Genomic DNA, 57,671 nt, shown 5'->3' on the forward strand with positions numbered 1-57,671 from the left:
CTCCTTCGGTTCGCCGGGGGCGCGCGAATCGGTCAGGATCGAGAACACCAGCTTCTTCAGCTCCTCGCGCGGCGCGAACAGCGGAATGGTGTTGTGGTAGCTCTTGCTCATCTTGCGGCCATCGAGGCCCGCCAGCGTCGCCACCTGCTCATCGATCACCACGTCCGGCAGCGGGAAGTACTCCTTGCCGTACACGTGGTTGAAGCGCTGGGCGAAGTCGCGCGCCATTTCGATGTGCTGGATCTGGTCACGCCCCACCGGCACCTGGTTGGCCTTGAAGATCAGGATGTCGGCAGCCATCAGCACCGGGTACATGAACAGGCCGGCACTGACACCCGCGTCCTCATCGAGGCCTTCCTCGCGGTTCTTGTCCACTGCCGCCTTGTAGGCATGGGCGCGGTTGAGGATGCCCTTGCTGGCGATGACCGTCAGGAACCACATCAGCTCGGTGGTCTCGCGGATGTCGCTCTGGCGATAGAACCAAACGTGTTCCGGGTCCAGGCCACAGGCCAGCCAGCTGGCCGCGATCTCCAGGGTCGCGCGCTGGGTGCGCTGTGGGTCCTGGGACTTGATCAGGCTGTGCAGGTCGGCCAGGAAAAAGAAGCTCTCTATGCCCGGAGCGCGACTGGCCGCGATCGCCGGGCGGATGGCGCCAACGTAGTTGCCCAGGTGGGGGGTGCCGGAAGGGGTGATACCGGTTAGGACTCGGGTCGTCATGACTGCGTAGGGGAAACCTTCGATGAACGGGGCCAGTTTAGCGTGCCGGCGGTCAACCCCGTCAGGGCCCACGGCGCGTTCATTCACGCAACCCCGCTGGAGACGCCCGATGAAACGCCTGCTGCCCCTGCTGCTGATCCTGCCCCTGGCTGGCTTCCGCCCGGCTCCAATGCCACCGCCGGTCTATGAGGGCGGCCCCGTGCGCATGGCCCTGGTCGACCGCGACCGCGGCACCGAACTACGCAGCTACCCCGCCGAGGGCCAGCGCTGGGTGGCCGGCGAGCGCGGCCACCGCTATGCCGTGCGCCTGTACAACGACAGCTCGCGCCGGGTGCTGGTGGTGCTGTCGGTGGACGGCGTCAACGCCATCTCAGGGGAAGATGCCGATCCCTCGCAGACCGGCTACGTGCTCAACCCCGGCCAGCGCGCCGACATCACCGGCTGGCGCAAGAGCCAGGACGAGGTGGCGCAGTTCGTGTTCAGCAGCCCCAGCGGCAGCTACGCCAGCCGCACTGGCCGCCCGGACAACATCGGCGTAGTTGGCGTGGCCGTGTTCGAGGAAGCGCGCCGCTGGCGCCCCGAGCCGATCCTGCGCCGTGGCCTGCCGCTGCCGGCACCGGCCGCCGAAGCTGCGGCCGACGCCAGCGCCAGCCGCATCGAGGGTTACGCCAGCAAGTCGCAGGCGCCGGCGCTGGGCACCGGCCACGGTGCACGCGAGCAGTCGTCGGTACGCGATACCGACTTCGAGCGCGCCAGCCGCAGCCCCACCCAGGTGCTGCAGCTGCGCTACGACAGCGCACGCAACCTGCGCGCGCGCGGCATCCTGGTGGATTCCCCGTCGCGCCTGCCGCGCGAACCGCAGGCCTTCCCCAACCGATACGTCCCGGATCCACCTGCCCGCTGACCCCTCATGCAGCACGACGCCCGCCACCTGGCGGTGCGGGCGTCGGACATGGGGAAGGAAGGCTTCTAGCGGTAGTCCGGATAGTCCTTGCGAACGCTGTCCTCGAAGTCGCGGACCTCCTTCTCGGCGCGATCCCTGGCCCAGCCGTAACGTTCCTGCAGGCGACCGGCCAGGTATTCCGCGTTGCCTTCGGCCACATCGAAATCATCATTGGTCAGATCGCCCCATTTGGCCTGGGCCTTGCCCTTCAGCTGAGACCACTTGCCGGAAATGATGTCTTTGTTCATCGCTGGGAGTCCTTGGTTGCAACGGCGTTCTTACCGTGGAGCCAGCTTGGCGCCGCCACCGTTGGACCCCGGTCAACCGGCAATGAAATGCCTGCTCACCTGCTTGAATGGTTCACTACCGCGATAACCGTGTGCGCGGACGACGCACGAGAAAAAGGCCGGGGAGTCGCCCCGGCCTCTTCTTTCCACTCCGCGCCGGGCTTACCTGCCCTTGGCGGCGTCCTCGACCTTTTCACCGGCCTTCTGCACGTCCTTGCCGGCGCCAGCAACGGTATTGCAGCCGGCCAGCAAGGCCACCGAGAACATCGACAACAGCATCAGGGCAACTACGCGCTTCATGGGCTTCTCCTTGGGTTGGCCGCCATACCGCTTCATTCGCGGATCGGGTTCTGTCGCTCGGCAGAAGGGGCCAATGGCTCCCCTGCCGCGTGAAGTGCAATCTGGCGGCAGCGGCGTGGAGCGCGTGTGAACGGATCGCCGATCCGTTCAGGCAGCCCCGCCTCAGTCGCGCATCAGTGTCGATTTGCCGAACAGGCTTTCCACCAGGTCCACGGCCAGCTCGGCGGTAGCGTTCTGCTTGTCCAGCAGAGGGTTGAGCTCGACGATGTCCAGCGAGCCCATGCGTCCGGTATCGGCGATCATCTCCATCACCAGCTGTGCCTCGCGGTAGTTCACCCCACCCGGCACGGTAGTACCCACGCCCGGGGCGATGCTCGGGTCGAGGAAATCGACATCGAAGCTGACATGCAGGTGCGTGTTCCCGTCGATGCCGGCCAGCGCCGCCTCCACCGCGCGCTTCATGCCGTTCTCGTCGATGTAGCGCATGTCGTACACGTCCACCTGGTGGGTCTTGATCAATCGCTTCTCTTCCGGATCCACCGAACGGATACCGATCTGGTGCACCTGTGCCGGCGTGATGGCTGGCGCGCTGCCACCGAGGCGGGTCAGCGCCTCCGGGCCAAGGCCGCACAGGCAGGCGACGGGCATGCCGTGGATGTTGCCCGACGGAGTGACATCGCTGGTGTTGAAGTCCGAATGCGCATCCAGCCACAGCACGCGCAGGTTCTTGCCCTGCTCGCGGCACCAGCGCGCGACCGCGGTGATCGAACCGATGCCCAGGCAGTGGTCGCCACCGAGCATGATCGGCATGCGCCCGGCGAGCAGCTCCGCGTAACTGGCGTCCATCAGCGCGCGATTCCACGCCACCACCTCCTCCAGGTGACGATAGCCCGCCACGGGCGCAGTCCACGGGTTGCGCGGGCCATCCAGATTGCCCAGGTCGCGCACGTCCACGCCACGCGCCGCCAGCGCCTCCGGCAGGCCCGCCACGCGCAGCGCTTCCGGCCCCAGCCGGGCACCGCGATGGCCGGCACCGACGTCGGTGGGAACGCCGATCAGGGTTACGGAAATGGGATGGGCCATGGGTGCCTCCTGCGGTGCGGAAAAAGAGGCACAGTCTAGCCAGAGCTGTGTGACACCACTCGCGGCGGTGCAGCAGGCCGAGTGCGAGATCGCCGGGCGCAAGCCAGCGTTCACCGTCAGGCATTGCGGCGCTGAGTGGTCAGGAATTCGACCTTCCTTGATCCACTTCACATCCAGGTCGGTATCACCTCTTAACCGCGGCGGCCATTGTCTCCACGCTGCGTCGGCACCCTGAAGGTGCCGCTTCACTTCCTCAGCCCTGGAGAACGATGCACGTGAAACATGCACTCAATGGACTTGCGGTACTGGCGATTACCTTGGGCGGACTGTGTCCCGCCGGCGCCAGTGCGTCCCCTCAACGCATCACGCATACCGTGACTGCGGATGACCATCCCAGGCAGACAGCGGGCGCGCGCCAGGTGCTGGACTGGGTGACACAGCGGGTAAAGCCGTCATTCGCCCCCCAGGGCCACGGTCACGTACGGGTGGAGAGACAGGCGTTCTCTGTAGGGCGCGTGTCTGCGCGCTCGGATGAATCGATCCCGGGAAAGCTGCCGGAACAGGGCATTCCCGGTGAGATCTACCGGGTGGAAAACCTGCTTCCCGACGGCTCCATCCAGACATGGGAGTTCACCTGGGTGGAACCCTCATCCGGCCATGGCGGCGGTTGGGATGTCACCGGGTATACCTACAAGAAGGGAAATGACCCGGTAAACCAGCAGTAACTGGACAGGAGAACGCTGAGCGCTTTGCCTGCCTCAGAACTGTAGCCACCGCGACCGCGCCGCCGCAGCGTCCCAACAGCCGCGGCGGCGAACCGGCGTCAGGCTCTCCGCTCGCGCGCGCTGCGGGTCCGTGCCGCACGGCAGAACGTAATGAAGAACTTGAACTGTCACGGCCGCAGGAAGGAGGTCGCGCAGGAGCCATAGGTCGTCCGGCATCGCCATGGGCCGAATCTTCGTCAGCGCTGCGTGCGGCGCAATCCGCAACACTTCGAGCCGGTCTCGCAGAGACAGAAGGCGACGACCGGGGTGTCGAATGAGGGCGAGCCGATGGCGGCGCCTGTCCTCTCTTCTCATGAAGGTGGGCACCATCTCTTCACCGAACCGCCAGATCCGACGCCCAGGCGGTCCTTCACGAACACACCCGGGCGCCAGCCAAGCCTCGGCAACCGGTGCTAGGATGCGGCCTCTCAATGGAGCACGAAGAGATGGCCACGCAGCAACGAATGGATTCACTGCAGTGCCTGCGTGCATTGGCAGCGTTGGCCGTGGTCCTGTTCCACCTGCGCGGTGTCGAGATCAAGTACCTGCAAGGCCCCGCGTTGCTGGACGCCGTAGCCAGATATGCGGACGCCGGCGTAGACCTGTTCTTTGTGCTGTCCGGCTTTGTGATGACCACGATTTCAGCCGGGCGCTACATGAAGCAGGGCGCGAGCGCGCAGTTTCTGATCAAGCGCGCATGGCGTGTGCTTCCCATGTACTGGATCTTCACCACGGTGGTCGTGGTGCTGATGGCCCTGGTTCCGTCGATGGTGAACAGCTCTTACGCAGGCCAGAGCGTACTGGCGTCCTATCTGCTGATCCCCCACGCGCAACTGCCGGTGCTCACCGTAGGCTGGACCCTGGTGCACGAGGCGTACTTCTACGTGGTCTTCGCCGGAGTCATCGCGTTTGTACCCGAACGCTTCGTACCCGCTTTCCTGCTGGTTTGGGCCGCCACGATCGGGGCCGCCCTGTGGCTGCCACCTGGCCCCACGACACCGGCACACTACCTTGTCACCAATCCGCTCACCTACGAATTCATTGCTGGCGCCCTGCTCGGCCTCTACTGGCGCCGGATTCCTGCCTGGATGGCCGTGCCACTGGCGGCCGCGGGCCTCACGACCGGCATCATTGCGGCCGGGTTGCTGCCCGAATCAGGCCCTGCGACGGTGGCCGTCCCCATCCGGGTCGCGTGCTTTGGTACCGCCGCCGTGCTGCTGCTGGCAGGCGTGGTCCGGTTTGAAGCCAAGGGGGGAATGCGCGCGCCACGCTGGCTCACCCACCTGGGCGACGCGTCATACTCGCTCTACTTGACCCACATCTTTGTGCTATCAGCCGCGGGTCGCGCCTGGGCAATGTTGTCGCCGGCACCCGGCGGGGCTGGTCATCTGGCTTTCGTGCTGCTGACCCTGATCGCCTGCTGTGCCGTGGGCAGCGCCGTGCATGCCGGGCTGGAGCGCCCGCTGCTGGATCTGCCGCGTCGCTGGCGCATGAAGCGGGCGCAGCGTGCAGGGTAGCGATGCGACGTCGGCGACACCCGTCCGGTTGCGGCCAGCCGTAGCGTTCAACCCGTGCCCCTACCCCGGCCCCTGACGACCAACCAGGGTCCCCCTGGCAATGGCGGCCAGCAGCACCGATCCGCTCCACGCCAGATCTCTCGTCTCACTGACGCACCCGTTGGCCAAAGAAGTATCGCCTGCCCACCTCAAAGTCCAAAGGTGCTGCCGAGTACCGGTTCAATATCGCGGCCGCTGCCCTGGGTTGGAATATGCCCTTCTCACCGTAGAAGCCGGAGCAATCGACTCCAGAATAGACCTCGAACTTGCGCCTCCAGCTCAGGAAACCGCCCCGGTCGATCCATTCTTCACAGTCGCTTGGCGCCAGTGATTTCCTCATGAGTTCTATCTGCAGATTCATGTCAACCGGGGAGCCTCCCCAGATCGATGTCCCGTCATTGCCGCAGATGCTTCTCAACTGGACCAGCCTCGCGTTGACAGCATCGATGTACTCGACATCACTTAGTCCACTGTCAAACAACTCAGGCTCACTCTCGATTGGCTCGAGGAGATTGACTATGTTTGCCTCGATCGCTCCAGCACCCACGCCAATACCGTCCAAGGTTCATCCATGGGAATTTCGCCAGCCGACAGAATTTCCGGCGGAGGCGGGTGCGGATAGTGATATCCACGCCCTACCCAACAGAAGCAGCCTTGAAGGTAGCTCGGCCTGTGAGTGTGCTGATAAATAAGGTCTTCATGACCTGCCAGATGATAGCCACATCCACGGTGACGACAACGACTCGAATCCTGCAGACAACACTAGCCTGCGCGTCGCTTCACCTGGTTTCGTGAAGCAGGCGGTCGCGGCGATGGCCGGCCTCGCGCGACGTTCATGCGGTCCTGGGAGCCAGTAGTTGGGTAGTTCGATCGGATGGGCGGGTTCGGGTGTGCGCCAGATGGCCCAGCGACTGATCTCCTCCATCGTGTTCTTCATCCGAAAGCACAGCTCGGGGTTGCCTCGCGCCTGTGTTACGCCGCTGCCTCACGATGGCTGTTCCAGCATTGATGCCGTCGGCCTGTTCGAGCGGTGCGCCGCCGCCGCCCTCGGATCGTTTGAATCAAACGCGGTCGGCCGGGTCAGGGAGTGAGTTGGCCAGGGCGCGACTCAACGACGATGCTGACCTTGGATGTCCCGCCATCCCAGCTCGTGACCTGAGCTCATCCCGCAACTCCTGGGCCACAAGCTTGGCGTGCGACCTAGACGTCTCCGGAAAAGTAGCTATGGAACCGCGAAGCCGTGGTGAGTTGGGCCGAGGATGAAGCTCGGATCAACCGAGCTTCGTAGCCAGCTCCGAAGCTGTGGCTCCGTAGTAGATCAGGAGGCTGGACAAATTGCGGTGCCCGATCACCCCCGCCGATTCCAGGACGTCCACCTTCTTCGACAGTCGCCAGATGGCCTGTACGCGCGCATCGTGAAAATGCAGGTCCTTGACGGTGGGAACACCGACTCCGACCTTGCGGAATAGGCTGTCTCGCTTCGATGCCGACAGGCCGAACACCGGAGCAACCCCCAGCCGCAGCGCGCAGGATCTGCGCAGCGCACGCCGTCAGCGGCACTCTCCAGCGCGACAGAAGCACCAGCCTGATCCAATTGCGCGGGGTTTCCACCTTCAGCGAATCCCACACGTCGAGCGCCTTGGCCAGCACCTCGACTTCCTCGCTGGAGATCCGGCGCGCGCAGCACGCTTCGTATTGAACACTTTGGCGGCGCACCGGCCGTCCACTTCGGCGAAGGCCCGGTATCGGTTGCCCAGGGGGCGGATGGATGCCACGGACCCACTGCGTGCCATTCCGTGTGCCCGGGTGCCTTTCAATACGGGGCGCAGCGGGGTGGCTCGGGAACCCTTGTCCGCCGCAATTCACTGATTCAGCTTTGAATCATGGCGACACGGGAGATGCAGGGAGTGGCGAAAAAAGGGGATGGTGCGCTTATCCGAACCGCAAAGAAACTGTAAGTGAATGATATACTTCGACTTTCTAAATTCACAAACTCCACCGCACCCCCTTTTGTACCCCCATTCGAATTGCATGGTGTCGGCCCCCCTTGGACGCTCAGGGACTGAGAACTGGTCATCCCTAGAAGCGGAGCCAGCCCAAGTTGGGCACCGAACTAGGCCACACAACGTGCTATTGCCCAAGCCAGCAGAGATAGAGCGCTCTCGTAGCTTTACTTAAACCATGCCAGGGCTCGGCCTTGCCCGCTGCCAGCTTGGCCTCGTCGGCGATTGCCCGCGGCGAGCTGACCGGGCGCATGGATGAGGCCCCCACCGGCGTGTTCGGCCGGACGTCGCGCCATTCCAATACCACTGTGACCCGGGTGACGCAGATGATCGGGCAGATCCAGCGCGGTGCGCGACGGAATGATGACGCGGCCGCCAATATCGCCCAAGGCAATGGTGACCTGTCCGCGCGCACCGAAGCGCAGACTGCCTGCTTGGATGACACCACCGCGTCCATCCGCACGCTGGCCAGCGCGGTGCAGCACAATGCCCGCCTGGCTCAGGAGGCCAACGGCCTCTCATTGGCCGCCACCGACGTGGCCCCGGCCGGCCGCGGTGCTACCCATGACGTGGTGGAGATGATGCAGCGAATTGATGCGTCCTCGCTGCGCATCACCGACATCACCTCGGTAATCGATGGGATCGCTTTCCAGACTAATATCCTAGCGCTGAACGCTGCCGTTGAGGCGGCGCGTGCAGGCGAGCACGGCCTGGGATTTGCAGTGGTGGCGGGCGAGGTACGTACGCTGCCGCAGCGCTCCGCTGCGGCAGCTCGGGAAATCCGCACGCTCATCGTCGATGCCAACGGCCAGGTCACCGAGGGCGCGGCGCTGGTGGAGCGTGCTGGGCAGACGATGGAACAGATCGTGGACAGCGTAGACCAGGTACGGGCGATGATCGGCGATATCGCCGCATCTTCGCAGGCGCAGTCCAATGACATCGCGCGGGTTGATGAGGGACTCGACCGCCTGGCTGGCATGAATACCCTCAACAGCCAGTTGGCCGATGTGGCCGCCGATGGCGCGCGCTCGATGAAGGACGAAGCGGTGCGGCTGAGCGATGCGGTCAGTGTGTTCACCCTGGAGGCAGCCACGCGCCGACACGCACCGTCGGCGACCTAAAGCGATCACAAGCGGCGCCATCGGGCTCACGGTACTGTTGCGGCCACCGGCACATGGAAGGTCCAGCGGCCCTCCAGCACCAGCGCTTCCGACGCGGTTGCGGTCGCGGTCGGAGATCGAGCCCTTCACTCCTGCAAAATTGCTGGTGGAAAGAAGTATCCCCCATCTGTTTGGTCCGCGCGAAGCAACATGGCAGTGGAAGTGGTTGGCCAAACCTCCCCGTCAATACGGTCGAGATCTTGATCTTGCCTGGAGGTTGGGCCGCTTCTTTGTAGCCGTACCGCAGGTCGGAGTACCGGGCCAGTTCGGTGTGAGTGGGTCCGACATCTTCGATGGAGAGGCCGAATTGCTTTTTAGGGGCGGCGTTTATGCACACGTGAAGAGCGTCGTGGAGGTTCTAAGGAGGAACGAGGAGCGCCGCAGGGGCCGTGGGCGTTAGGCGTACTAGGGCTTGGGCAGGCAGAGCCCCCTTGCTCATCCGAAGACCCGCAGGGGCCCAGCACGCTCCATCCTTCGTCCATCCGATTACATCGATAGAACCAGCGCTTTCTCTCGCTCATGCTCAGTGGGTGGTCGGCCGCCGCCCCCCTAGACCTGAAGATGCTGGGATAGCTCTTTCATCTCGGAAATTCCACACTCATACAGGCAGTAATCGTAGAAGTATGAGTAGTCGCATAGGGGAAATCCGGAAATCCGCTCTCATAGCTCAAATCAAGCTGAGGATATGGATTGGTTGGATCCAGCAGTTCCGGCCCTGGCTTGACCTAGACCGTAGCGAGATCGGTGGGAGGAGATAGATTAGAGTTGTTCATATCACAATGGCTCCATGCCCACTTCATTCTTATGGGGAATAGAGGTGTGCCTGGCATAGGCGGTGCAAGGAGTTTAACTATCCCTGTCGAGCTGGACTCAATAAGAGGTCCACGCTCACCCGCCTACGGCTTGGCGTCGTCCTCTGACGGCAGCTTAGTCACTGCTCAAAGCATGATAGATGAATTGCTCATCGTGGCTATTAATGGGATCTCAACCACAGATTCCAGTCACAAGTTGCAGCGCCCGGTGTAGCTGGCACCCCTGCCCTAGGCCGCCAGCCAGGCGTGATCCTCCATACCCTCGTAGTTGGCTCGCTGGCCATCCTCAAAGCCAGGTGATTGCGCGATGCACCTGGCTGGCGAACCCTGAACTTCATACTCTCGCGGAGACATATATGCTCAATGGCCGCGCCTCGAAGCTATTGTTGCCGAACCAAGTAGCCTGACTCGCAAGCAGCAAATCAGCCAATGCGTGCCTAGATCGCTCCGAGCATCCCAGAGAGAGAACATCCGCCTAACTCCGTACCGCTCCCAGTCCCCTCACAATGTGCTCATGAAGGCAGCAACACGATTCATTGCTCAGCTGGCTCTACAGGCATCAAGCTCGATTGCTGCACCCAAGCATCGAAGCCGATGCTTCCAGTCCAAGCACGCCCAGCCGGGACCAGCGTGTCCACTTGGAGCGGCGAACCAAAGTAGAGCGACTGTGCGTCGCCCACCACCCGCCTTGAATCACCGGTCAGACGCAGGAAACGATTGGCCAACTCGGCCATCGATACGCGCTCAGGACCCGCAATTTCCACCACTCCATTGGCCGGCTGCTGCTGAGCGATGCGGGCCACCGCATCGGCCACGTCCTCGGCTGCAATTGGCTGAACATCCGCCACGGGCAGGCGGAGTGTTGGGCCATCGCCAGCGGACTGGATAATACCGGGCAGGAACTCGAAGAACTGGGTAGAGTGAATGATCGTGTATGGCAGCCCAGAATCGCGGATCAGACGTTCCTGGGCGATCTTGCCGCGGAAGTAGCCACTGGCGACCAGCTTGTCGGTACCGACCACTGATAGGGCAACATGATGGCCCACGCCGGCGCGGCTGGCTGCAGCAAGAATGTTGTGACCGGCAGTCACGAAAAACGACAGCACAGCAGCGTCTTCAAATGATGGTGAATTGGCCAGATCCACCACCACATCAGTACCCAACATTGCTGCATCCAGACCTTCGCCGGTCAGCACATCAATGCCAGTGGATGGCACAGCAACCACAGTGTCATGACCGGCACTGCGCAGGCGTTCTACTACCTTGCTGCCGATGCGACCTGTACCACCGATGACGAGGATCTTCATGACGTGTCTCCTGAAATGAGGAAGGGGTGCCCCGGCCTATCGGGTACTATTGAAGCTTAGAGAGACAGTGTTGACGGTAGTAGGCTCATTGAGGGACGCACGCTGTTGCAGCCTACGCACCAATCTGCTCAATCTTTGGTCGATATGCCTTGTGGAACTTGCGTAGCGGCCTGGTAACTTGCCTCCCAATGCGAAAGGACATCCAGATTCATTGCGCGAACCTGCTGCGTGCTGAAGTCGATGAACGCACGCACTCGTCTGGGTAACTGACGCCGACTGAGGTAGCACAGATAGTGACCGCGATCGAGCGGCGCATAGCGATCCAAGCATGTCACCACTCTACCCGTACGCAGCGCCTCTCGTACTTGGTAACTGGGCAACTGGGCGATGCCCAAACCATCAATGACAGCCTGCAGTGCCAGATCGGTATCATTGAAAGTCAGCGCCGTTTTCGGTTGTACGTGCACTTCTCCGCCATCGACGCGGAATTCCCAGCGCTGCATACGGCCGCCTGGGAGGCGCCTGCCGATGCAGGCATGGTCGACCAGGGCCTCAACTGTTGCCGGCCGACCGTGCGCCTGCACGTAGGACGGTGACGCGCAGACTACAAGTTGCATTGGCACCAGTTGTTTGGCCACCACCTGGCTATCTTCCAGCACACCTTCGCGGAACGCTACGTCGATACGATCAGCGACCAGGTTTGGCACCTGCTCATCGAGAAGTAGTTCCACTGAGACCTCGGGATATTCCGCGCGAAACGCCGCGAGCAGTCTTGCAATCACGCAACGCCCAAAACCATGACTGGCGCTTATGCGCAGGTGACCACGTGGTGGCCCCTCACGCAGGTCACGCATCTCGTCCATCGCCTGTTGAATGCATGTTACACCCGGTCGGCAGCCCTCAAGGAACAGCTCGCCCTCGCGTGTCAGCGAAGTCGAGCGCGTAGTACGAAGGAACAGCCGCACGCCAAGCTGTGACTCCAGCTTCTGCACGCTGCGGCTGACCGCCGAACGACCAACGCCGAGCCGATCCGCCGCACGCGCGAAGCTACCTTCCGCAGCAACCGCGATGAAGGCAAGCACTCCGGCATAGCTGGTTGAGAAGGACGCATTGATCGCATCATGGCCATCGTTAACTGGGCAGGAAGGTGTGGCGTTCATTCTTCTTTACGCTCCAAAGTGCTTTTTCGTGCAAGCAGGTGGGCTCGAGCCAGGTCCAAGCGCTGCAGACACGTCGATACGTCCAGTCCCAGCAGCGGCACGATGTCCTCGAAGCCAGCGCCCAACACGTCGTGCAACAGCAGGATGGCGCGTGCATCCGGCGGTAGCTCATTCAGCCCGGCAAGGAAGGTTTGCCAGACCTGCTCGCTGGCAGGGCGCTTTGCGGTAAGCGGATCTATGGAAGTACTCATAACCCGCAGACGGCTGAGCCACCCTAGCTGTGACAGTTAATTGGTGATTTTCGATCAACACCGTGGAGCCCCAGCGCGATCTACCTACATCGATAGCCAGAACGTACGCTCCCGTGCCACCCAACTTTTCCGCAGGAGCCCTACAATGACCGCCCGCCTGGATTACGCCGCACAAGCGCCGGAGCTGTTCAAGAAGCTCGGCCTGTTCTCGCACGCCGCCCACACCGCGTCGATCGAAGCCGGCATCATCGATCTGGTCAACATCCGCGCCTCGCAGCTCAACGGCTGCGGCTTCTGCCTTGACATGCACGTGAAGGAAGCCACGATCCGTGGCGAGCGTGCTCTGCGCCTGCACCACCTAGCCGCATGGCGCGAATCGACGTTATTCAGCCCGCGTGAACGCGCCAGCTTGGCCTGGACCGAGGTGCTGACCCACCTACCAGCACAGGGCGTGCCCGATGACGTGTACGAGCGCGTGCGAGGCCAGCTGTCCGAACAGGAAATCGTCGACCTGACCTATGCGGTGATGGCAATCAACGCTTGGAATCGCGCCAATGTTGCGTTCCGCACCGTCCCCGGCACCTTGGACAAGGCGTTCGGCCTCGACAAGGCCGGCTTGGCCTGAGTGCCCGGCGCCGCTGCCCGCAGGTACGTCCCGCATCCGTACAGGAGACCATCCATGCGTTCCCTACTCCCCTTGGCCTTACTCGCCCTTCTACCTTTCGGAACTAGCGCTGCCGCACCGTCTGGCACCGCGCCTGAACCAATCGTGCGCGAAGTGATGACCCGCGCCTTGCCGGAACATCCAGGCAAGGAAGCATTGATTCTCACCGTGGAATACCCGCCCGGTGGTGCAGATCCGGTACATCGCCATGATGCTCACGGCTTCGTCTATGTACTTGAGGGGCGGATTGTGATGGGCGTGGCCGGTGGGCGCGAAGTCGCCCTCGGTCCCGGTGAAGCCTTCCATGAAGGCCCAGATGACCTGCACACAGTTGGCCGGAACGCCAGTACCACCAAGCCCGCAAGGTTCGTGGTGTTTCTGATCAAAGACATCGGCAAGCCGGCTGTGTTGCCTCCGCATTAATCGTAACCCATCGCCAGCTACCCTGAATGGGTCTCCGGATGTCACAATCCGGGGACCTGTTCCGTCTACGCTGGCATGGACGATTCAACTGCCCTGTTCACTCGCCTCCGTCCGCGCCTGTTCGGCGTGGCATATCGCATGCTCGGGTCTTCGCACGAGGCGGAAGACGTCGTGCAGGACGTTTGGCTGCGCTGGCACGGTGCCGACCAGCTACAGATCGAGAATCCAGAAGCTTGGTTGGTGGCCACCACGACTAGGCGCGCCATCGACGCTCTACGCCTAGCCCGCCATGCGCGGGAACACTATGTCGGCATGTGGTTGCCCGAGCCTTTGCTGACCGACGACAGCAGCACACCCGAGTATGTACTGGAAACTGCCAGTGACCTCTCACTGGCCTTTCTCAATGTTCTCGAGCGACTGGCCCCGGACGCGCGTGCAGCATTCCTGCTGCACGATGTCTTTGACCAGGACTATGAGGTTGTGGCTCGGACACTGGATAAGACCGAGGCGACCTGTCGCCAGATCGTACATCGTGCACGTCTGCAGTTGCGTCAGGAACGACCACGCTACAATGTGCCTCAAGAGGTTCACCAGAAACTGATGCGCCGCTTCGCCGAGGCCGCATCCAGTGGTGATCTCAAGGCAATGAAAGCACTGATGGCAGAGTCAGCCGTGCTGATCGGCGATGGCGGCGGGATCGTTACCAGCTTCCCAAAGCCGATGGTGGGCGGCGCACGCATCGCACAGCTCCTATATGCACCACACCTTAGGCGCAAAGAACAACTGCGAATGGTACCCACGATGCTCAATGGCCGATTGGGGCTTCTTCGTTACTTCGAAGATGTATTGGAGTCGGCCATGGCCTTCGATACTGACGGCGAACGAATCATCGAAATCCTGGTACAGCGCAACCCGCACAAGCTGCTCGGCCTTGGCCAACCCACTTCCATCCAGTAGACAGAGATTCTGCACATGAATGCAGGCGAGTCGACCGGTGGCGGTGACGCTCGTCCTGTGGCGCGCGGATCTACTCCATCACTTCATCGAACAGACGGCCACTGAATTGCGCCACCCAGGACAGTCCGCTGAACGCGGCTACGAGTAAAGCCGACAGCGGCACGATGATCCAGCAGGCCAGCATACCCACCACGTGGTCGTCGAACAGTACCAGTGGCCCCATCGCATCCAGCAGCCCGAACGGCAGCAGCAACGCGAACAGGCACAGCAGCACTCCTTCGGCCAGCACCTGGGCACGGGTGTCGGGCCCCACTCTCATGCGCTCAGCCTGTGCCTGCAGGCGCTGAAGTTCATGCAGCAGGCGATGAAGTTGCAGGAACGCCGCCGGGTGCAGCTGGTCAGCCAGCAACAGTGACTTCAATGCCTCACCCTGCAGCGCCAGCACCTCGTTCCCCGGGCTGTCGGCAGCCAGAATGCGAGCCAGTTCGCCTGCATCTACATACCGGGCCAGCGCGTGGCGGAACAGCGTTGGCTTCTCTGGAGGCTGGTAGCTCAATCCATATTCCAGACTGCGGTTGCGATCATGCCTACGCTGTTCCCATGCCTCATCGAAATGCAGCTGGTAGCGCGCCGCCACCTGCCACGCCAGGTGTCGCTGGCCCAGCTGCCGCGCGGCAGACCTATCATTAAGCGCGGCATCTCCGAGCAAGAGCCAACTGCGACTGGCCGCAGTGATAGCCGCCTGCATTCCCCGCATTTCACTAGCGCGTTCAGCACTGCGCGCCGCCTTAAAGCCGAAGGTAATGGCCAATGCCGCACCGAGCAGTACCAGAAGACTGGCCGGCAGTCGGATCCATGCGCCGTCGGTCCAGCGATACAGGGTGATGATCGTCGCTGAATAGGCAATGACCTGCACTACAGGGCGTCTAATGCCGTACATCAATCCGCGGACGGCGTGGAGTGTTCCTCTGTTCATGGTCACCTCCCCGCCTACCGGCGGTCAGGGCAGAGGGCCCCGGTGCGTCGCCGGGGCCCTTGCGTTTACTTCTGCTGCAGGAAGGCCAACAGGTCCTGGTTGACCTTGTCCTTATGGGTCTCGGTCAGGCCATGCGGCGCCCCCGGATAAACGACCAGCTTGGCACCCTTGATCAGCTTAGCCGACATGCGGCCAGCGACGTCGATCGGTACAATCTGATCATCGTCGCCATGGATCACCAGCGTCGGCACGTCGAACTTCTTTAGGTCTTGGCGGAAATCGGTCGCCGAGAATGCGGCGATCGAATCGTAGGTATTCTTGTGGCCGCCCAGCATGCCCTGCGCCCACCAAGCGTCGATCATCGCCTGCGAGACCTTTGCACCGGGGCGATTGAACCCATAGAACGGCCCTGACGGAATGTCGCGGTACAGCTGCGAACGATTCTCCATCTGTGCCTTGCGGATGCCATCGAACACCTCGATCGGCACTCCACCGGGGTTATCGCCTGTCTTCAGCATGAACGGGGGCACCGAGCTGATCAGCACCGCCTTCTTCACCCGGCCGGTACCGTGGCGGCCGATGTAGCGCGCCACTTCTCCACCACCGGTGGAGAAGCCGACCAGAGTCACGTCGTGCAGATCCAGTGTATTGATCACCGTGGCCAGGTCATCGGCATAGTGGTTCATGTCGTTGCCCTCCCACGGCTGACTGGAGCGGCCGTGGCCGCGACGATCGTGGGCAATCACGCGGTAGCCATGGTTTGCCAGGAAAATCATCTGTGACTCCCAGCTATCCGAGTCCAGCGGCCAGCCGTGGCTGAAAGTGACCACCGGGCCATCCTTCGGACCCCAGTCTTTGTAGTAGAGCTGCACACCATCGGCGGTAGTGATGGTGCTGGCGGTGTGGGCAATGCTGGTGATGGCGACCGGATGTGCCGGCTCGGCCGCCTGGGTCGAAATCCCAGCTTGGGCACTAATGGCCAACGCAGTCGCGGCCAAGGTACGAGTTACGGTGTTCATGGTGGAATCTCCTATGGATTGAATGGGTTTCGGCAGGGCTATCGTGCGCCCTTGCGGAGGACGGCAAGCAACGCGAGGTACTGGAAACTTGATCAGAAGTCCCAATAGACAGGAACCCACCGGAAAGCATCCCCATCCCGAGACACGCGACCGACCGAGGGGAATGGCAGATGGGTGGCGACCAACATCTCTCCGGTACCGGCGAGCTGACTAAGCAACTCAATACGGACCTGTGCGGAGCCCTCCGGGTCGTGCTCGAAGCCGTTGTGCCAATTCGGTTGATCGAACCCCACCGTGAACACCGCATCACCGGCAAACGTCAGTGCCTGCCCTTGAGATGCCACCCGCACCACGCAATGCCCCGGGGTATGCCCCCCAGTGCGCCGAGCGACCACCCCGGGCGCAATTTCATGCTCATCTTCAAAGGTGCATACGTAACCGCTGTATTCGCTCCAGAAATGCTTGGCCGTCGCACGAAGCGCGTCAGGGAAGCCCTGTGGCATATTGGTCTGGCTGAAATCCGGCGACTTCCAGAACTCCACTTCCGCCGCAGCCACATGGATCTTCAGGTCAGGCCGCAACTGCTCCTTAACCCCTTCCACCAGCAAGCCACCGATATGGTCCATGTGCATGTGGGTGATCACCACGTCGGTGATCTCGCCCAGTTCGATACCGGCCGCACCCAGACGGCGGATCAGTTGGCCGGCGCGCGGCAACTGCAGGTCCGGGTCCATGCCCAGGCCAGCATCGATGAGGATGGTGCGGTCTCCACTGTGCACCACCATCACATTCAACGCCCAGTCGAACGCGTCCTGCGGCAGGTACATTTCTTCGAACCATTCAGCACGTTCCGATGCCGGCACGTTATGGCCGAGCATCTGCGTCGGCAATGGCAGAACGCCATCACTGATCACGAGGACCTCGACATCACCTACCTTCAGGGCATAACGCGAGGGCACCAGTTCGTCGCGCGCTGGAGCGACGGGAGCAGTAGTGTTTTCAAGGCTAAACATGAGGGAATCTCCACGATAGGGTTGGCTAGCGGACAGCAATACAAGGCTGGCGCAAGAATCCGGGCGTATTCGCACAGCGCATGGCATTCTGTTGCCGCGGCGAAAAAGCTCGACGGGACTGAGTTGCATCGTCGTTCGCTCGAAAGCGAAGATCACTGCCCGGAACACGGCAAGAACCGTGTAATTGCAGCGTAGGCATTGCGATGAAACGGCAGAAGCCCCCCCGCGGGGATGTAATGTTGCCTGTTTGGAAGCAGTCGAAGCGCTAGTTCACAAGCTACCGAGATACCAACTGGAACAACAACAACGCACCAGATGGTGCCCGATTGAGCATCGCTCTGTTTATTGTTTTTCGCCAAAGCGCAACGCCTACGCGCGATCGCCCGGTCCACCAGTCGATGATCGTGCCGTATCGCGACTTCCACTACCCGGAGATCATCGCCCTGTATTCAAGAGCAATCTAAGAAAGGTTCGAAGCGCGAGACACGGCTAGGCCTCTCCTTAGGTGCTTTCGAACCAGGAGTGCGCAGAAGTCTTCCGGGGAACCATAAGCAAGGAAATCACTGATGTGCAGGAGATGTTCATGGGAAGCCTGATCACCGCCGCATTAGCTCAGGGAGAGGCTGGACACCAATATGTAATCTGCCCTCAGCAGGAAGGAGGGCAATGATGACCTTCAGCTCACGACGCTGGACATAAGAATCACCCCCGAACTTTCGGAAAAACTTGGGCGAGCGAGGTGTTCGCTGGTCGATTCCATCATTCGACGCAGCCCCTCAGCGGCAAGCCAAAGCTAATGCAAACGCCCCCAACGTTCACTCGACGACCACCCGAACCCCATGCCCAATGCCGCGATGAAACATCTTCGCATATGGGCACACGCGCTCGGTATTACGCACCAATTCTTCAGCCTGAACAGGATCCATCCCAGGCAATGACACAACGATCTGTGCCTCCAACAAGTAGAGCCCATCGACTGGATCACGAGCAAACGTGACCGCCACATCAACACACGGGTTTAGCAGCTCCAGCCCCGCACGAGCAGCAACGAGCACCATAGCTCCGTGAAAACAGCCCGCATAACCTGCAGCTAGTAGCTGTTCCGGATTCGTCCCTCCCCCCGGACCTCCAAGATCAGGTGGCAGGCGCAAGTCCAGCGCCAACTCCCCATCATCTGATCGCACAACACCGGATGCTCGCCCGTGCTTGCTCACACCTCCGCTAACCCGTACACGCCCGGTGTACAAAGGCTGCGCCTCATCTCCATAGTACTTATCCAGAACTGCAAGCGAAGGTCGATTTATTTCGCTCATATAAGCTCCCAAAAACTGTGTGATGAACGACTGCCAGCTGAATCATCTACGGTAAGGACCCGTAGTTGCCACAGCAACAGCACCACCCCGCGCCAATCCCTTCAGGATCAACTACACGAAGCAGATCTCGCAGTTGTCACCAGTGCACGCGGTCTACGGCCATTTAGCAGACCTATAGCAACCTCGATCCATCCTGCACGCCTGCCAACATATTCGAAAAGTCTACATACGCAGCACAAAGGTACAAAGAAGAGCGCGAATTCAGTACGCCAAGGTTGGGACTCACTCCGTTCCCTAATCCACATCAATTGGTCAAATCGGCTGCATACCTTAAATGAGCACCGTAGCCAGGCGAGAATCATAGGAAGGCAACATGACTATTTGCCTATGACGAGGCGAGAAGCATCTGCTTGTCCCCGCCTGAATTGGGCTACGCAGCCGAAAAGTGCGCCTGACTGAGGTGTTCGAACATATCGGGGTACCTAAACGCTCGCATATGCCCCCCAGTAGCGCGCGCAACGGTAGCGCTCAGAGAAGCGGTGTACTTTCATTCCTTTCGGCCCGGTTACAGAATCCCGGCGGCTCAGAACTTCGCGCGCAGGTTGAACAGCACGCGGCGAGGTTCACCCCAATAGCCTGAGTTGAAGAAACCGACGTTGCGGTAGTAGACCTTGTCGAACAGGTTGGTGACGGTCACGCCCACGCTCAGGTTGTCGTTGATGCGGTAGCGGCCCATCAGGTCGAACAGCACGTAGCCGCCCTGGCTCATCTTGCCGGTGGCGGTAACCGGGGTGCCGTTGGCGTTGAAGCGCCCGGTGGGGATGGGCTGCATCTGGTAGATCTCGCTCTGCACGCTTACCCCGCCTCCTAGCGTCCACTGGCCATGGGTCCAGGTGGTGTTGAATCGGGCCAGGTGCATCGGGCTGGTGCTGGCAAAGCGGCTGCCATCGGGATTGCTGCTGTAGCTGTAGGTGTAGCCGCCGGTCATGCGCCAGTGGTCGTTGATCGAACCGGATACTTCGAACTCACCGCCCTGAGTAGTGATGCCGCGGCTGGCGATGTACGGCGAGCTGCCATCGGGCAGCTTGATCTCGCCACCGTTCGGGTCCAGCTCGGCCACGTTGTCCTGCTTCATGTAGAAGCCGTTCAATGCCGCGTACAGGCGACCGCCGAAGAAGTCGGCCTTCAGGCCGTACTCGTAGTTGCCACCGGTGGTAGGGCTCAGCAGTTGGTTGTTGATGTCGCGGCGCGCGGTGGCCTGGAACACGTCCGAATAGCTGGCAAAGGCGGTGATGCTGCTGCTGAGATCGTAGAGCACGCCCACGTAGGGGGTCAGCTCATGGGCGGTGGTACGCGCGCTGCGGCTGGTGAACACGCCGTCGGTGTTATAGTTGTCGGTGGTGGTGCGGTAATCGGAATAGCGCGCGCCGGCGATGATCTTCAGCGGGTCGATCGGGTTCAGACGCACGGCGGCGTAGTAGCCAGTCTCGGTGGTGTTCACCGTGCTGGACGGAACGCCGTAGTTGTAGGTGGTCGGCTTGCCGATGTTGCCGTCCCAGCTGAAGATGCTGGGGAAGGCGGCCACGTTGTACGGGCGCGAGGTGATGCCGGCGCGGATGGTGTCCAGGTCGCGGTCGTAGTGGTTGATGCCCACCACCAGTTCATGCGAACGGCCGAACAGCTGGAACGGGCCGGAGGCGTACAGGTCGAACGCATCCTCGCGGGTTTCGGACACCGAATAGGTATCGGCAATGCGCAGGCCCAGGCCGGTCGTCGCATCGGCCCAGTTGCCGGTGTTGGAACCGGCCAGCAGCAGCGAGTCGGTGTCGGTGGCGCGGTGGTTGTAGGCCAGGCGGCCGCTCCAGCCGGCACCGAACTGCTGTTCCAGGGTAGCGAAGTAGTTGGTGCTCTCGCGGTTCCATTCGTTCCAGCGTGCGGCAGCGCTATAGGAACGCGGCATGTGCGCGCGCGTGCCATCGCGGAAGTACAGCGGCGAGGCGCTCCAGGCGCCACCATCGGAGCCGGTCTTCAGGTAATCGATACCGGCGCGCAGACGGGTGCTGTCGGTCAGGTCGGCTTCGACCACGCCGTACAGGCTGGGCGACTTGTCGTGCTGGAAGCGCACCCAGCTTTCCTTGTCGGTGTAAGCGCCGACGAAGCGTCCACGCACGCGTCCGCCCTTGCTAAGCGGGCCGGACACATCCACTTCGGCGCGCTTGTAATCCCACGAACCGGCGCTGAGGCTAGTGCTGGCCTGGAAGGTTTCGGTCGGGCGCTTTCGCACCATGTTTACCGTAGCCGAGGGGTTGCCCGAGCCGGTGACCAGGCCGCTGGCGCCGCGCACCACTTCGATGCGCTCGTAGATGGAGGTGTCGCTGAGGATCGAGTTGCCGCCCGCGCCGGTGGTGTAGTTGGTGGGGATGCCATCGAACATGAAGTTGTTGATGGCAAAGCCGCGTGCGTTGAACAGCGTGCGGTTGCTGTCATAGGACTGGATGGTCACGCCCGGGGTCTGCTGCAGCACCTCGGAAATGGTGATGAGGTTGAAATCCTCGATGCGCTGGCGGGTGAACACAGTGAGCGACTGCGGGGTTTCGCGCAGGGTCAGCGGCAGCTTGGTGGCGGTGTTGGTGCCGTAGACCTGGTAGCCCTCGGTGCGCTGGGTAACCATTACCCGGTCCAGTTCCGTGGTGGTCGGCGCACTGTCCTGGGCGAAGGCCGGCGCGGCGGCGCAGGCGATCGACAAAGCCAGGGCATTCCGGCGCAGCGCGCCAGAGGATGTCACGTACATGGTGGGAACCTCTCTTTCTGTGTCAGGAACGGGAAGACGGGCGTGGCGCCGGCTTGGCCGGGCTGCGGAAACTGAGCCAGAGCACCATCGCCCCGGCACCGGCGGCGAGCACGCCGCACCAACCAACGAAGCCTTGTGCCACGCCCCATGCCGCGATGCTGGCCATCAGGCTGGCGGCCAGGCCGACCACGCCCAGGACCTGTAGCAGGCGCCGGCGCGGCGCGGGGGAGGGCGCATGGCCGGCGACATCGCGGTGGTGGCGTTCCATCGCCATGGCCAGGCAGGCGAAGGCGGCGGCAGCCAGCAGTAGGGCGAGCACGCTCATGCGCCGGCCGCCGCCGCAGAGGCGGTGCGCGCAGGGCGTGCCCGGCGCTGTGCCGGCACGAAGCGATGCACCTTGCGCGCGGCCCACAGCAGGCCAGCGCCGATCAGCAGCAGGCCGATATCGATGCCGGCCTTGGCGCCATCGCCGGCAGCAAGTGCGGATACCGCGCCACCGTGCCAGGCCACCAGGTTGTAGAGCGGCAGGCCCAGTGCCAGCACGCCGGCCAGCGCCAGCTGCTCGACCCAGCCGCGGCGCGGCGTGCGCAGCATTGCATGCACCACGCAGGCGGCCCAGGCGTAGAAGAACACCTTCACTTCGGCATCGCTGCGGTTGGCCACATCCAGCGGCAGCAGCCGGTTGCCCCACAGGAAGGCGAGCATGGCCACGGGCAGGCCGGTGACGAAGCCAATGTTCAGCCGCTCGACGATGCGGAAGCCCAGATGCGGGCGCTCCGGATCGGGCAGCTGTGCGCGCCGCTTCACGGTCCACAGCACCAGTCCGGTGGCCACCATCAGCGTGCCGGCCACACCGGAAAGGAAGAACAGCCAGCGCATCGTGATGGGGGCGAAGCGCGCCGCGTGCAGGCCGATCATGCCGTCGCGCGCGATGACCGCCGGCGAACGTGGCACAGTTGCCTGTAGCAGACCCCCTTCTGCATCGAACACGAGCAGGCCAGGGGAGCTGGCGATCCTATCGCCCTGATCTTGGCTCAGAACAATCCGCATCGCGGCATCGGCGGGATGGTCGATCCGCAATGACATGGCATGACCACCATCCCACCGCGATTCAGGATAGCGCAGCAATTCGGCGAGCTCCGGCGGCTTTGCAAAGATCCCACTAGGCGAGACTTTCTCTACCCTTGGAGAGATTTCGGCGAAGAGTTCGCTACGTCCCCCGGGATAGCCAGCCATCACCGCCCAAGGCATATACAACGTCATCAGGGTGATCAGACCGGTGTAGGTGATCATCAGGTGGAACGGCAGTGAGAGAACGGCCAGCGCGTTGTGACCGTCCAGCCAGGTGCGTTGACCCTTGCCGCGGCGGAAGGTGAAGAAGTCTATGAAGATCTTTTTGTGGGTGATGACTCCGCTGATGATGGCCACCAGCATCAGCATGGAGCAGGCACTGATGAACCAGCGTGCCCAAAGCACCGGAACGTAGTGCAGATCGAAATGCAGTCGGTAGAAGAAGTCGCCGCCACGTGTTTCGCGTATCTGCACAGGCGTACCGTTGGAATCCAGCGTAGCCTGGTTGGGATTGCGTTGGCCGCGGGGGCGTTCCGTTTCGCCCTTCGGCTGCCAACTGACGGTGGTGGCGCTACTGCGCGAATCGGGCAGTTGGATGCTCCAGCGCAGCGCGTCGGGTGCGGTGCGCGCCAGGAACTGCTGGGCCTGTTTCGCCGCGGTGGTGGCATCGGTAGGCAGGCCGATTTCCGGCTGCATCCAACGGGTTAGCTCTTCTCTCCAGTATGCCGCCGTACCGGCGATGAATATTAGGAATAGCACCCAGCCGACTAACAGACCCGACCAGGTGTGCAGAATCCTCTGAGAGTCGCGAAATCCCCCGATCACTTTGCGGAAATCCAAATGATGACGACGGCCATGCCTGAAATCAGGTTCAACATCAGAATTGCGCGAACCAAACTACGCGAAGCGAACGCGTAGACCGCGGTTGTAACATGGATTGGAAAAGAGGCCATCGTGGCAAAGAGCGAAGCATCGGCAGCGCCCCAAGGCAGAATACGAGCAACCGCTGCAGAACAAACTCCTGCCACTGCATAGCCACCCACCAATGCGACAAGCCCGCGCACGATCACCTCGCTATCCGATCCCGGCTTCACTTCTCGTCTCCCATAAGCGTCGCACCAAATCGCCATAGAGCGCGGGCACCAAGCCAGCGGCAAATACAAATGGCAATCATTACCGTTAAGGCAATGATAGACGGCCAAATGGCATGTATCGGCACGGAACGAGGAACTTTACTGTTTCCCTAAAGGGAACAATTCTCGCCACAACAAGGCGATCTCCTAGGGAGCAACGTCAGAAACCCCCAATGACCTCAACTCCACCATTGAACGCGACCACCCAGTCCACAGTGCAATGGCTCACAACCGCCTATTCAGCACACTCGACGGTATGTGCCCGCCACTGGGTAGCGTGTCAATGTACAAATCCAATAGAAGACGGCCTAACGTGGGCGTGCTTTGGGAGGGAGACGAGCGACGGCAGCAATCTGCTATCGCTAAGCCATAGCAGCACTCGCAATAATCCTAGAAGTAAATTCTAAGCATGAGGCTGAGCGCAATCGTAGATACTCGCCCGTACACCCGCGAAAGCCCCCCCCAAACCTGGTCACCAGTGACGCCGTCCAATAATGCTAAAGGCCTCACTCTCATGGGGGTGAAGGAAAGCCAGACACTGAGAACCTCGATCTCTATTCTTATAATCCACACCAACCATGTAAGGCTTGCGGTAAGAAGAGCAAAGGATTATATGATCAGGTGGATTACTGTCGTCGCGCTCGGACTCAGCGTGGCAAGGTCAGGACCATCGCGCTGAAGCATCTGGATCGCTAGTTCAACGTGCCATGCCCACATGCAGTGGAACGACGAGATCAAATGTATCCCTGCCCATTAGAGTTGGGCGCGCCTGAATTGGCGTTGAAACCGCAATCTTGCCAGATGGTTGACTGAGATAGACAAGGGCGGAGCACGCCAAGTGAGTGCCGCAGGCACATGACGAAGGCGCAAGCAGTAGTGAAACCAGCTCACCTGCTCCAGCACTCTACTTTCCGAAGGACCAAAGACCATCCGCAGTATTACATGAAACGGTAATTGTTGTGACAATGGATTAACAGAGGACTTGACCAGTTGCCCTCGCACGCGCAGATCAGGCTCGGACCTATCTAGCCGGAGGTACATGACACCGAACTCGACCACATCGAGATACTCCACTAGCCCAAGCATCGTAGCTAAGCGAGACTCATCTCCAACAGAAAGGAAACGGCGCCTTTGACTTTCAGGACCACAGGCACTTACAAAAGCCAATACAGCTCAAGGTGCAACTCGCTCATAGCTCACGCACATCAAATTCCTTCAATCAAGGCCGGAATCCACCGAGAACAAAACTCCGAAAAGGGGTAAACAGTGGCTCCGGGAGATCATCCCAGCTGAACCAACGCCATTCATAGCACTTATCCCGCTCCATGAGCGCGACCTCACCCTCAAAGTGACGCGCAACTAAAAATAGCGTGACATAGTGACGATCAATGTCGGAAAGAACATCATTTGTATATGGACCAGACTCGACCGACAACAATCTCAAACCGGTTTCCTCTTCAACCTCGCGCATCGCACAGGAAAGAACATCCTCACCATACTCGAGGTGGCCACCAGGTGGACCCCACTCACCAGAACCATGCGAACCGCGCCGCAGCCCCAAGAGGACGCTGTGCCCTCTACAGACAAGCACCCCCACGCCGACTTGAACACGCCTTTCTTCAAGCATCAAACTACTCCAAACAACCCAACACCGAACCTATATCGATCATTGTCAAGCAAGCCGATGCGCTCGCGATCAGTCGGTATCATACTCGCACGGGATTGCGCCATACGGGCAGCATAGGTCAACACTCTGTTTCACAGAATGCACGCCACACACCATGACGTCTGCACTATAACTAGACGCCTCTTCGACCGGGTCATGTCGCTACACCACCACCAACGGAATGGATAGCCAAACTCGGCACTGCAGTTAGATCAGCTGTACTACAGAGTCCGACGCAGCGCCTATTGCCCAATTTACACGCAGGTGATCTTTGGCAAATGAAAGGGCTTCTACAGGAAGATCTCGGGTGCATCGAAGGGCGATCTCAAATGGTGCCCACACCTTCAATACATCAGCCTGAGACCCAAGAGTAAATCTAGACCCTCCATAAAGGCGGGCCATCAACACGAGATTAGCATGTGATCACCCCACAGGAACCTTTAAATTCTGGCTACGACGCGCATAGCACATCCATGGATGTCGCTAGAGGCATCAACCTCACTGGCAAGCTAGCAATCGTGACAGGTGGCTACGCGGGCCTCGGACTCGAGACTGCTCGAACGCTGGCGTCAGCTGGCGCACGAGTGATAGTCCCCGCCCGCGACATCTCCAGAGCGAAGCAAGCCATCGCTAACGTTGGCGCATGCATTGAAGTGCAGCCGATGGATCTGACCGACCCAGATTCCATTCGACATTTCTCCAGGAAGTTGGTGCAGTCAGGCCTTGCGCTCCACATCCTCATTAACAATGCAGGAATAATGGCATCCCCTGACCTCGTGCGAGACAACAGGGGAAACGAGCTTCAGCTCTCAACAAACCACCTTGGCCACTTCCAGCTTACCCTTGAACTATGGCAAGCACTGCGGCGCGCAGAGGGTGCGCGAGTAGTGTCCGTGTCTTCCATGGGCCATCGACTGGCCGATATTGACTACGATGACATCAATTTTAAGCACCGTGAGTACGATGGCTGGCTAGCCTATGGGCAATCCAAGACGGCAAACATACTCTTCGCAACTGAGCTTGATCGAAGGGGAATTCACTTTGGAATCCGGTCCTTCTCATTACACCCCGGAGGAATTGTCACAGGCCTTGCAAAGCACATCCCAACGGAGCAATTGATCGCGTCAGGAAACATGACTTCCGATGGCACGCCCGTTATTGATCCAAGCCGAGACATGAAGTCTATCCCACAGGGTGCCGCAACACACGTATGGTGTGCGGCGCATCCCGCTCTTTGCGGAAGAGGAGGTGTATTCTGTGTAAATTCCGATATTGCAGAGGTCGAGCCCACCTCAAATGACACGACGAACGCCGCTCCCAGCCGGAAAAACTACGGCGTCGCACCATACGCTATTGACAGCAGCTCAGCACAGCGGCTGTGGGCTTTGAGCGAAGCACTTACAGAGACCCAGGCTCCGGATGGCATCTAGGACAAGAGAATTGAGAATATCCATATTCCTCACTTCCCATGATTAGACACTCCGAGTCTTACTTCCTTCCAGAAGTCCTAGTCGTGGAAGATGATGCCATATACCGCGAGCGGGTCCTTATTCCGCAGCTAGCCGACCATGGCTTCATCCCCTCTGGGGTTGGCAGCGCGCAAGACTTCCTGACCAGAATTTCCGGGGCCACGCCGCCCCCTCTAATCGTCTTGGATATAGGACTCCCAGATGGCGACGGCTTCGTACTCACAGATTTATTACGCGAACTGCAGCCTGATATCGGAATCATACTACTCACGGGCCATGTAAACCTGGAGGATCAGATTCGCATTTTGCGCCGAAGCGCGGACGCATATCTGACCAAGCCAGTAGAAGTCTCTCTACTGGCTGCAACACTTCATAGCGTCCTAAGACGAGTCCAACATCTGCAGCCATTTGCCCCTCCCTCGGGACGGACATGGCGAGTTAGTGACGACGGCTGGCTACTGTCATGCCCTGCGGGAAACAGAATTGCCCTCACAAGAACGGAGCGGCTTCTATTGCACTGTCTTGCACGCTCCCCAGGGCGCGTTGTAACTCGAGAACAGCTTATCGGATCACTGACGGACAACATCCATGATTATGATCCTCATCGCCTGGAATCCCTTCTGCACCGCCTCAGGCGGAAAGTTCGCAGCGCATCGGGACGCGCACTCCCCCTTAGGTCCGTGCAAGGCGAAGGCTATATACTAGATTTCTTATAGCCCCCCCCCTAGCTCCATCAAACCATTAATATAAATACCAAAGCCGCTGAAAGTCCAAACTAATAAATATTCAAATCCCCCTTGCGCGCCCGCGGAAATGAAATTTCGATCGAAGTTCCATGCCCATGCTCAGTGCGCACCTTAAGCTCCCCACCCGCAGAAATAGTAAGTGAATGCACCGCGGTCAAACCCAGACCTGTCCCTGATCCCGCAGGCTTAGTCGTGAAGAATGGCTCCAGCGCTTGGGTAGCCACATCATCACTCATACCGAGACCGGTATCCGTCATTATAATACAAACAGCACCAACACCCTCATCAACTGTCACCTCCAAAGTAAATACCCCCCCATCAGGCATGGCGTCCCGCGCGTTTGAAGCGACATTTAACAATGACAACTCAAACTGTGATCTATCAAGATAGACACAGCAGTCCTGATCCACTGAAACAAACTCGTAAATAACCGCTCCACCTAGCACCTGCTTTAATAGAGGCCGCAACCAGTCAATTGCCTCGCGAACATCAAATATCTCAGGATTCATATTTTCCTTCCGACTAAACCTCAGAAGTCGGCCTGCCAGCTCCACACCAGTCCGCGATGCCCGCTCAATATGCATTAAGGCGCTGTACATTTCTTTAGAAGATTCAGTCAGACTATTACCCGGATCGTCGATGAGATGACGAACCTCTGCCAACCCGATGACAGCAGCCAGTACATTATTGAAATCATGAGCAGCCTTGCTCACCACTTTTCCAGCAAGCTCAAGCTTCTGAGCGTGCAGCAGTTCCGCTTGCGCCCGCTCCCGCGCCTGCATCTCTATCTGCAACCTGCGCCGCCCCTCCTCTGACTCCACCAGACTCTCACGAAGCGCAGTAACACAACGGTCAATTACTAGCACAATAACGGAATAGGCAAACACAGTCGAAGGAATAAAGTGGAGAGAATCCTTCACTGCGCCGCCGTCAACGTGCGGACTACGCACATCGACGATGAATCCTGCTCCGAAGATAAGCATGATAGCGATGAATGAGCGCCACAGCGCAGTTCGGCCGAGCGCCAGCCCACTAAGTATGAGAGCAAGCATCTGAGATGTTTGATCAACCATGTGCGCTTGAAAACCTAGCGACAGGTAGCCGACTAACAGCCCTCCGAGCAACGCAGTCAGATACAGTACTATCGCACCGCGGAAGCGCCCCCTTCTGACCATAACGAAGGCACCAAGCGCAAGAACTGCAATCACCATATCCGCAACCATTACTCTCGTCCAGGCATCGGATACGGGCAAGCGTGCCCAATGCCAAGCCCAGTTCACGGGGAGGGAGAATGCACTGAATAGCAATAGGCCCTGAATTACTGGGGCGTTACGGCTGTCGAGCGCGTCCTTGATAGGCGCCCCACGCAACCATGTCATTAGACGATTCTTCATGGAAGGAAGAGCAAGAAGGCTCAGCAAGCAGAGATGAACATCGACGCGCCGCCGTCGGTGAGAATGTGGTGAGTTTTTCATGAGTTACACGTGCGTGACATGGTGTTGTACGGAACATACCGTTTCCATCTTCGCGCCATCGACCTTTGCCTTCCATGCGCGATGTATGTATGTCCGTTGTAGAAATGCCCGACGGTGTTGAAGACAGATTCTCCTCCTCAGTCTGATTTTCAGCTAGCCACAACCCAGCCTCCAGAGACCAAATTCGCGCACATGAAAGAACTCCGCAAACGCTATCCACCCCATAGCCGACATGGCATGACCAAGTACCCGCGGTTAGCATTAGCTGCAGCCCTTGCGTCGCTTCCATTGATCGCTCACAGCGCCCCCCCACCTGTGCCGCCAACCCAGTCACGCTACCCGACCGATTCCACGCAGGGATCTCAGAGCGGAAAGACCAACAGGAAGGCATCGTCACAGTCACCGCAAGTCATGGCGATTGATTCCGATCACTTCCAATCAATTGGCACTGATGATGGCTCTGACTCCGCCCACGCAGAAGGACTCAATGCCCTAGCTGTCGGAGCGTCTGCACTAACCCTTGGAGAGAACGGAACGGCCCTGGGAGCTGGAGCTACGGTTCTGGCAGATGAAGGAACCGCAGTTGGAGCAATGAGCATCGCGGTTGGAGCAGGGGCAACATCCATGGGATATGCCGCTACCGCCGTGGGTACCTTCAGTACCGCCATTGGTTATGGGGCTAACACTAACGGATATGCAGCCGTCGCACTTGGTCAGAATGTCAGTGCAAACGGAGACGGATCCCAAGCAATCGGCGCGGATGCAACCATTAATGGCGTCACCTATACGACCAGAGCAGATGGTGCACTATCAACTGCAATAGGATCCGGAGCTGCGTCCAGCGGGATTTTCGCAACAGCACTTGGCCCGGCCGCCAACGCATCGGGCGACAGCAGCCTAGCCATTGGAGCCCTGAGTGAAGCAACACAGTTTGTCTCCGTCGCTGTAGGCCCTAAGGCCAAAGCACATGGACTCTATTCGACGGCCTTAGGCCCAGGAACTTGGGCACGAGGAATCAGCTCAGTCGCTGTGGGCGAACTAGCCCGCGCCGAGCAGGAATTCACAACCGCACTGGGCAACGGTAGCTACGCAGACCTCGCGCAATCTACCGCAGTAGGCAATTTCGCGCACGCCTACGGGTTCCAGTCCATCGCCCTTGGAAGTGCGGCGAGGGCCCAGAGCGATAGATCCATCGCGGTTGGCTATCAGGCTTTCACGTGGGGGGAAGGAACAATTTCTATGGGCAACGGCGCCCAGACTGGAGGAGACCGCCCTAACGAGAATCCCCCCCCTCCCCCCGAGGAATGCGACGACCCAGAAGGCTGCGCATCGCCCTGGAGATACGATGGACCCGAACTCCCTCGATTTGCGGTAGCAATTGGCGAGAGCGCACAGTCCTTCGGGAATGGCAGCATTGCACTCGGGCACCATGCAATCACACTCGCCGACAGCAGTGTCGCTTTGGGTGCAGGATCACTTGCGGACAGAGCAAATACAATCGCGGTTGGCGCAGACCGAGCGTGGATGCGTTCAGATGGGACTTACGTAGAGCCCTTCTACCGTCAGATAACAGGATTAGCAGATGGCGAGCTAGAGCACGACGCCGCCAACATTCAACAACTCCAGCAGCTTGCCAACGCACTAGGCGGTGGCTCGACCATCCTGATGGGGCAACTTCAACTTCCTTCATATAGCGTGCAAGGCTTTGAATACTCGAACGTTGGGGAAGCGTTCGCCGCGGTGGATGGCCGTCTCTCGCAGCTACAAGGGGAGCTGGACAATCTACCCAAACCACCAGGCTCTTCCCCTCCTTCCGGGGAAGAGCCTGGAACTCCCCCTCCCCAGTACAGTGGAGTTGCCTATGACGGTGAGGACAAAAGCACGATATCTCTTGGGGGCGAACACGGCACGCAGATTCGCAACGTTGCAGCTGGAACAAATGGAGATCACGCCGTGAACAAGTCTCAGATGGACGCAGCTGACGGCGCAACACTCCGTAGTGCCAACCATTACACGGACGAGGTAAGCGCACGCACACTTCGCTCCGCGAATAGCTATACAGATCGTCAAATTCAATTGCTTGACGATCGCTTCAACGATCTGACCAAGGACGTCCAGAATCGCCTGTCCATGCAGGACAAGCGAATGAACCGACTGGGAGCGATGAGCTCCGCGATGATGAGTATGTCAATCAATGCCGCAGGTGGTCGCACTGAAAATGGCCGAGTCGCAATCGGCGCAGGATTTCAGAGTGGAGAGAGCGCCGTCTCAGTTGGCTATGCCAAGTCCTTCGGACGCGCATCATTCAGCCTGGGAGGCAGCTTCAGTGGAGATGATAAATCCGCCGGAATCGGCCTGGGTATAGACCTGTAAGTCGTTAACTACAAGTCTCACCCCATCCTCAACACACCAATTCAGAATCAACATGAAAGCAAACATAATCCTACTCTATGCTGCAGGAATTGTAATTAGCGGCCACGCCGAGACGTTGTCGGCGACTGATATAGCCGACCAACAACCCTCATATCAGCATTTCGAGCGCCACCACACTCGACGGCTCTCTACGAATAATCGACAAGACAGATTCATTGTAAAGTATCGAGATAGCGCATCTACCACACAAAAAGGCGACGACATCCAATTGCGACTAGAAAAAGCCGCAGTTGACTCCGGAATCTCATGGGGCAATAGCTCCAACAAACTAACCGATTCGCGGAAAATCATCAGGATTCGGCAAAGCGCAACTGGCGCAGAGCTCATCAGAACCAGAATTCCTTTGGATACGACTCAATCTCTCCAACTATTGACTGCACTTCGAAGCGACCCCAATGTACAGTATGCACAAGTAGATACGATTAAGTTTTCCATCGATTTTACTCCGAACGACCCTGCGTATAGCGCTCGACAGTGGCATTATTACCACCAAGCCACAGGTATTGGAGCCCCTGAGGCATGGCGTCAGAGCACGGGTTCGGGTGTGGTGGTTGCCGTTCTTGATACGGGATTCCGTCCGCATCGAGACTTAGCCTCCAACATTATCCCGGGATACGATCTCATTAGCTGGCATGGGCAGAATGAAGACGGAGTTTCCTATCCCGATATAGCTGGTGACGGGGATGGGCGCGATGCTGATGCAAGTGATCCTGGTGACTGGCTGGATGGGCGCGAGGGCTTCTGCTCTGGATACATCAGCGACAGCTCATGGCACGGCACCCACGTGGCAGGAACAGTCGCAGCAGTAACAAATAATGGCCTGGACGTTGCGGGCATCGCATTCGATTCAAAAGTACAACCCATTCGCGTTCTGGGCCACTGCGGCGGGCTAACCTCCGACATCGCCGACGGAATTGTATGGGCCGCTGGCGGAAGCGTGCCGGGGTTGCCTCTGAACCAAACCCCTGCGGAAGTTATCAACATGAGTCTAGGAGGATATGGACGCTGCGATGATGACCCCGCGACCCAGGAAGCAATCAATGAAGCCCTACTCCGGGGGGTGACCGTCGTCGTGGCCGCAGGGAACGACAACAGCAACGCTGCAAACTACACTCCCGCTAGCTGCAGAGGCGTCATCACTGTCGGTGCGACCGGAGTAGATGGCGCACGGTCGTATTTCTCAAACTACGGAACGAGCGTCACCGTAGCAGCTCCCGGAGGCAACGCCTCAAGTGCGCTTGACCCACCAGAAAAATTCATTTGGTCGCTTGGGAATCGCGGAAAACGCGGACCAGAAGAAGACGCCGTAGTGGGACAGATCGGTACATCAATGGCAGCGCCCCATGTCGCCGGCATTGTCGCACTAATTCAAAGTGCATCCGTCGCCGGTGGTCACGCCCCACTAGCCCCCACCCAAGTAAGCGCATTATTGCGAGGGACGGTGAAACCATTCTTAGTCAACCCGGGCACCACGACCAGCATAGGCGTAGGGATAGCCGATGCTGCCAGAGCCGTAAGAAAAGCCTACGAGGGCGTAACGCCTGAAGACCTCGCTACCAGGCTGAACAATGGCCAGCCGATTCTCGATCAGAGGGTGAGGCCTGGGGACTCCCTGTACTTTCAGATTTCAGTTCCCGCGGGCTCAAAGACCTTGAATATACGTACATATGGAGGGACCGGCGATGTATCACTCCGCCTTAGCCGAGATAGTCTTCCGAGCGACAACAACGTTATCGCTACATCGAATAAGGCAGCGACGATTGAGACGCTACTCCTGACACGCCCCGCTGAAGGGGTCTATTTCCTCGCTGTAGACGCAGTTCGTGAGTCAACTGGATTCTCTGTTCTAGCGACAAACTGACAGACGATGCCCCCCATGGACCAAGCAGACGTACCCTCCACTTTCCCACGCTCTGCTTGGTCCCGTTTTACAAATGTCAAAGCACACTCACTGAAATGGATGGCTCGCCGCGCCGAGCCTCCGACATGGGCGAGATTTGGCCATGGCCGAACTTACGAAACATTAGGCCAACCGGCTGAACAATAAATGCGGTCAATAGATTCGGGTAGCCAAGGATAGCCCCAGTGGTGGCTCAGACGCGACTAGACGCGAAAGATGCGCGACTATGGCCCCATAGCGGGAGTTCATCGCGCTACACCACTCCCAGAATAATGGCATAGCGGAGCGAATGATCCGCGCACTGAACAACCAGATGCAGCGCATGCCTCGACACCAACCCCATAACCTGAGCCGAAACCAGCGAGGCATCATTATAGCAGACTTTAATCTCCGCCCGTCTGGAGCCAAGTCCCCACCCGGCTGCAAATCGGATTAATTTATGTTTCAAAAATTGGGGAAGAAACTGACATTATACACCAACCTCAGCGAGCACGAGATACATCCCGCAATGCGATTACCGTAGTTTTGCAAGCAGTATCCTTTCCCGCAAGCGAACCCTCTCCCTTGCTGCCGCGAGGACTTCGGCGCATTCCAATCCGGATAGACCAGATATTACTGAGACCTCCTTCATCTCGACACCCCAAAGGTCGTGAAGAACAAAAACTAGACGACCCGCGGGATGAAGGTCAGACATGAGCTTTAGAAATTCCATCCAGATAGCATTCTGCCTGGCATCAACTAGCGCATCGCCCGAATTGGCATAAATATCGTCCATGACATCTTTTTATCGAAAAAATTAGCTTACGATTGTTTCATTTCAAGAAACATAAGGTGCAGCGTTAATCGCCAATGCCGCAGATAGATTCCTAGTATCCTTAGCCCCCCCCCCTTGATCGCCCGTCTGATACGATACCGGGCATCGATAAGCTCAAGAACTTCATATCCCTGCCATTTGGCCGAGCTCATTGACTATGCGCTCAACTCAGCCGGCGAACCGTACTCACTCATTGCTATTCGGACGAGAGGCTAGATACCCATGAAGGATCCAAAATCCGGTCAGCCAGTCGACGTAATGCGTCGACGAGTAGCCCACGGAGCTCTGGGTGCCGTACTAGCACCGGCATTGCTCGCGTCTCCAAGTAGTTCGAGTAGCAACTCAGTCCCGAGTGACGTGGCTAGGGAGGACTGGCATGGAGAACTGAAACACATCGATGCAGGTGAACTGCGAATTTGCTATGCAGATATGGGCAAGCAGGATGCGCACACCATCCTTCTTTTGCATGGTTGGCCATACGATATTCAAACCTATTCCTCTGCAGCAATTCTTCTGGTGGAGGCTGGCTATAGGGTCCTAGTCCCGTATCTCAGAGGGTTCGGGCAAACGTTAATCAGGTCGACGACTGCACCTAGAAATGGACAACAATCCATTTTTGCAATGGATGCACTAAATCTACTGGATGCGCTAAATGTGAAGGAATTCACCGTCGCAGGATGCGACTGGGGCGCCCGCACAGCAAACATTATGGCCGCTCTCTGGCCAACGCGATGCAACGCATTGGTGTCGGTTAGCGGCTACCTTATCGGCAGCCAGGCAACAGGGCAGCGCCCTCTTGCTCCCGAGGAGGAGCTTAAGTGGTGGTATCAGTTCTACTTTTCCACTGAGCGAGGCCGACGAGGATACGAATCCAATCGTACTGAATTCGCAAGACTCATCTGGAAGCTTGCTTCACCGAGCTGGAATTTTGACGAATCCACATTCAGGCGAACCGCACTGTCATTTGAAAACCCAGATCACGTCGATATCGTAATTAATAATTACCGCTGGCGCCTCGGCCTTGCGGAAGGGAATCCTGCACTTTCGCAACAAGAATTACTACTCGCCCAGAATCCTACAATATCTATTCCGACTATTACACTGGAGGGCGACGCGAATGGCGCGCCACATCCTGATAGCGACAAATATAGGGCGATGTTCACCGGCGATTATGAACACCGGGTGGTATATGGCGGAGTCGGGCACAACCTCCCGCAAGAAGCGCCCGAAGCCTTTGCAGCCGCCGTGATAGATGCAGCGAGGCGTGGCTTGCAGTTTCGAGCCAACAGTTCATAGGCCCCAAGAGCCCCCCCTCCGCAAGTTAAACTAAGAATAAGTTAAACGGGAAAGCCCATCTTAGTCTGTATTGCCCCCCAAACTGATCTTCCACACAAAATCAGATAGGACAGTTCAATTCCTTGGTCGATTATGCCCTTAAAGCTTGTGTATCGGAGCGGCATACCTCTGCTCTCCGGAATCCTACTAGCGTCCGGCCAACCCCACACGACTGATCCTAGTGAAGAACTGCTAGTTCCTGAAAACAGATTCAACGCTCGCACATGGCTTCAACCTCTATGACGTCCACTCCCGATAGCTCCTATCGCTGGCCGATCCGGTGCAATCAGCACTTCACATCTGAGGAGATCGACGCAGTACGTCGACGTATTCGAGTAGGAGTTAAGGGGCGACAGTGGGAGATAGCTCTGTATGACACACGCATTCGCTTCTGGTCTGAAACTCTCGGCGTGAGTGTGTATGAAGCAACATTATTTCTTAGTATCGATGGGAGCGGGTTCGCAGCTACAGTTGACGTACTCGATCAACCAAGAAAGTATGCTCGAGCTGATGTTGAACGTATAGAACTTGAGCGATTCGAGGGCGTACTATTTCTCATGCGATTGGAAATTCAAAGCCGTCGCCGATTAAATTTCTGACGTTCCAATGTGGATTATATTGGCATCGCCGGGCACTGAGTTAATCTACCCCACCTAGAGTTCGGACTCCAAAGTATCGCTCAGGTGAAAACTCAACTGCTACTTCAAGACCCTTGGCAACAACTTCTCAATCAACCCTTATCCCCCCTTGCGACCAGAACTCCGAGCGACCTTTCTGGCACGCTTCTTAGCGGGGGTCTTCACTGCGCTAGTCTTGGTGCGTACCTTGCGCGCCTTCTTGGGCACGGCCGTCCCAGTCTTCAGGACTGGATTGGCCTTATTTGCTGACGGATACTTCTCCCCCTGGTTCGCAGCACGCCACGCTTTACCTTCAGCGGAGTTAGCCCAAGCACCGAATACCTTCGGCTGCAGCCCCCTGCCTGTCCATGTTTCACCCGTAGGCAGCCGATATTTAGGGGCCACCCTGCCTAGGGAGCGCCCCTTCACTGGCGATCCTGCAGACTTCGCAGCACCAACTACACTAGCCCCTACAGAGGCGACAATGATCTTATTGAGCTGACGACACTGAGCCGCAGTCAGAACCTTGGCGTACTTCTTGAGCACAGCCAGAGCCTGGGGCACTTCTCCGTCGCGCCTCTCCACTAGCTCCTTCTGCGCCTCCAGCTGTTTTATCTCAGCATTAAGCGATTTTAGAGTGGTCAAGGACACCGGCGAACTCCAGCGGAAGGGACGCCAAGTGTAGGCCTACCGTCGCGATAAAGCCAATAGCGGCGTCAACTGGAGACAATCCATACCGCTGGAAGCTGACTCCCACCGTAGGACATGGAGGCTGAAAGAGGGCGGAGTGTCACTAAAGGTCGGCAGCTATAGGTCGGATATCCAACTACAATTCCACTGACTGAAACTACCGCGGCCATTGATCCTCGACCTGACATACCCCCGCTCCTTCATAAACAGTTGACACAGAACTACTTCAGTATTCAGAGCATCAGGTGCCGGAAGATCCGCGGCGCCCCTAAAGCAGATCCGACAGAAACGCGAAAGGCCGAGGCCCGTCCCTAGCGCCCCATCGGCATCACTTCTACGTAATGCTTCTAACGCTACCGAGTCCACGACTATCAATTTGAACGCCAATGGCGGCACGGCTGGCAACAGACGGCGCTCCAGCCGGAGAACACATGCATCGCACACTCTGGGCTCTCGAAGTGGCATCGCTCCAGGCGCCATTCCTTCGATGTCCCGGTTGGCCGCTCCTTCATTGAAGCATAGCTTGGCTCACCTCATCGAAAGTTAAGTGCATACCCGACATACACCAGGAGCGGTGCTGGTTTGTCACCGCCCCCGTAGCCAAGTGCTGAAGAGCTGAAGTGGCATTCGATGGCTCAAATTTGCTGATTGACGGCTTACGCGAACTGACGCGGAGGCAAGAAGCCAATGGCTTTCTCGAGATCCGGCCAAGGTGAAACGGTCTCGCCGCATACTTGCCAACGTCCAGAAGTTCGGCGCAGGCGTAGCTCGTACAGCGCAGGGTCAGCAGATACGCCCATGCGTCGATACAGCACCGCGACAGCGGTGTCTCCATCCTGCTCCACATGCAAGACTCGCTTCTCCGTGGACAGCGGGGGCTCACCCGCAGCTCCTCGTTCACGGAACTCTTGGAACATCTCCTCACGCGATAGCCGCGCAATTCCTCCTTCGGCCGTGAGGACCAAGAAGGCCAAGTCGTCGGTGTACAAGGCCTCCATCTCATCCATACGATAATGGCTACCGGTTTCAGCCAGTACGTCGATGAAGTTCAGAAGTTCAGAGTTAGAAGGGGTACTCAAGGTGGCGATCTCCGGCAAGTGTTAGGTCAAGTACATACCGCCATCAACGCGCAACTCGGCGCCATTGACGAAGCTGCTCTCTGCCGACGCGAGGAAGAGTGCGGCATTTGCCAGTTCTTCTGCCGCCCCCATACGCCCTGCCGGAATCCGATCGCTCATTGCCCGCAGAAAGGCTGGGCGATCAGTATCCGGCACGCCAAGCTTCTCAACGATAGCGGTGTCGACGGGGCCAGGGCTGAGCACGTTAACGCGAATGCAACGGCTCTTCAGCTCGAGCGCCCAGCTACGCGCGAATGCCTCGATCGCCGCCTTTGCACCCGCATACACCGCGTGCCCAGGCAGTGCTCTAGCCGATGCCAAGGAACTGGTGACGATAATGCTCGATCCCGCTCGCATCGTTGGCACCATGGCCTGGACGCCGAAGAAGACCCCACGCGTGTTGATGGCGAACTGCGAATCAAATTCCTCAGGGGATACACCTGACGAATCGTTGATTGTCAAAACTCCTGCATTGGCCACATATATATCCAAGCCACCGAACAGATTCTGTACATAGGTAGCCACCTTAGAATGATGTTCGAGATCGGCAACATCTCCGCGCAGCCCGATCACACCATGACCGATGCGTTCTATCGCCTCATCCAGTGCAGACTGCCTACGCCCAGTGATGACAACCTGCGCACCTTCGCGAGCGAAGAGGCTGGCAGTCGCTAGGCCAATACCGCTGTTGCCGCCTGTGATTAATGCGACCTTATTCTCCAAGCGATTCATTGCTGTACCTTACACCGTAGGGAAACGCAGACTTTAGCCTTGACCGGTCCTGGCCGGAAGACAAGTAGTCGAACTTCAGTTGTGCCAAGGAGTCACAAATGAATCTACTAAACAACACCACCACCCTGCTAGCATTCGTACGGTCAATTGAAACGGGGTCTTTCAGTGCAGCTGCCCGTGCGCTCGGCCTTACACCTTCATCAGTTTCCAAGTCGATCACTAGGCTTGAAGCCGAGCTGCGCGCAAAGCTCTTCCACCGATCAACACGCCACCTTCAACCAACAGAGGAAGGACTTGCGCTATTTGAGCGCGTAGCGCCGTTGTTGCGCGGATTGGAAGATGCGGCGGACGCCATTCGCACGGACGGCGATGCAAGAGGTCTACTGCGCGTCAGCATGCCCGGCGAGATTGGCCGTTTGTTGCAAAATTCTTTGACCACACGCTTCCTTGACGCTCACCCCGGACTTCGCTTGGACCTGTCGCTGTCCGATCGGCATGTTGACGTAATTCGTGAGGGCTACGATGTCGCCTTCCGCATTGGCTACCCAGCAGACAGCGATCTGACGGCTCACCCTATCGCAACGTTGGCGATGGCCTTGGTAGCTTCGCCCGCCCTCCTGTCCCGCTGTGGCATGCCGGTTACTCCCGAAGACCTACGCAACCTGCCGATGCTGCGCTACCTGTTCGAGAGTCGCTCGGCCGCCATCACCTTCGCCGACGGCACGAGCATGCAGCCCAATGGACGGGTAGGCCTGGACACAGGCGCGGCGCTGCGTGCCGCAGCGCTAGCCGGCGTAGGCGTGGCACATCTCACTCGATGCTCTGTCCAACACGACCTGGACTGCGGTGCGCTGGTACAAGTGTTGCCGTCACGGCGCCTCCAGGATCTACCTTTGCAGACCATCCATGCTTTTGGCCGCCTGATGCCAGCGCGCGTTCGCCTGCTTACTGACTTCGTCACAGCGGAGATGCGCCAGCTCCTGAGTGTCTAGCGAGGCATCTAAGCGCGGTCTAGCCACGCCCTCCCCGCCCTGAAAAGGGGTAGGCTAAAAGTCATTCATAAGTACATATCCATCATCCTCCTGCAGGCTTGATGGCATTTTCGTTCTTCGCCTTGTCGATGGCGCGGCGCATCGCGCCACACAACCTTCATGGCAGCAGGTCCCTGTTCGCGCATAGGAGACCCAGAAGGGCATCACCGCTACCAGAGATGCAGGCGCGCTGATCTGGGCCTCTTCGTAGTTTGCAGAAGCGCGCAACACATGCTTCCGTCCGTCGCAATGGAGCCGGATCGGAACATCATCCGGTGGCTGGTGGGGAGCGCAAGCGAAACACATGACCAGCATCTACTGGTGCAACATAATGCTCTCCAGCAAGCGCTACTGACACTCGATGGCGGCATAAGCTGCTCGCTTGAGCTACGATGCCCAATCGCGCAGCTACCGCGCCATCAGCTTGCCTGTATGGTTCGCGGCGGCGGCGCAGTATAGAGAGCGAGAGGCATTGAGGGCTACCAATCGCCGAGCTTCAACGAAGCCTAAGAGCGCCTATTGAGCGAGTCCTCACCGCGGCCATAGGCACGCATGAACGTGACTACGGCAGAATTGGCCCACTGATCGATCTGTACCGAGGAAGGTGCTGCATCAGGATGAGTCAGGCACTGTAGCTGGGGCTCTCCGCGAACCAAGCTAATGAAGAGGCTTGCGGCTATATCACGGCCAATTTCCCCAAGATCGACCTCACCGGAAGCTGCCGCGCTGGCCAACTGCTCGCTCACCATCATCGTCATGACCTGTGGACCGGCGAGATAGAACGCTCGCGCGAGTTTGGGGAATCGCGGGCCTTCGGCGATCACAACTCGGAAGACAGCCAATCCGCCAGGGGAGAGTACGATATCCAGATAGGCGCGAGCCAACATGGTTAACGTCTCTCGCAGCTTACCGGGACGAAACTTGATGCCATGCACGGTGTTCGTGAAAGACGCACATTCGGCTTCAATCACCGCAGTAAAGAGTGCTTCCTTGTTCGCGTAGTGCGCATAGACAGTGGACTTAGAAACTCCAGCCTCCTGCTGGATCATGTCAGTTGTTGCTGCACTGAACCCATGAGTCAGGAAGACGTTGCGCGCAGCAAGCAAGACGGTAAGGGCCTTTGCATTCAACTCACCGCCACTCGGCGACGGGTCGGTCATGACTTGATCTGTGCGTCGCATCGCATTAGGGGGAAGGTTTTGACACTTTGCGTCCATGTTGGATACAGCACCAAACCGATCGGTTCGATTCAATATTGCCACGTGTCTCATAGGCATTCTCGATCTCGATCATGCATCCGCCCAAAGTTCGTCCCCAGTTGCTCAGCCTTTTTTTGATATGAATCGTACCGCGCGGTTCGGTACAGTAATTACTCTTGGTTAATTTCATGTCATCACAACTGTCACTCTCGCAACTGCTGAGAAGAACCGGCATAGCGCTCTTCACGACGTCACTGGTCGGTTGTGCAGTTAGCGCTGACTTCGTGAAGTCTGATGAAAGTCTGGCGGCAGCTCAATTCTCGCCTAGGGCCGACTACGAGCAGCACCAGAGCATATCCGCAGAGAGCTTCCCTTCGTCATGGTGGATTTTGTTCAATGATTCCATTCTGTCGGATCTGCAATCGCGAGCCCAGACGGGTAGCCTGAACCTGCAGATCGCAGGCGAACGCATTGAGCAAAGTCGGGCGCAATTGGGCATCACCTCTTCGCTGCTGCTACCAAGTATGGGAGCTTCGTCGACCTACACTCACGAGGCCCTTAGCGCGCACGGCAAATTCGCCGCATTGGGCGCACAGACGAGCGCAAGCGAGTTCTGGCAGTTCGGATTTGAGGCCAATTGGGAACTCGACCTGTGGGGCCGTGCGCAAATGTCACGCAAAGGCGCTGTTTCGACCTTCAAGGCTACAGTATACGAGCGCGAAGCGGCACGGGTGGCGCTGTCTGCCGAAGTGGCTCGTACCTATCTCCAGTTGCGCGGAACTCAAGCGCAACTAGAAATTACCCGGCAGAACTTGGAACTAGTCGACCGAACGCTCCACCTTGCAGAAAGCCGAGAGCGCAATGGTGTCGCCACTCGCTTTGAAACTTCCTCGGCACGCGCGCAACTTGCAACTATCCAGGCGCTACTGCCCGAACTGATCCAGCGCCGAAATGCCCTGATGAACGCGCTTGCGTTGCTACTAGGAGAGGAGCCACGTGGCCTCGATGCACAGTTGCTCCAAGCGATACCTCTACCTTCGCTCCCGTCTAATGTGCCTATGGGCCTGCCTTCTGAACTAGCACACAAGCGGCCGGACATACAGCGTGCCGAAGCCCAGCTCTACGCTGCCACGGCAGCCATAGGTGTCGCCAAGGCTGACTTCTATCCACGTATCGGCCTACGGGGAAGATTTGGCACTGAGGCCTTCGAGGTCAACGACCTCAAAAGTTGGGATTCCAGATTCTTCTCCGTCGGTCCCACCGTCTATCTACCCATCTTCCAGGGCGGGCGTCTGAAGCATCGCCTTGCGCTAAGCGAGGCACGACAAAGGACTGCCGCCATCGCTTACCGGCAAACAGTGCTGGAAGCCTGGCATGAAGTGGACAACGCCCTGGATGCCTGGGCAGCCCAGCAGAACCGCCATACCGAATTGCTGGCTTCGCATAGGCAGAGCAAGCAGGCGCTGCATGCTGCCGAGCGCAACTATCAGGAAGGCGCTAGCGACTACTTGAACGTCCTAGCTGCACAGCGTGACTTTATTGCCAGCCAGAGCAGCCTGAATGCCAGCGCAACTAGCGCTGCGCTCACCCTTGTCAATCTCTACAAGTCGCTGGGCGGTGGCTGGGCCCCCAACACCCTCACATCCGAGCGGCCGGCACGCAGTGAGACACCCAGAATGATCACCGCGTCATCGGCTACCTCTAAGGGCAAGGTTGAGCAATGAATGCCGAAGCGTTGCAGTCGACAGCGGAGCCGCGCGCCGCTGCTGCGGAGGTGGCCCCTCCTAAGCGAGCAATTGCCGGTCTGGTCGGCATCCTAATCGCCGCTATCATGGCCGGATTGAACAACCGCGTGGGCGCCTTGGCACTGGCGGACGTTCGCGGCGCTATGGGCTTCGACTTGGACGATGCCTCTTGGCTCACCACCGCCTATAGCACTGGCGAAGTCATCGCCATGCCGTTCTCGGCATGGTTCGCCATCACCCTCTCGGTGCGCCGATTCGAGCTGTGGATGATTGGTGCGTTCACTTCGTTGGCAGTATGCATCCCTTTCATCCATGACCTCGATCTGCTGCTGGTCATGCGCTTTCTGCAAGGTGTCGCCGGCGGCACGATGATTCCAGTGCTGATGATGGCGGCGCTGAAGTTTCTACCGCCCCACATCCGCCTACACGGGCTTGCACTGTATGCACTGACCGCCACCTTCGCCCCCAACCTTTCGATCTGGTTAACGGGGCAATGGACGGATGGCCTGTTCGATTGGCGCTGGGTGTACTGGCAGATTCTGCCCCTCGCAGCCATTGCCGCCCTGTTGGTCGGATTGGGTCTGCCCAAAGACCGCATCCAGACGGATCGCATCCTGCAGGCCAACTGGCCCGGTATGGCTCTCGGCTTGCCGGCATTTGCCCTAATTGCCGTCGCCGTGGATCAAGGTGTGCGATTAGATTGGTTCAACTCCCCCCTCATCGTCGTCTCACTGGTGGGTGGGCTGACTCTGCTGGGAGCCTATCTACTGACCGAGTGGTATCAACCGATGCCGTTCATCAGGTTGCGGATGCTCAGTCGCCGAAATCTGGCGCTGGGCTTCATCTTGTTCATCTGCCTTCTGATCGTCCTGACCTCCGGCGTGACGTTGCCGATAACCCTTCTCGGGCCGCTCCAGAGCTACCGACCACGTCAGATGGCACCGATTGGACTGATCGTTGCGCTCCCTCAACTAGTCTTAGGTTCGGCGGTCGCACTGTTGCTCTACCGCAAATGGGTCGACGCTCGGTTTGTGTTCATCCTCGGCCTGTTGCTGATTGCCCTAGCGTGCTTCCTCGGCGCGCAGCTGACTCCTGATTGGAGCCGCGACCAGTTTGTGCTGACGCGGACGCTGCAAGCTTTTGGCCAGCCAATGGCTATTGTCTCGCTCCTATTCCTGTGTACGAGCGTCGTCCATCCGAGCGAAGGCCCTTATGTGTCGGGGACCATCAACACGCTGCGCACCCTTGGCTCTCTAATCGGGGGCGCGGCGGTCGGACAGTTCGTAACTGTAAGACAGCGGTTCCACACGGAAATGCTGCTGGATCACTCCGCGTCCGCAAGCAGTTCTGTTCCGCTTGTCCCAGAGCCCGCTGAACTGATGCGAATCATTGGCCAACAGGCACTAGTGCTATCACTCGCAGATGCCTACCGCATGCTGGGCGTTATGGCGTTGGTGGTGGTCCCCTGTGTATTACGGATGACCTACATTCCCGCCCCCGATCAGCGGACCGCAGCCCCTCAATCCACATCGTCGTCCCAAGGATAGTTCCACCATGGCTATGCCGAAGAATGCCAAGATCATCATCAGTACCCTACTACTAGCGTTGGCGGTGGGCTGTGTCATTAATCTGAACCGCCCAGAATCCAGCGCATCTACCCAGTCCACCGATGGCGCCTATGTGCAGGCAGATTTCACCCTCGTCGCCTCACAAGTGTCCGGCGTCATCGACAAAGTCTTGGTCGACGAAAACCAGGCGGTGAAGGTCGGCGATCTGCTTGCGGAGCTTGACGATCGGGATTTCATTGTTGCGATGGATGCGGCAAAGGCACAAGTCGCCATCGCCAAGGCCAGCGTCGATGGGCTTGCAACGCGCGTGACGCAGCAGGAAACCGCGATACGTCAGGCCCAGTCGTCCATCGCGATGGACGATGCGGAACTCACACTGGCCGAAGCCAACCAGAAGCGCTACCGGAACCTCGCTGCCGATGGATCAGGCTCCGTTCAGGCTCAACAAGAGGGCCGAAGCGCAGTTGGCAATTCGACTGGCCAGCAGGGACAAGAATCAAGCGGGCCTGCAAGCCGCGCGGCAGCAGACGGAAATCCTGAAAGCTGACCTGGAAAAGGCCAAGGCTGCATTTTCACAGGCACTGGCAACGCAAGCGGCAGCGGAGCTGAAACTATCCTATGCCAGAATTACTGCCCCCATCAGCGGTGTGATTGGTCAGCAGTCAGTGCGTGTTGGCGCATTCGTGAATGCGGGTAAGCCGCTATTGGCGGTAATCCCGCTCGACTCGGTCTACATCACAGCCAATTTCCGCGAAACGCAGTTGGAGCGGATACGAACCGGGCAGCCGGTAGACATCAAGGTAGATGCCTTGCCCGATGCGTCTCTGAAGGGAACCGTGGAAAACCTGGGGCCGGCCAGCGGAGTCAGCTACTCGGCTATTGCGCCACACAACGCCACGGGCAACTTCACCAAAATCGTCCAGCGTCTTCCTGTTCGCATCCGCATCAATCCCAACCAACCTGATTCTTCGAATCTGCGCGTGGGCATGTCAGTAATACCGACGATTCATATTGGGGAATAGCGCCATCAATCTATTGCACAAGGAACTTTACAACGAATTAATACCGCCATCGTATATGCCTTGAATCCACTCACTGATCAAAGCGACGCTGTCTTGGCAATGAATATACCATTGAACAGAACACCCCTTCCAAGTAATTCCTGCGCGTCACGGCATTCCGCACGGGGCCTCGAGAGCAAGCACACGGAATCGGCTCAATTTGAGCCCGTGAAGGGGTCACCAGCCGGTTAGTCACTACCCGGAGCCTGAACAAAGCGAAGCAATTGTATGCTGTAACTCAACACTGGGAGACTGTGGAGAACGCGTGGAAGGGTGTGTGCGCTGGCACGAGGACTGGCAGTTCAAGATCAGAGGCAGGGACGTAACGGTTCGAGTCTCTGTGGATAGCCCTGGACGCGGCAAGTTGACTGCGATCCACGTGGTCTACGGTCCGAGCCAAACTGGTTTGGATGTGCCGGTGGATTCGCATCAGGATGCTCAGGAAAAGACCGAGGCCGTCCTCTGCGAGCTAATGGGAGCGGACTGGTATTGAGATCAGCAAAAGGTCAGCCTGCACCGATTCCCCGAACCGTTGCGCGGACTTCTTGGCTAGCACCTGTCCATTGCATCACGGATCAGGCGAAGCCCTTCCGCCGCTCCACCGCACCTGCCCCCTCCTCAATCGCCTTCGATCTTGATCATTTTAAAAATGTAAATGACCGTTACGGCCATTCCGCAGGAGATAGGGCGATTGAGGCTGTCGCCGACTGCATGCAACGATGTGCCCGACCGAGCGACGTGCTTTGCAGGGTTGGTGGAGAGGAACTCTTGATGATTCTGCCATGGGTCGGGGCAGAAGACGCGATACAGGTCGCTGAGAGGCTTCGAGAGACAGTACGCTCCCACCGGCTCTCCTTCCCCTATGCGATCACCGTTTCTGCTGGTGTCAGGCACTACCAGGCCTGGGAAGGAGATACTCATGCGGCAATCCGGCAGGTATAGATGAAGCGCTGTCCAGGGCAAAACAACAGGGGCGCGATAGAACCGTTTAAGCAACGTCTGCTCACTAAGCAAGCAGATAACATCGTAATGATCAGCTGTTTGTCCCGTGCAGGGAAGCGATATGAATGCTCGAAGCCGCCGAAGCCGCCGAAGCCGCCGTCGGCGACGACGTTGCCCATGTAGACATCGCTCTCGGCCCGCACGAAGTTGTCCGTGTTGACCGGAATGGGCGTTCGCCGCGTCAACAGCGGCGAACGTGAGCGCGATGACGCAAATCTTCTGCGGCTTCATAGTCCAGCCATAGGGCCATTCTCCATACACTGCAAGGAGTATTTCGGCTGCATGAAGTATTGAAAGCCATGTTGCCTGAGTGCAAGGAATCTGACTTTCTCATAGTGTGGAATCGAGCAGCCGGCCATGCGAAGCTAAAGCGGCTCCCAAAGCAGAGTCTCCACGATCACTCCGGATCATCCCAAATGGCAACACAATCGACCCAATCAGCACAAGCTACGAACAATCGCTTTGAATTCGAAGCCAAAGCCCCAATCGAAACTGCCCTCCTGAGCGAACTCATCAAGCACCTAGAGGCAGAGGTGCAGAAGTTCAATGGAGAGCCATTTACGGCAAGGACCCTCAAGAGGACGCTGGACTTCCTAAAGAGGTCGATCGGCATTGAAGTAACTGAGAGCGACAGCCCGCTTCCGGTGTCCCTTCTCAAGACCGTCAGACTCCTCTTCCTTACCGATCTGAATAGCAACAGGAATGTCTTCCGCCTCCTGACGCCGCCAGCGACGGTTGAAGAAGCCACGATGGAGTTCAGCACCGTCACCACTGTTCCACGTGACAAGGATGCGGACACACTTATCAAAGGCCTGATCGAGACACTCGCACTGGATATCGATCCGGTGCGCGTTCAGATGCTCTCAAAGCTCCTGGGAGACCGAGAAGCCCACTCCGTGGCAGAGAAGCTGCTTCTGCATGCCGAGCGTACGAACGATGAAGTCTCCACGATCTTTCGGGATGGCCTTGGTACAAACGACGCGGTACTTGCGCGCGCGTTTTGCCATGCCGCCAAGGAGATGGACCAACTGCGCGTGGAACGGACCGACGATCTCAGTCCTCGAGCTAGTGAGGCGATGTATACCTATCTCCAGACTCTGCCGTTCCGCCACTTCATTCAGCATTACCCGAAGCATCTCGAAGAAACCCGTATCCAACTCGATATCGTCGACATCCAGGATGACGCCGAGCATTTCTGTCGTCTAGCTGCCAAGGACGCTCCATGGCATCACGGCCCATCCAAGCGTATCTTCTCCGTGAACACATTCCACCACCTGCTGTCCGGGTGGCCGGATGAGCTGTGTGAACTTGTTGGCAAGGCAACTGGCATTCCTACGACTATCAAGCAGCTCAAAGGGCATGAGGATCGAGCCAAGAGGCTGCTTGTTTCCTACGCCTATCGCTCATTTGACTGCACTGATCCGAGCGCAACCGTGTTGACGGTGTACGACGTGGTAGCTGCTCTGGCCTCGTTCCGTTATCAGCAGGCGGAAGGCCAAGAGTACAAGCCGTACTGGCACGGCCAGACTGATCAAGGAAAGAGCCCGCAGCGCTTGTTCGATAAAGGATTGGATCCTCAAGACCCGCATCAGCATCAAGGTGTTATGCAGATCTACCTCAACAGGTTCTACGAGTATCAGGCAGCATTCAATGGCACGACAGAGAGCTATCACGCATGGATGCAGTACCAATCAGCAGTACTTCGAGCCTATCAATCCGCGCTTAATCTTAACGACGTTGTGGCTATATCGATGGCCTTGGCAGGACTGAACTTCTACTGCGTCAACATCGCCAAGGACTACGTGATAAATCACCTATCGAGTGGGATATAAATTTCTACATACTGAGATCTATGTATATGGAGACAAGAAAATTCCATCATCAAGCGTCAGACAGGATTTGCAACAGATAACGTCCCAGCGACCAATCGTTAGATCTGAGGAACTAGTGCAAGGGGACTTTACACGCGCACTTACCGTTTCTCTATCACACCGAATTCGCTAACGGGCTATCGCGCTCCATTCCGGCCGACAAGAGCAATCTTGTCGGCCTTTTCATTTACGCTCAGAGAAAGGGTGATACACAGATGGCAAGCTTCCACTACAGCATCAAAAGCGGCAAGAAGGGTACCGCTCGCAGGCACAGCAGCTACATCCAGCGACAGGGTGCTCACAGCGCACGAGAGGACCTGGTCTACGCCAGTCACGGCAACCTCCCGACGTGGGCCGGGGGCGACCCCAATGCATTCTGGAGCATGGCCGATCGCCATGAGCGCGCCAACGGTGCGGCCTATCGCGAGCATGAAATTGCGCTACCCAGCGAACTGACTCGCTCGGAACTGATCGAGCTGGCGGAACGTCTGGCTCAGCGGCTGGCTGGAACGAAACCGTACCAGTACGCTATCCATGCGCCAGAGGGTGCACTCGGTGGTATCGAGAATCCGCATGTGCATCTGATGTGTTCGGACCGCATTCCGGATGGAGTCGAACGCTCCCCAGATCGGACCTTCTCGCGCTACAACCGTGTGAATCCGGATGAAGGCGGCTGCAGGAAGGACAGCGGGGGCAAAAGTCCCATCGAGCTGAGGCAGGAGGTTACGGCCAAGCGCAAGCTGGTAGCCGACACCCAGAATGAGATGCTAGCTGAGTGCGGGCACACTACAAGAGTGGACCATCGCAGCCTCCGGGCCCGGGGGCTCGACCGGCAAGCAGAGCGCCACCTGGGCCCCCTGATGGTCAAGGAGTTGGGCGAAGGGGAGAAGGCCCAGTATGCGGCCTATCGCGCTGGTCACGGTGCCGATGCCCTGCCCGCCGCCGTTGAACAGTAGCGATTCTGCGACAAAATCGCAGAATCGCTTAGGTCCTGACCTAACTCTAGTGAGGGACGAGACCCTTATCGTCGCCGGGGGGGCGGGGCGAGTGCCCCAGCTCCCCCGGCCTCTGGTTCATCCTACAGCGACATCTGATGCTGGTTGAAGAAGTTGTTCATCAACTGCAGGTAGCACTTTCGATCCCTGGGACCCATCCCAACGGTGATAGCCCCACGCATCTGCAGCAGTTCCAAGGCGGACATGAGGCGGTCCCGCTTTCGTACAGGTCCATTACGCAGAACATCATTCCGCGGAACCCAGGTATCAGAATAAATACCGCGCCAGACCCGCGCCTTGAGGTAGTGAGCGACGGCGCGGGCATCGACCAAGTCCTGGGGTGCCGCGTTTTCCGGCGAAAACAGGTACTTGTACTCGCTCTCATGCCATTTCACGATCTCGAATGCGCGATTGATGGTGTCAACCGAGATCGGGCCAGCTTCCTCCGCAAAGTAGTGCATCGCCGCCGCCAGCCGCGCCAGGATCTCCATCACCTTGGCCGCAAAATCGTTGATGTCGCTCAGGTACTCGCCTTGACGTAGCAGGCGCTCAGTCTCCTGCGCCAGTTCCACCCAACGACTCTTCGCATCCAAACTGAATTCGATCAGTTCGCGTTCGATCGATCCCGATTCGATCTGCGTGCGGTACCGATCCAGCAACACCCGGATCCGCTGCTGGAACACCGGCAGATGTTCCCAGATCGGCTCGACGCCGCTGACCGTGCGGAAGCCCATGTTGGATTGCGGCCAGCCCACCAGGTAGCGCGCCCAGTGGCCGCTCCCCTTTGCAACCGATCCCTTTCGGTCCAGGAATGCCTTGAGCGGTTCGTGCTGGGTCATGATGCTGACCGACACGCGCGGATTCATGGCCAACAGATTCTCGTCGGCGCGATCGCGCATGAGCACGCCGGGCGAGTCCCACAGCCGGTTCAAGAGTCCCAAATGCAACATTGCCTCGCTTCGAAACAGGACATGACCCTCGTCGGTGCTGATCGCAATCGACTCCCCGTCACCCACCAGAGCTTCGGTGATTGCTTTGCCGGTGATTTCCTGCCGCATGAAGTAGCGCAGTCGGGGCTCGGTCGGCTTGCACCGACCGTGCTCCAACAGTCGGGCTTCCAGTTCGTCGCTGTCCTGGCCACGACTGATCGCTCGTGCCACCGCGCTACGCAGGCCTTTGTTCTTCACCTCCCAAGCGCCCAACTCGGCCTGATACGCCTCCTTCTTCTCCTTGTGGGACGCCACTGCCTCCGTGTCAGCTTCACGAAAGGGAGCGAACAGCAGTGAGGACACCGTCGATTTGCGCTCACCTGATTCGGCGATGATCAGCAGGTTCTGAGACACGGGCCTGACTTGGCCCGTGGGCAGCTTGACATCGATCAGCCCCTGACAGGCCATGGAGATGGCATGGATCAAGCTCATGCCGATCAACGCCTCGGGCGCCTGAACATTACGGGATATCTCGTTACCCGCGTCACGCGCCACCACCAGGAAGGCGTTCAGGGGGTATCGGGACGCGATACGTCCGAAGGGGGTAGTCATTCAGCCTCTCCCTGCTCGGTCGTCGCCGTCTCATGGAAGGACCGCCCGCAGCCAGTGCAGACAACGACATCGCCCGCCTCCTTCCGGCGCTCCCGCTCCGCGTTCAACAGCTTGCGGAACTGGGCCTGATTCAGCTTGTAGCCGTAAGCAGCATTGAAGCGCTCCATCGCCAGACGCTTGCGCATACGCTGAATCAGGTGCTGCTCCAGCACCGGGTAGGCTTCCCGGAAGTCCATTTCCAGCTTGCTCTTGCCCAAGCTCAAGTCTTGAGCCAGGGCACGCTGAAGCCGATCGAGGGGAGTGTGGGTGCCGGCCAGTGCGTCAGAGAGGTTATTCATGCTCACAGCCCTCCCTTGCTGGCGCCAGATTTGGCTGCGCGACCCTGCAACCACGCGATAGCCTCGTGGGTCCAATAGAACTTGGGTGAATTTTCTCCGTCATACAGAGGAACGCCTTTGGGGAAGGACGGATCCTCCTTCATCAGTACGTAGGCCTTGCTCCGGCCGACCGGGATCACCCGGAGCAATTCCTTGAAGCTCAGGGCTGGGCGGTCCCGCAGACCTTCGGGCATGCAGGCGAGTACAGCATCGGCGGCCATAGGGGCGCTACAGTTCGTCATCTGCGCCGAACGCAACTGGATCGTGTTCATGTTGGAAACCTTCGTGTGTAGATGGGAAGGAGTCCGGCCGGATTCCCGACAGGCCGTGCGCCTGTCGAGATACATTTGATCCATTGCCGCTCACGAAGGGAACGTCCAAAAATTCAAGGTTTTGGTTCTGGCTCCGTTCCGGCACGAGCGAGTAGCGCCTCAGACCTCTTTAAGGTCGTCAGACCACTGCCGGCGAGACGATCTCGCCGTGAAGTCAGAGCAACTGGCTTTCGGTCTCACCCTCGCCCAATCAAGGGCGTCCACTCGCGAAGGTTGTCCGCTCCGGCCTGAGCTACCAGCGGGGCAGAGCTGTCGCGCGAGGGTCTGAATGCGGGATCGTTAAGTTCGCGCTCTACTCCACCACGAAGAGACGACAACACCAGACTTGTCGGCCTTGAGCCCCAAAGCATACGAAGCAGGCAGCCATTGGCTACTCGGCACACGGAGCAAAGAAAAAGCGGGCTCGAGTCCTGGCAGGGGGCGCCACGCCCCCTGCCAGTCTCTCTCGCGCGTCAAGCCAGGAGCTAGAACGGCAGCCAATCGTCACTGATCATCAGCTCATCAAGCTGAGACGCAAGCCGCTCGTAGTAGACCGCCTCTGTGATCAGCCTATCGGCTACCTGTCGCCGACGGGTTCGATCCCGCCAACTGCCACTTGGATTTGCGTCCAGCGCACTAGCCCGAGCCCACAATTCCGAAGCTCGGTCCTTGGCCCAGGCCGCTCGCTGCTCATCTATCGTTTTTTTTCATTTCTGTTCCATACATACGAAGAGGCCAGCCAACATCTGGCCGTTCAAAGCCCATCAGGCCGCGTCGTTGCCACTAGCGGCTCGTTCGGGGATGACCCCGATCTGCTTGGCCTTGATCTGGCTGGAGAGCATGGCGCTGGAGACCATGTAGGCACTCGTCGCCAGGACACCGATCCATGCGTCGATGGACCAGTTGAACACCAGCCAGCCGACGTGGAAGGCCCAGAAGAGAATCGGCGACCAGATCCCGATTGCCTTCCGTAGCTTGACCCGGTTGACCACCACGTTGTTCTGGAAGTGTGGTAGCGGGAGCTTATCTTTCTTAAGGCTCAGGTATGCCCTGATCGTCAAAGGGACCAGGAAGAAGGTCATCAGAACGTTGTAGAGGATGACTCCCATGATGTATTGCTCCTTGTTAATTGAATTTGAGAGCGCTGCATGAGCGACGCTCGTGTGCCTCCGCTTCAGTTGCGGAGGTTGGTGGCCGTTCAACCTGAACGACCCCAAGTTCCCTTGGTCTTGCTCGCCAGTCTCCAACCCTCGCTAGATCCGGCCTCCCTTCACATCCGAGTACATTACGTTTATCGTAACTGCATTCGTGCAGCGTTGCTGGCATCTTCGTCGGGTCCCGACAGCCAGCTCGTCATGCCTTCCCAACTACCCCAGCCCAGCACACGCCAGCGATTCGGAAAGAGATTGCAGGCTGCGCGCAAGGCTACGGGGCTTACCCAGCAGCAATTGGGCATCAGGATCGGCTTGGAGATCGACGTGGCAGCAACACGCATCAATCGCTACGAACGCGGCGTCCATGATCCTGACAGTGAGACTGCCCAACGCCTCGCCAAGGAGTTAGGTTTGCCACTGGCCTACTTGTATTCAGACAACGATGCCTTGGCCGAGGCCATCCTTACTTTTGTAAAGTTGCCGCTGGAGTCACAGCAGGAAGCGCTGAGCTTTCTTAAGTCCTTGGTGCACAAGGCATCAGACGACGAGCGCTCTGAATAGAATCGGCCCAAATTCGCCGTGCGCTACATGACGCCTTCTAGATCATTCCCCGCGCAGCCATCGACAGTGCCTGATCCGCTGTTACCACAAAGTGGTCCAGCAGCCTTACGTCGACCAAGCTGAGAGCTTCCTTAAGGCGTGTCGTAATAGCTCTATCCGCTGCAGAAGGGTCTGAGCTCCCACTCGGATGGTTGTGGGCCAGGATCACGGCCCCTGAGTTGAGAGCCAATGCTCGTTGAAGCACGATCCGCGGATACACGTTGGCACCGTCGATCGTTCCTGAGAATAGCCGTTCCACCGCCAGAAGCCGGTGTTGAGCGTCAAGAAACGCCACCTCAAAGTGCTCACGCTTCTCATGAGCCAATCTGAGCCGAAAGAATGCGCCACAGGTGGCGACATCACTCATGGCTTGCCCCGGCCTGCAGGCTCTACGCAACAATATGCGCATCGCTCGAGCGATTGCCCGATCGTCCCTAAGCTGCGAAGCCGCCTCCATCGCAGCGCACTGGCTACGGTCTAGAGGATCTACCTGAACGTGTGATTGCATCATCATCGACCTCCTGCATTGCGCCCTGCAACATTCCCCGCAAGAGTGTCGCTCCTGGCCCGAGGCTCACGCCGTAGCATCACTCTTCCACTTTCACCTCCTGAGTAGGAGGTCCTCGCGGTGTTGCAACGGCCAGGACACCAACCCAGGAGCGCCATCCAGAGGCCTCGTACGCTTTGGGCCAGATCTTCTAATGAGTTCACCATCTTCATTTCCTTTGTAGTCGACAGCAGAAAGGCACAAGGCCCGGTTAGTCCGGGCCTTGTGCGGTCGTTCCCTCGTTGGTTGGGATCAGGGGTCCATGAAGCTGCAGTTGATGCAGTTGGTTGGCGCGGTGCACTTCACCACCCCCGCCAGTACTGCTGTGGCGACTACCATCACGCAGTAGATCAACTCGATCTTGCTGTTCGTCATTACGTGTACCTTTCCCGGGGCTGCCAGCGGAGCCCTATCCGCGAGAACTCTCGGTCGCGTTCTCAACGTGGTAGTACAGGTTCGAAGTTTCTTTGGATCCAATTATTTGGAAGACCTGCTGCCAAATCAGGTCAGCCTTGCCTGGCGAACAGGCCCTCGAGCGATTTCTTTGACACCACTTTTTATGGAAGCCTCTGCTACCTTATTCTTCGCGCTCACCCGATGCACGTCCCCTGGCTTACGATTGGCTTTGTCGAGCCGCCCAGGTTCCGCGCCTGCGGCCATGAGCTCCAAGCAGCAATGGCCGTACTTGTGTTGGGCAGCCACACGAAGCGTCAGCGCCCCCTGACCGGGTTGCCCTGCTGCTAGAGCGTCGGCGCGCTTCGTCGCTGTATGACGAAAACCACCTCACCGCCCGGTCGGAGGAAGCGGAGCTGCTGTATCGAGAAGTGATGGCCAGGAGGAAAAAATATCTGGAGCGTATCAGGCGTGACCTGGAGGGCCCGTTGCCGCTGGACCAATACCGGGCTTGGAGCAATGAGGTGAGGCAGCTAGGCGTGGACTGGGCGCGATGCGAATCTGAGTCCGAGTCCGAGTCCGAGTCCGACGGAAAGGGAACTCCGCCGCCTCACAACTCGCAATGCGCATAGAAAGCGGCCGAGACGGCGCAGCTTTCACTTCAGCGACGAGGCACAACCGAAGACGGAGATGACTACCGTCGTCGCGCGCTACCTTCAGAGCTGACTGAGTAAGTCCCAAGTGCTCCGAAGGGCATGCATTCTGCCGCATTGCCTCCAGTTCATCTACGAGTCTCCGTCCTCCAGCGCAGGTCGAATAGCGCCCTGGATTGCGTTGAGGCTTGCGGGATCTGCGGAAATAATGAAGCAAAGCGTCGACGATATTGTGAATAGCTCAAGCATGCGACTCTTCTCTAATGAGCAGAAGAACGGATGCCATTAGACCTCCCCACACAAGGGCTGGAGGGCAACTGGCACATGACTGCATTACCTGCGATCACTCAAAATGCGACGGCAGCGATGTTCTTTAATGAGGAGGAATCCGTGGTGGCAAGGGACTTCTTTCCTTCTTTCGTTCTTGCGACATGTGCCTAATGAATGCCGATAGCCTCTGGATCTTTTCAAGAAATGGACGTCGAGATGATCCGAACTAGCCTCCTGGCGGTTGCAGTGATGTCCTTGGCAGGATGTTCAAGTGGAACATCGGGCTGTGGTTAAAAACGATGAACCAACCCTCGACTAACCAGACGGTCTATCAGTCGCGTAATACCACTCGGGTAGAGCTTGTACTCACGCACAAGATCAACGGAGGTCATGCTCTGGCGGCACGCCAACAGCAGCAGCACGCTCGCCTGCATGCCTGTAAGGCCGCCCAGCAAAGACGTTCTCTGAGTGATGAGCTGCCAAATCGCCATGTTGGTCCGACTCATCAGATGAATGAGACCATGTGGCACATCGGCGTTGCTTTCTCTTGCATACATCAATTGCATGTCACACCCCGTCGGCAGTATTCACGCTCCTTAGATCAATGCCCCGTGACTTTCTGGAGTGGCCCCTTCGGCCGCTTGACCAACCAGATAGCACCGATCGAGAGGATCATCAGCACGGTAGCCAGCGCATAAAAATCGTTCGTAGCCAGCATCACAGCCTGACCATCGACCAGGCGCGAGAAAAATGCTGTAGAACTCGATGGCGGTATTCCGGCGCGCACTGCGGCAGAAGCGATTTCATGCCCTGCATTCGGATCGATGATGGAAACCAGCTCGGACCGGCTTGCCTTCGACATGTGCTCCCAATAGGTTTGAGTCAGGGACGATCCAAGCGCCATTGAAAGGACACGCAGGAAGTTTTGCAGACCAGCTCCATTCGCAACGCGCTCGGGTGGCAGATCAGACACTCCCAAGGAGGTCAGCGTAATCATGCAGGCAGGAATGCCGGCGCCGAGGACGAACATCGCAACAGCCACCGACATGAAATCGGCCTGCGATGTCAGATGCGCCCGCATGAAGAACGAAGCGGCCAATACACCCATTCCGTAAGTGACGATCCAGCGAGGGTCAACTTTCGGCAGGAGACGACCGACAATCGGCGAAGTCGCTACGGCGAGAATGCCCATTGGTGCGGTAGCGAAGCCGGCCCATGTCGCCGTGTAGCCCATCTGTTGCTGGAGCCACAGAGGCGTCAGCACGATGTTGCCGAAGAAGATGCCGAACATCAGGCTCAGCGTGATTGACGAAACCAGCCAGTTGCGCGAGCGGAAGACGCTCAGGTCGATCACGGGGTCGGAGTCGGTGAGTTCCCAAATAATCAGATAGATCAACGAAACGGCCGCAACGATGGCGCATGTGACCACTAGCGGCGAAGCGAACCAATCCAGCTCGCGGCCTTTGTCGATCATGATCTGGAAACTGGTGACAAAAACCACCAGAAGCGCCAGACCGATTCCGTCGATGCGGGAACGCTCCGTGGGTGCGTCCCTGCCCTGAAGCACTTTCATGGCGCCCAGCATGACCAAGATGCCGAACCCGAAGTTGATGTGAAATACCCAGCCCCAGTGCCAGTTATCCGAAATGATCCCGCCCAGGATTGGGCCGAAGATCGGGGCCACGACCGTCATCATTCCCCACAATGAGAGCGCGATGTTTGATTTGTTCTTGGGGAACACCGCTAGCATCAACGTCGATGACAACGGAATCAGCGGTCCGCCGGCCAACCCCTGCAACACGCGAAAGAAGACGAGGCTTTCCAGAGACCATGACAGGCCGCAGCACACGGAGAACAGGACAAATGCCACGACGCAGATCATGAACAACCGTACTTCGCCGACCTGGCGAACGAGCCAGCCGGTCAGGGGGATGGTGATGGCCTCGGCAACAGCATAGGACGTGATGATCCAGGTGCCTTGGCTCGTCGAGACCCCCATAGACCCCGAGATCGTGGGCATGGCCACGTTGGCGATGGTGGTATCGAGCACCACCATGAAATTCGCCAGAGACAGGATGATTGCCGCGATGACCAGATCCATCCCGGAAAGCGGCTTGTGTTCCGAGGAAGTCATGTCACTACCTCGTCGCAACCGGCTGGGACTCACCGTGGTCTCGCAGATTGACGGTAGCCTCCATTGACAGACCGACCCGCAGCGGATGCTGCTTCAACTGCTCGGGATCAATCCAAATCCGGACGGGCAGGCGCTGGACCACCTTGATCCAGTTGCCCGTGGCGTTCTGTGCGGGAATCGCTGCGAAGGCAGACCCTGATCCTCCGGCGAAGCCTTCGACACGGCCCGTATAAACGACATCGCTTCCGTAGAGGTCCGAGGTCAGTTCCACGTGCTGCCCGGGACGGACCTTCTGCAACTGGCCTTCCTTGAAGTTCGCATCGACATAGATGCGGTCGATCGGCACCACGGTCATCAGCCGCACGCCCGTCTGAACCTGTTGTCCAATCTCCACCGAACGCTGCGCGATGACGCCATCGAAGGGCGCACGCAACACGGTCCGTTCAAGATTCACGCGCGCCTGGTCAAGCCGCGCCTTCGCCATGAGTACGGCGGGGTTGCCATCGACCGTGCTATCTACG

54 protein-coding genes and 1 pseudogene (2 of these 55 cut by a window edge) are annotated in these 57,671 nt (G+C 58.6%); 22 read left to right on the plus strand and 33 right to left on the minus strand.

Annotated elements, in window-relative coordinates; genetic code table 11:
- Positions 1–717, minus strand: the 5' portion of a protein-coding gene (locus A9K58_RS12730; protein WP_065199687.1) for a tryptophan--tRNA ligase. 579 nt of this gene lie to the left of the window's left edge; only the first 717 of its 1,296 coding nucleotides appear in the window; its start codon is at positions 715–717; the stop codon falls past the left edge of the window.
- A gap of 109 nt (positions 718–826) precedes the next feature.
- On the opposite strand from A9K58_RS12730, the gene A9K58_RS12735 reads away from it, so the two are divergent.
- A complete protein-coding gene (locus tag A9K58_RS12735; protein WP_065199688.1) occupies positions 827–1,621 on the plus strand; it encodes a hypothetical protein in 795 nt (264 codons plus the stop codon).
- Positions 1,622–1,686: 65 nt separating this feature from the next.
- Here A9K58_RS12735 and A9K58_RS12740 read toward each other — a convergent pair whose 3' ends face one another.
- The 3 genes from A9K58_RS12740 to rocF all read right to left on the minus strand — a co-directional run bounded on the left by A9K58_RS12740 (position 1,687) and on the right by rocF (position 3,330).
- Entirely contained in the window at positions 1,687–1,908 is a 222-nt protein-coding gene (locus A9K58_RS12740; protein ID WP_065199689.1) for a CsbD family protein, read from the minus strand.
- Positions 1,909–2,109: 201 nt separating this feature from the next.
- Positions 2,110–2,247: an entericidin A/B family lipoprotein gene (locus A9K58_RS12745; RefSeq protein ID WP_005407710.1), complete on the minus strand. Its 138-nt coding sequence runs from the start codon at positions 2,245–2,247 to the stop codon at positions 2,110–2,112.
- Positions 2,248–2,409: 162 nt separating this feature from the next.
- Positions 2,410–3,330 carry an arginase gene (gene rocF, locus A9K58_RS12750; protein ID WP_065199690.1) on the minus strand — a complete coding sequence of 307 codons (921 nt, stop codon included), beginning with the start codon at positions 3,328–3,330 and terminating at the stop codon, positions 2,410–2,412.
- A gap of 269 nt (positions 3,331–3,599) precedes the next feature.
- On the opposite strand from rocF, the gene A9K58_RS12755 reads away from it, so the two are divergent.
- Together A9K58_RS12755 and A9K58_RS12765 are read left to right on the plus strand one after the other, a co-directional pair.
- Entirely contained in the window at positions 3,600–4,055 is a 456-nt protein-coding gene (locus tag A9K58_RS12755) for a hypothetical protein (protein ID WP_231109308.1), read from the plus strand.
- A 470-nt stretch (positions 4,056–4,525) separates the two neighbouring features.
- Complete coding sequence (locus A9K58_RS12765) at positions 4,526–5,611, plus strand: acyltransferase family protein (protein WP_065199692.1); 1,086 nt, start codon at positions 4,526–4,528, stop codon at positions 5,609–5,611.
- A gap of 145 nt (positions 5,612–5,756) precedes the next feature.
- On the opposite strand, the gene A9K58_RS12770 is transcribed toward A9K58_RS12765, so the two are convergent.
- Together A9K58_RS12770 and A9K58_RS12775 are read right to left on the minus strand one after the other, a co-directional pair.
- Positions 5,757–6,212 carry a hypothetical protein gene (locus A9K58_RS12770; protein WP_065199693.1) on the minus strand — a complete coding sequence of 152 codons (456 nt, stop codon included), beginning with the start codon at positions 6,210–6,212 and terminating at the stop codon, positions 5,757–5,759.
- 709 nt (positions 6,213–6,921) lie between these two features.
- Positions 6,922–7,152: a hypothetical protein gene (locus A9K58_RS12775; protein ID WP_065199694.1), complete on the minus strand. Its 231-nt coding sequence runs from the start codon at positions 7,150–7,152 to the stop codon at positions 6,922–6,924.
- Between the two features lie 695 nt (positions 7,153–7,847).
- Here A9K58_RS12775 and A9K58_RS12780 point away from each other — a divergent pair.
- Positions 7,848–8,774, plus strand: coding sequence for a methyl-accepting chemotaxis protein (locus tag A9K58_RS12780; RefSeq protein ID WP_065199695.1), 927 nt, complete (start codon positions 7,848–7,850; stop codon positions 8,772–8,774).
- Positions 8,775–10,158: 1,384 nt separating this feature from the next.
- Here the strand turns inward: A9K58_RS12780 and A9K58_RS12785 are convergent.
- From A9K58_RS12785 to A9K58_RS12795, 3 genes are all read right to left on the minus strand, one after another.
- On the minus strand, positions 10,159–10,932 hold the full coding sequence (locus A9K58_RS12785) for an SDR family oxidoreductase (protein ID WP_065199696.1): 774 nt from the start codon (positions 10,930–10,932) through the stop codon (positions 10,159–10,161).
- Positions 10,933–11,060: 128 nt separating this feature from the next.
- Complete coding sequence (locus A9K58_RS19150) at positions 11,061–12,092, minus strand: LysR family transcriptional regulator (RefSeq protein WP_081284039.1); 1,032 nt, start codon at positions 12,090–12,092, stop codon at positions 11,061–11,063.
- A complete protein-coding gene (locus tag A9K58_RS12795) occupies positions 12,089–12,343 on the minus strand; it encodes a sigma factor-like helix-turn-helix DNA-binding protein (protein ID WP_065179754.1) in 255 nt (84 codons plus the stop codon). Before A9K58_RS12795 ends, A9K58_RS19150 begins: the two co-directional genes overlap by 4 nt.
- Positions 12,344–12,488: 145 nt before the next feature.
- On the opposite strand from A9K58_RS12795, the gene A9K58_RS12800 reads away from it, so the two are divergent.
- The 3 genes from A9K58_RS12800 (at position 12,489) to A9K58_RS12810 (ending at position 14,387) form a co-directional block, all read left to right on the plus strand.
- On the plus strand, positions 12,489–12,968 hold the full coding sequence (locus tag A9K58_RS12800; RefSeq protein WP_065179753.1) for a carboxymuconolactone decarboxylase family protein: 480 nt from the start codon (positions 12,489–12,491) through the stop codon (positions 12,966–12,968).
- A 54-nt stretch (positions 12,969–13,022) separates the two neighbouring features.
- Complete coding sequence (locus tag A9K58_RS19155) at positions 13,023–13,430, plus strand: cupin domain-containing protein (protein WP_081284041.1); 408 nt, start codon at positions 13,023–13,025, stop codon at positions 13,428–13,430.
- A gap of 75 nt (positions 13,431–13,505) precedes the next feature.
- On the plus strand, positions 13,506–14,387 hold the full coding sequence (locus tag A9K58_RS12810; RefSeq protein ID WP_065185627.1) for an RNA polymerase sigma-70 factor: 882 nt from the start codon (positions 13,506–13,508) through the stop codon (positions 14,385–14,387).
- 70 nt (positions 14,388–14,457) lie between these two features.
- On the opposite strand, the gene A9K58_RS12815 is transcribed toward A9K58_RS12810, so the two are convergent.
- The 9 genes from A9K58_RS12815 to A9K58_RS12850 form a co-directional block, all read right to left on the minus strand.
- Entirely contained in the window at positions 14,458–15,363 is a 906-nt protein-coding gene (locus tag A9K58_RS12815) for a bestrophin family protein (RefSeq protein WP_331250482.1), read from the minus strand.
- A gap of 65 nt (positions 15,364–15,428) precedes the next feature.
- Positions 15,429–16,382, minus strand: a complete 954-nt coding sequence (locus tag A9K58_RS12820; protein ID WP_065179749.1) for an alpha/beta fold hydrolase — start codon at positions 16,380–16,382, stop codon at positions 15,429–15,431.
- 92 nt (positions 16,383–16,474) lie between these two features.
- A complete protein-coding gene (locus tag A9K58_RS12825) occupies positions 16,475–17,395 on the minus strand; it encodes an MBL fold metallo-hydrolase (RefSeq protein WP_065185625.1) in 921 nt (306 codons plus the stop codon).
- Positions 17,396–18,210: 815 nt separating this feature from the next.
- Positions 18,211–18,708 carry an Ohr family peroxiredoxin gene (locus tag A9K58_RS19160; protein ID WP_065179747.1) on the minus strand — a complete coding sequence of 166 codons (498 nt, stop codon included), beginning with the start codon at positions 18,706–18,708 and terminating at the stop codon, positions 18,211–18,213.
- Between the two features lie 583 nt (positions 18,709–19,291).
- Positions 19,292–21,499 (minus strand): TonB-dependent siderophore receptor, encoded by a 2,208-nt coding sequence (locus A9K58_RS12830; protein WP_065199698.1) that lies wholly within the window; start codon positions 21,497–21,499, stop codon positions 19,292–19,294.
- A 22-nt stretch (positions 21,500–21,521) separates the two neighbouring features.
- Positions 21,522–21,824: a DUF3325 domain-containing protein gene (locus A9K58_RS12835; protein ID WP_065199699.1), complete on the minus strand. Its 303-nt coding sequence runs from the start codon at positions 21,822–21,824 to the stop codon at positions 21,522–21,524.
- Positions 21,821–23,395, minus strand: coding sequence for a PepSY-associated TM helix domain-containing protein (locus A9K58_RS12840; RefSeq protein WP_065199700.1), 1,575 nt, complete (start codon positions 23,393–23,395; stop codon positions 21,821–21,823). The genes A9K58_RS12835 and A9K58_RS12840 overlap by 4 nt, the downstream gene beginning before the upstream one ends.
- Positions 23,392–23,664: an iron transporter gene (locus A9K58_RS19530; protein ID WP_155760258.1), complete on the minus strand. Its 273-nt coding sequence runs from the start codon at positions 23,662–23,664 to the stop codon at positions 23,392–23,394. Before A9K58_RS19530 ends, A9K58_RS12840 begins: the two co-directional genes overlap by 4 nt.
- A 1,258-nt stretch (positions 23,665–24,922) precedes the next feature.
- A complete protein-coding gene (locus tag A9K58_RS12850) occupies positions 24,923–25,330 on the minus strand; it encodes a nucleotide triphosphate diphosphatase NUDT15 (protein ID WP_065199702.1) in 408 nt (135 codons plus the stop codon).
- A 512-nt stretch (positions 25,331–25,842) separates the two neighbouring features.
- Between A9K58_RS12850 and A9K58_RS12855 the strand changes: the two genes are divergently transcribed.
- Positions 25,843–26,799 (plus strand): SDR family NAD(P)-dependent oxidoreductase, encoded by a 957-nt coding sequence (locus A9K58_RS12855; RefSeq protein WP_196768671.1) that lies wholly within the window; start codon positions 25,843–25,845, stop codon positions 26,797–26,799.
- Positions 26,800–26,837: 38 nt separating this feature from the next.
- Positions 26,838–27,554 (plus strand): response regulator transcription factor, encoded by a 717-nt coding sequence (locus tag A9K58_RS12860; RefSeq protein ID WP_065199704.1) that lies wholly within the window; start codon positions 26,838–26,840, stop codon positions 27,552–27,554.
- A gap of 59 nt (positions 27,555–27,613) precedes the next feature.
- Here A9K58_RS12860 and A9K58_RS12865 read toward each other — a convergent pair whose 3' ends face one another.
- On the minus strand, positions 27,614–29,059 hold the full coding sequence (locus tag A9K58_RS12865; RefSeq protein WP_081284043.1) for a sensor histidine kinase: 1,446 nt from the start codon (positions 29,057–29,059) through the stop codon (positions 27,614–27,616).
- A gap of 411 nt (positions 29,060–29,470) precedes the next feature.
- On the opposite strand from A9K58_RS12865, the pseudogene A9K58_RS20215 reads away from it, so the two are divergent.
- The 4 genes and pseudogenes from A9K58_RS20215 to A9K58_RS12870 form a co-directional block, all read left to right on the plus strand.
- Positions 29,471–29,602: pseudogene (locus tag A9K58_RS20215) on the plus strand (hypothetical protein); the annotation flags it as partial.
- A 48-nt stretch (positions 29,603–29,650) separates the two neighbouring features.
- On the plus strand, positions 29,651–31,432 hold the full coding sequence (locus A9K58_RS19165) for a YadA-like family protein (protein ID WP_196769193.1): 1,782 nt from the start codon (positions 29,651–29,653) through the stop codon (positions 31,430–31,432).
- A gap of 52 nt (positions 31,433–31,484) precedes the next feature.
- The gene (locus tag A9K58_RS19170) at positions 31,485–33,353 is read left to right on the plus strand and encodes a S8 family peptidase (RefSeq protein WP_081284048.1); all 1,869 of its coding nucleotides are present in this window, start codon (positions 31,485–31,487) and stop codon (positions 33,351–33,353) included.
- 1,210 nt (positions 33,354–34,563) lie between these two features.
- Positions 34,564–35,502 carry an alpha/beta hydrolase gene (locus tag A9K58_RS12870; RefSeq protein ID WP_231109309.1) on the plus strand — a complete coding sequence of 313 codons (939 nt, stop codon included), beginning with the start codon at positions 34,564–34,566 and terminating at the stop codon, positions 35,500–35,502.
- 776 nt (positions 35,503–36,278) lie between these two features.
- On the opposite strand, the gene A9K58_RS19175 is transcribed toward A9K58_RS12870, so the two are convergent.
- The 3 genes from A9K58_RS19175 to A9K58_RS12880 form a co-directional block, all read right to left on the minus strand.
- The gene (locus A9K58_RS19175) at positions 36,279–36,809 is read right to left on the minus strand and encodes an H-NS family nucleoid-associated regulatory protein (RefSeq protein WP_081284050.1); all 531 of its coding nucleotides are present in this window, start codon (positions 36,807–36,809) and stop codon (positions 36,279–36,281) included.
- 695 nt (positions 36,810–37,504) lie between these two features.
- A complete protein-coding gene (locus A9K58_RS12875; protein ID WP_065199807.1) occupies positions 37,505–37,927 on the minus strand; it encodes a nuclear transport factor 2 family protein in 423 nt (140 codons plus the stop codon).
- A gap of 21 nt (positions 37,928–37,948) precedes the next feature.
- Complete coding sequence (locus A9K58_RS12880; RefSeq protein WP_065179824.1) at positions 37,949–38,698, minus strand: SDR family NAD(P)-dependent oxidoreductase; 750 nt, start codon at positions 38,696–38,698, stop codon at positions 37,949–37,951.
- A gap of 98 nt (positions 38,699–38,796) precedes the next feature.
- Between A9K58_RS12880 and A9K58_RS12885 the strand changes: the two genes are divergently transcribed.
- Positions 38,797–39,690 (plus strand): LysR family transcriptional regulator, encoded by an 894-nt coding sequence (locus A9K58_RS12885; RefSeq protein WP_065199707.1) that lies wholly within the window; start codon positions 38,797–38,799, stop codon positions 39,688–39,690.
- A 545-nt stretch (positions 39,691–40,235) separates the two neighbouring features.
- Here the strand turns inward: A9K58_RS12885 and A9K58_RS12890 are convergent.
- The gene (locus tag A9K58_RS12890) at positions 40,236–40,889 is read right to left on the minus strand and encodes a TetR/AcrR family transcriptional regulator (protein WP_065199708.1); all 654 of its coding nucleotides are present in this window, start codon (positions 40,887–40,889) and stop codon (positions 40,236–40,238) included.
- Between the two features lie 227 nt (positions 40,890–41,116).
- Here A9K58_RS12890 and A9K58_RS12895 point away from each other — a divergent pair, with 227 nt between their 5' ends.
- The 5 genes from A9K58_RS12895 (at position 41,117) to A9K58_RS20220 (ending at position 46,244) form a co-directional block, all read left to right on the plus strand.
- Positions 41,117–42,652 (plus strand): efflux transporter outer membrane subunit, encoded by a 1,536-nt coding sequence (locus tag A9K58_RS12895; protein ID WP_065199808.1) that lies wholly within the window; start codon positions 41,117–41,119, stop codon positions 42,650–42,652.
- Entirely contained in the window at positions 42,649–44,220 is a 1,572-nt protein-coding gene (locus A9K58_RS12900; protein WP_065199709.1) for an MFS transporter, read from the plus strand. The genes A9K58_RS12895 and A9K58_RS12900 overlap by 4 nt, the downstream gene beginning before the upstream one ends.
- 7 nt (positions 44,221–44,227) lie before the next feature.
- Positions 44,228–44,788: an HlyD family secretion protein gene (locus tag A9K58_RS19910; protein ID WP_231109310.1), complete on the plus strand. Its 561-nt coding sequence runs from the start codon at positions 44,228–44,230 to the stop codon at positions 44,786–44,788.
- The gene (locus A9K58_RS19915; protein WP_231109315.1) at positions 44,706–45,263 is read left to right on the plus strand and encodes an HlyD family secretion protein; all 558 of its coding nucleotides are present in this window, start codon (positions 44,706–44,708) and stop codon (positions 45,261–45,263) included. Before A9K58_RS19910 ends, A9K58_RS19915 begins: the two co-directional genes overlap by 83 nt.
- A 528-nt stretch (positions 45,264–45,791) precedes the next feature.
- A complete protein-coding gene (locus A9K58_RS20220) occupies positions 45,792–46,244 on the plus strand; it encodes a GGDEF domain-containing protein (RefSeq protein ID WP_196769194.1) in 453 nt (150 codons plus the stop codon).
- Here A9K58_RS20220 and A9K58_RS19535 read toward each other — a convergent pair.
- Entirely contained in the window at positions 46,220–46,423 is a 204-nt protein-coding gene (locus tag A9K58_RS19535; protein ID WP_196769195.1) for a hypothetical protein, read from the minus strand. The genes A9K58_RS20220 and A9K58_RS19535 overlap by 25 nt on opposite strands.
- A 297-nt stretch (positions 46,424–46,720) precedes the next feature.
- Here A9K58_RS19535 and A9K58_RS12915 point away from each other — a divergent pair, with 297 nt between their 5' ends.
- Together A9K58_RS12915 and A9K58_RS12920 are read left to right on the plus strand one after the other, a co-directional pair.
- Positions 46,721–48,136: a hypothetical protein gene (locus tag A9K58_RS12915; RefSeq protein WP_065199711.1), complete on the plus strand. Its 1,416-nt coding sequence runs from the start codon at positions 46,721–46,723 to the stop codon at positions 48,134–48,136.
- A gap of 254 nt (positions 48,137–48,390) precedes the next feature.
- Positions 48,391–49,131: a MobA/MobL family protein gene (locus tag A9K58_RS12920; RefSeq protein ID WP_065199712.1), complete on the plus strand. Its 741-nt coding sequence runs from the start codon at positions 48,391–48,393 to the stop codon at positions 49,129–49,131.
- Between the two features lie 122 nt (positions 49,132–49,253).
- On the opposite strand, the gene A9K58_RS12925 is transcribed toward A9K58_RS12920, so the two are convergent.
- From A9K58_RS12925 to A9K58_RS12940, 4 genes are all read right to left on the minus strand, one after another.
- Complete coding sequence (locus tag A9K58_RS12925) at positions 49,254–50,711, minus strand: YfjI family protein (RefSeq protein WP_081284054.1); 1,458 nt, start codon at positions 50,709–50,711, stop codon at positions 49,254–49,256.
- Positions 50,708–51,049 (minus strand): hypothetical protein, encoded by a 342-nt coding sequence (locus tag A9K58_RS12930; protein ID WP_065185612.1) that lies wholly within the window; start codon positions 51,047–51,049, stop codon positions 50,708–50,710. The genes A9K58_RS12925 and A9K58_RS12930 overlap by 4 nt, the downstream gene beginning before the upstream one ends.
- 2 nt (positions 51,050–51,051) lie before the next feature.
- Complete coding sequence (locus tag A9K58_RS12935; protein WP_155760253.1) at positions 51,052–51,360, minus strand: hypothetical protein; 309 nt, start codon at positions 51,358–51,360, stop codon at positions 51,052–51,054.
- Positions 51,361–52,163: 803 nt separating this feature from the next.
- Positions 52,164–52,508, minus strand: a complete 345-nt coding sequence (locus tag A9K58_RS12940; protein ID WP_065185610.1) for a hypothetical protein — start codon at positions 52,506–52,508, stop codon at positions 52,164–52,166.
- Between the two features lie 246 nt (positions 52,509–52,754).
- On the opposite strand from A9K58_RS12940, the gene A9K58_RS12945 reads away from it, so the two are divergent.
- Positions 52,755–53,114 (plus strand): helix-turn-helix domain-containing protein, encoded by a 360-nt coding sequence (locus A9K58_RS12945; protein ID WP_065185609.1) that lies wholly within the window; start codon positions 52,755–52,757, stop codon positions 53,112–53,114.
- Positions 53,115–53,151: 37 nt separating this feature from the next.
- Here the strand turns inward: A9K58_RS12945 and A9K58_RS12950 are convergent, their stop codons facing one another.
- The 5 genes from A9K58_RS12950 to A9K58_RS12965 all read right to left on the minus strand — a co-directional run.
- Entirely contained in the window at positions 53,152–53,667 is a 516-nt protein-coding gene (locus tag A9K58_RS12950; protein WP_407070828.1) for a JAB domain-containing protein, read from the minus strand.
- 285 nt (positions 53,668–53,952) lie between these two features.
- Positions 53,953–54,075 carry a hypothetical protein gene (locus A9K58_RS20085; RefSeq protein WP_269194773.1) on the minus strand — a complete coding sequence of 41 codons (123 nt, stop codon included), beginning with the start codon at positions 54,073–54,075 and terminating at the stop codon, positions 53,953–53,955.
- A 1,231-nt stretch (positions 54,076–55,306) separates the two neighbouring features.
- On the minus strand, positions 55,307–55,582 hold the full coding sequence (locus A9K58_RS12955; RefSeq protein WP_065199713.1) for a MarR family transcriptional regulator: 276 nt from the start codon (positions 55,580–55,582) through the stop codon (positions 55,307–55,309).
- A gap of 35 nt (positions 55,583–55,617) precedes the next feature.
- The gene (locus tag A9K58_RS12960) at positions 55,618–57,150 is read right to left on the minus strand and encodes a DHA2 family efflux MFS transporter permease subunit (protein WP_065179634.1); all 1,533 of its coding nucleotides are present in this window, start codon (positions 57,148–57,150) and stop codon (positions 55,618–55,620) included.
- A 4-nt stretch (positions 57,151–57,154) separates the two neighbouring features.
- Positions 57,155–57,671 carry the final stretch of an HlyD family efflux transporter periplasmic adaptor subunit gene (locus tag A9K58_RS12965; RefSeq protein WP_065199714.1) on the minus strand. The gene runs 662 nt beyond the window's last position, so 517 of the gene's 1,179 nt are visible here — the last part of the coding sequence; its start codon lies off the right edge, out of view; its stop codon occupies positions 57,155–57,157.

This window comes from Stenotrophomonas maltophilia (assembly GCF_001676385.1).
GTDB lineage: Bacteria > Pseudomonadota > Gammaproteobacteria > Xanthomonadales > Xanthomonadaceae > Stenotrophomonas > Stenotrophomonas maltophilia_J.

Coding starts and splice junctions, on each gene's coding strand:
- A9K58_RS12735 (WP_065199688.1), top strand. CDS start 827: ATGAAACGCCTGCTGCCCCTGCTGCTGATCCTGCCCCTGGCTGGCTTC.
- A9K58_RS12740 (WP_065199689.1), bottom strand. CDS start 1,908: ATGAACAAAGACATCATTTCCGGCAAGTGGTCTCAGCTGAAGGGCAAG.
- A9K58_RS12745 (WP_005407710.1), bottom strand. CDS start 2,247: ATGAAGCGCGTAGTTGCCCTGATGCTGTTGTCGATGTTCTCGGTGGCC.
- rocF (WP_065199690.1), bottom strand. CDS start 3,330: ATGGCCCATCCCATTTCCGTAACCCTGATCGGCGTTCCCACCGACGTC.
- A9K58_RS12755 (WP_231109308.1), top strand. CDS start 3,600: ATGCACGTGAAACATGCACTCAATGGACTTGCGGTACTGGCGATTACC.
- A9K58_RS12765 (WP_065199692.1), top strand. CDS start 4,526: ATGGAGCACGAAGAGATGGCCACGCAGCAACGAATGGATTCACTGCAG.
- A9K58_RS12785 (WP_065199696.1), bottom strand. CDS start 10,932: ATGAAGATCCTCGTCATCGGTGGTACAGGTCGCATCGGCAGCAAGGTA.
- A9K58_RS19150 (WP_081284039.1), bottom strand. CDS start 12,092: ATGAACGCCACACCTTCCTGCCCAGTTAACGATGGCCATGATGCGATC.
- A9K58_RS12795 (WP_065179754.1), bottom strand. CDS start 12,343: ATGAGTACTTCCATAGATCCGCTTACCGCAAAGCGCCCTGCCAGCGAG.
- A9K58_RS12800 (WP_065179753.1), top strand. CDS start 12,489: ATGACCGCCCGCCTGGATTACGCCGCACAAGCGCCGGAGCTGTTCAAG.
- A9K58_RS19155 (WP_081284041.1), top strand. CDS start 13,023: ATGCGTTCCCTACTCCCCTTGGCCTTACTCGCCCTTCTACCTTTCGGA.
- A9K58_RS12810 (WP_065185627.1), top strand. CDS start 13,506: ATGGACGATTCAACTGCCCTGTTCACTCGCCTCCGTCCGCGCCTGTTC.
- A9K58_RS12815 (WP_331250482.1), bottom strand. CDS start 15,363: ATGAACAGAGGAACACTCCACGCCGTCCGCGGATTGATGTACGGCATT.
- A9K58_RS12820 (WP_065179749.1), bottom strand. CDS start 16,382: ATGAACACCGTAACTCGTACCTTGGCCGCGACTGCGTTGGCCATTAGT.
- A9K58_RS12825 (WP_065185625.1), bottom strand. CDS start 17,395: ATGTTTAGCCTTGAAAACACTACTGCTCCCGTCGCTCCAGCGCGCGAC.
- A9K58_RS19160 (WP_065179747.1), bottom strand. CDS start 18,708: ATGAGCGAAATAAATCGACCTTCGCTTGCAGTTCTGGATAAGTACTAT.
- A9K58_RS12830 (WP_065199698.1), bottom strand. CDS start 21,499: ATGTACGTGACATCCTCTGGCGCGCTGCGCCGGAATGCCCTGGCTTTG.
- A9K58_RS12835 (WP_065199699.1), bottom strand. CDS start 21,824: ATGAGCGTGCTCGCCCTACTGCTGGCTGCCGCCGCCTTCGCCTGCCTG.
- A9K58_RS12850 (WP_065199702.1), bottom strand. CDS start 25,330: ATGCTTGAAGAAAGGCGTGTTCAAGTCGGCGTGGGGGTGCTTGTCTGT.
- A9K58_RS12855 (WP_196768671.1), top strand. CDS start 25,843: ATGGATGTCGCTAGAGGCATCAACCTCACTGGCAAGCTAGCAATCGTG.
- A9K58_RS12860 (WP_065199704.1), top strand. CDS start 26,838: ATGATTAGACACTCCGAGTCTTACTTCCTTCCAGAAGTCCTAGTCGTG.
- A9K58_RS12865 (WP_081284043.1), bottom strand. CDS start 29,059: ATGAAAAACTCACCACATTCTCACCGACGGCGGCGCGTCGATGTTCAT.
- A9K58_RS19165 (WP_196769193.1), top strand. CDS start 29,651: ATGAGCATCGCGGTTGGAGCAGGGGCAACATCCATGGGATATGCCGCT.
- A9K58_RS19170 (WP_081284048.1), top strand. CDS start 31,485: ATGAAAGCAAACATAATCCTACTCTATGCTGCAGGAATTGTAATTAGC.
- A9K58_RS12880 (WP_065179824.1), bottom strand. CDS start 38,698: ATGAATCGCTTGGAGAATAAGGTCGCATTAATCACAGGCGGCAACAGC.
- A9K58_RS12885 (WP_065199707.1), top strand. CDS start 38,797: ATGAATCTACTAAACAACACCACCACCCTGCTAGCATTCGTACGGTCA.
- A9K58_RS12890 (WP_065199708.1), bottom strand. CDS start 40,889: ATGACCGACCCGTCGCCGAGTGGCGGTGAGTTGAATGCAAAGGCCCTT.
- A9K58_RS12895 (WP_065199808.1), top strand. CDS start 41,117: ATGTCATCACAACTGTCACTCTCGCAACTGCTGAGAAGAACCGGCATA.
- A9K58_RS12900 (WP_065199709.1), top strand. CDS start 42,649: ATGAATGCCGAAGCGTTGCAGTCGACAGCGGAGCCGCGCGCCGCTGCT.
- A9K58_RS19910 (WP_231109310.1), top strand. CDS start 44,228: ATGGCTATGCCGAAGAATGCCAAGATCATCATCAGTACCCTACTACTA.
- A9K58_RS19535 (WP_196769195.1), bottom strand. CDS start 46,423: ATGGGCAACGTCGTCGCCGACGGCGGCTTCGGCGGCTTCGGCGGCTTC.
- A9K58_RS12915 (WP_065199711.1), top strand. CDS start 46,721: ATGGCAACACAATCGACCCAATCAGCACAAGCTACGAACAATCGCTTT.
- A9K58_RS12920 (WP_065199712.1), top strand. CDS start 48,391: ATGGCAAGCTTCCACTACAGCATCAAAAGCGGCAAGAAGGGTACCGCT.
- A9K58_RS12925 (WP_081284054.1), bottom strand. CDS start 50,711: ATGACTACCCCCTTCGGACGTATCGCGTCCCGATACCCCCTGAACGCC.
- A9K58_RS12930 (WP_065185612.1), bottom strand. CDS start 51,049: ATGAATAACCTCTCTGACGCACTGGCCGGCACCCACACTCCCCTCGAT.
- A9K58_RS12935 (WP_155760253.1), bottom strand. CDS start 51,360: ATGAACACGATCCAGTTGCGTTCGGCGCAGATGACGAACTGTAGCGCC.
- A9K58_RS12940 (WP_065185610.1), bottom strand. CDS start 52,508: ATGGGAGTCATCCTCTACAACGTTCTGATGACCTTCTTCCTGGTCCCT.
- A9K58_RS12945 (WP_065185609.1), top strand. CDS start 52,755: ATGCCTTCCCAACTACCCCAGCCCAGCACACGCCAGCGATTCGGAAAG.
- A9K58_RS12950 (WP_407070828.1), bottom strand. CDS start 53,667: ATGATGATGCAATCACACGTTCAGGTAGATCCTCTAGACCGTAGCCAG.
- A9K58_RS20085 (WP_269194773.1), bottom strand. CDS start 54,075: ATGACGAACAGCAAGATCGAGTTGATCTACTGCGTGATGGTAGTCGCC.
- A9K58_RS12955 (WP_065199713.1), bottom strand. CDS start 55,582: ATGCAATTGATGTATGCAAGAGAAAGCAACGCCGATGTGCCACATGGT.
- A9K58_RS12960 (WP_065179634.1), bottom strand. CDS start 57,150: ATGACTTCCTCGGAACACAAGCCGCTTTCCGGGATGGATCTGGTCATC.